A 57157-nucleotide genomic window follows, 5' to 3' on the forward strand; every position below is an offset into this window, starting at 1 on the left:
TTGGTGCGATTACAGTACCTGATGACTTAAACATTGATGGCATCATCAATGCAGCAGAACTTGGCGCAGACGGCAGCTTTGATGCCCGTGTTGCGTTGGGTCCAGATGCAGTGGTGGGCACTGTCGTAAACGTTAACGGCACTGACTACACTGTCAGTGCAACTGACTTGACGAATGGCTATATCACCGCAGCGATTCCTGTGACAGCAGATGGCCCAATCACCATCCATGCCCAAGCAGTGGATTCACAAGGCCATATCAGCAGCCCGGCAGATGTCATCGTGACTGTCGATACGGCAGCACCAAATGCACCGGTTCTTGATCCAATCAATGCGACTGATCCAGTGACAGGTACAGCAGAAGCGGGATCAACCGTGACTGTGAGCTTCCCTGACGGTACGACAGCAACTGTAGTTGCAGGTCCTGATGGTAAATGGACAGTGCCAAACCCAGGTGACTTGACTGATGGTCAAACAGTGACTGCAACAGCGACTGACCCAGCAGGTAACCCATCATTACCAGGTACAGGCACTGTAGATGCATTGGCACCGACCGTTGCCTTGAGTGACGTGTTAACCAACGACAGCACACCTGCATTAACCGGTACAGTGAATGATCCGACTGCGACTGTGGTGGTGACTGTAGATGGGGTGGACTATCCAGCACTCAATAACGGCAACGGTACCTGGACACTTGCAGACAATACACTTCCAGTGTTGACCGATGGTCCACACACCGTAACTGTGACAGCGACCGACCCTGCAGGTAATGTGGGGATAACAGGTGCAGTGGTGACTATCGATACGACAGCACCGACAGTTGCGTTAAGTGATGTAACCACCAATGACAGTACACCTGCATTAACCGGTACAGTGAACGATCCAACAGCGACTGTTGTGGTGACTGTAAATGGTGTGGAGTATCCAGCGGTCAATAATGGCAACGGTACCTGGACCCTTGCAGACAATACACTTCCAGTATTGGCAGATGGTCCACATACTGTGACTGTGACAGCAACCGACCCAGCAGGTAATGTGAGTACAACTAGTGCGGTGGTGACTGTAGATACTGCAGCAGCGAACCTACTTGGTGCGATTACAGTACCGGATGACTTAAACATTGATGGCATCATCAATGCAGCAGAACTTGGCGCAGACGGCAGCTTTGATGCCCGTGTCGCGTTGGGTCCGGATGCAGTGGTGGGCACTGTCGTGAACGTTAACGGCACTGACTACACAGTGAGTGCAACTGACTTGACGAATGGCTATATCACCGCAGCGATTCCTGTGACAGCAGATGGCCCAATCACCATCCATGCCCAAGCAGTGGATTCACAAGGTCATATCAGCAGCCCGGCAGATGTCACAGTAACTGTAGATACGACTCCGGCGAACTTACTTGGTGCGATTACAGTACCAGATGACTTAAACATTGACGGCATCATCAATACAGCAGAACTTGGCATAGACGGCAGCTTTGATGCCCGTGTTGCGTTGGGTCCAGATGCAGCGGTGGGTACTGTCGTGAATGTTAACGGCACTGACTACACAGTGAGTGCAACTGACCTAGGCAATGGCTATATCACCGCAGCAATTCCTGTAACAGCAGATGGTCCAATCACCATCCATGCACAAGCGGTGGATGCACAAGGTAATATCAGCAGTCCAGCAGATGTGACGGTAACTTTAGACACTACTGCGCCAACAGTTGTGTTAAGTGATGTAACTACCAATGACAGCACACCTGAATTAACCGGTACAGTGAATGATCCAGCAGCGACTGTGGTCGTGACTGTAAATGGTGTGGAGTATCCAGCGGTTAATAATGGCAACGGTACCTGGACACTTGCAGACAATACACTTCCAGTGTTGACCGATGGCCCACATACCGTGACTGTGACAGCAACAGACCCTGCAGGTAACGTGAGTACAACCAGTGCGGTAGTGACTGTAGATACTGCAGCAGCGAACCTACTTGGTGCGATTACAGTACCGGATGACTTAAACAGTGACGGTGTTATAAATGCATCAGAACTTGGCACAGACGGTAGCTTCAATGCCCGTGTTGCGTTGGGTCCGGATGCAGTGGTGGGCACTGTCGTAAACGTTAACGGCACTGACTACACAGTAAGTGCAACTGACTTGACGAATGGCTATATCACCGCAGCGATTCCTGTAACTGCAGATGGTCCAATCACCATCCATGCACAAGCAGTAGATTCACAAGGTCATATCAGCAGCCCGGCAGATGTCATCGTGACAGTAGATACGCTACCAGCGAACTTACTTGGCCCGATTACAGTACCGGATGACTTAAATACTGACGGCATTATCAATGCATCAGAATTGGGTACAGACAATAGCTTCAATGCCCGTGTTGCGTTGGGTTCTGACGCAGCGGTGGGTACTGTCGTGAATGTTAACGGCACTGACTACACAGTGAGTGCGACTGACCTTGGCAATGGCTATATCACCGCAACAATTCCTGTGACAGCAGATGGTGCAATTACCATCCATGCACAAGCAGTGGATGCGCAAGGTAATATCAGCAGTCCAACAGATGTCACTGTAACTGTAGATACGCTACCAGCGAACTTACTTGGAGCGATTACAGTACCGGATGACTTAAATACTGACGGCATTATCAATGCATCAGAATTGGGTGTAGACAATAGCTTCAATGCCCGTGTTGCGTTGGGTCCAGATGCAGCGGTAGGTACGGTCGTAAACGTTAACGGCACTGACTACACTGTCAATGCAACTGACTTGACGAATGGCTATATCACCGCAGTGATCCCAGTGGTTGCTGATGGTGCAATTACCATCCATGCACAAGCAGTGGATGCGCAAGGTAATATCAGCAGTCCTACCGATGTCACTGTGACAGTGGATACAACTCCAGCGAACTTGCTTGGTGCGATCACAGTACCAGATGACTTAAATGCTGATGGCATTATCAATGCATTAGAACTTGGTGCAGACGGTAGCTTCAATGCCCGTGTCGCGTTAGGTCCAGATGCAGCGGTGGGTACTGTCGTAAACGTTAACGGCACTGACTACACAGTAAGTGCAACTGACTTGACGAATGGCTATATCACCGCAGCGATTCCTGTGACAGCAGATGGGTCGATTACCATCCATGCACAAGCGGTGGATGCGCAAGGTAATATCAGTACTCCAACAGATGTCACTGTGACTGTGGATACAACTCCAGCGAACCTACTTGGTGCGATTACAGTACCGGATGACTTAAACAGTGACGGTGTTATAAATGCAGCAGAACTTGGTGCAGACGGTAGCTTCAATGCCCGTGTCGCGTTGGGTCCGGATGCAGCGGTGGGTACGGTCGTAAACGTTAACGGTACTGACTACACAGTGAGTGCAACTGACTTGACGAATGGCTATATCACCGCAGCGATTCCTGTGACAGCAGATGGTGCAATCACTATCCATGCCCAAGCCGTGGACGCACAAGGTAATATCAGTAGTCCAACAGATGTCACTGTGACAGTGGATACAACTCCAGCGAATCTACTTGGTGCGATCACAGTACCAGATGACTTAAACATTGATGGCATCATCAATGCATCAGAACTTGGCGCAGACGGTAGCTTTAATGCCCGTGTTGCGTTGGGTCCAGATGCAGCGGTGGGTACTGTCGTAAACGTTAACGGCACTGACTACACAGTGAATGCAACTGACCTAGGCAATGGCTATATCACCGCAGCAATTCCTGTGACAGCAGATGGTCCAATCACCATCCATGCCCAAGCAGTGGATGCGCAAGGTAATATCAGCAGTCCAGCAGATGTGACGGTAACTTTAGACGCTACTGCACCAACAGTTGCGTTAAGTGATGTAACCACCAATGACAGTACACCTGAATTAACAGGTACAGTGAACGATCCAACTGCGACAGTTGTGGTGACTGTAAATGGTGTGGACTATACTGCGGTGAACAATGGCAATGGTAGCTGGACACTTGCAGACAATACACTTCCAGTGTTGACCGATGGTCCACACACTGTGACTGTGACAGCAACCGATCCTGCAGGTAATGTGGGCACTGGCAGTGCGGTGGTGACTGTAGATACTGCAGCAGCGAACTTGCTTGGCCCGATTACAGTACCGGATGACTTAAATAGTGACGGTATTATCAATGCATCAGAACTTGGCACAGACGGCAGCTTTGATGCCCGTGTTGCGTTGGGTCCGGATGCAGTGGTGGGCACTGTCGTAAACGTTAACGGCACTGACTACACTGTCAATGCGACTGACTTGACGAATGGCTATATCACTGCAGCAATTCCTGTGACAGCGGATGGCCCAATTACCATCCATGCCCAAGCAGTAGATTCACAAGGTCATATCAGCAGCCCGGCAGATGTCATCGTGACAGTAGATACGCTACCAGCGAACTTACTTGGTCCGATTACAGTACCGGATGACTTAAACACTGATGGCATTATCAATGCATCAGAATTGGGTACAGACGGCAGCTTCAATGCGCGTGTAGCGTTGGGCCCAGATGCGGCGGTGGGTACTGTCGTAAACGTTAACGGCACTGACTACACAGTGAGTGCGACTGACCTTGGCAATGGCTATATCACTGCAGCCATTCCTGTGACAGCGGATGGTCCAATCACCATTCATGCCCAAGCAGTGGATGCGCAAGGTAATATCAGCAGCCCAACAGATGTCACTGTGACTGTAGATACCACACCAGCTGATTTGATTAGTGCGATCACAGTACCGGATGACTTAAACATTGATGGCATCATCAATGCATCAGAACTTGGCGCAGACGGTAGCTTTAATGCCCGTGTAGGATTAGGTCCAGATGCAGCGGTAGGTACTGTCGTAAACGTTAACGGCACTAACTACACTGTTAATGCAACTGACTTGAGCAATGGTTATATCACAGCAGCAATCGCAGTAACTGCAGACGGCCCAGTGACTATCCATGCACAAGCAGTAGATGCACAAGGCAATGTCGATAATGCTACTGATGTCACAGTAACTGTGGATACTACGCCACCAGACATCAATACAGCTGCAATTGCGATTAATCCGATTACAGGTGATAACGTCCTTAGTCCGGTTGAGACTGCAGGAACAGTAAATATTACTGGAACGGTGACTATTCCTGCTGATGCAACTATTACTTCGGTTGTTGTTAACGTTAATGGCACAGACTATACAGCTGTAGTAGATCCAGTAAGTGGAACATGGACAATAGGTGTACCTGGTAGCCAGCTTGTAGCTGATACTGATTTGACAGTTGATGCAAAAGCAACCTTTACGGATGCTGCTGGCAACAGTAGTAATTTGCAAGCTACCCAAAGTTATACAATTGCAAGTTCTTCTATCATTGCATATGACAACTTTGATACGGCTGTTCTGGCTCCACAACCATTACAAATTGCAAATGATGCGGCTCTTGGTAGCAAAACTTACTTGGCGCTTGTATCACTTGCTGGTCTTAACCTACAACTTGGTTCTGAAGCGGTTAACTTTAATGTAGCTGCAAATCAAGAAGGTAATGCGACATTCACCTACAGTGCTTTAATTGGGGTCAATGCTCTATCTGATTACTCATTAGTTGTACAAAAATTTGATACAGCTACTGGTCAATGGACTTCTATATATGGTGGTGGTCAAGCAGATATTCTTCACCTGACTTTATTAGGTTCTACACCAGGTGTTGTTATCGATGGGCTTGAGCAAGGACAATACCGTGCGTTCATGACTTATAACGGTCTAGCAGGTATTGGTTTACTCGGTACTTTAACAGGTACTATGGATATTTATGATACAACTCAAATCGGTAGTTTCTACACAGAAACTGCGGACGGTAATGTGATCGTAGATATTAACTCAAGCGGCCAAGCTGATGTCGTAACTCCAAATACAGTTGTGAGTGAAGTTAATAACCAACCTGTTCTTGCTAATGGCACAATCATTAATGGTACATACGGTACGTTGGTGATCAACCTTGATGGTTCATACGTTTATACTCCAAATCAAAATGCTTCTGGAGTTGGGCAAGTCGATCACTTTGTATATACCTTAAAAGATTCTGTAACTGGTGATGTGGCCCAAGCAGCACTTAACATTCAATTAAGTTCTGTTAAAGCTGCAGATAACTTGGCAGTTGCTGAAATTAACCCAGAATCTTTACTTGTTGCGAATGATGTAGCGCTTGGTAGTGCAAGTTATGTAGCAGCAGTATCGTTAGCAGGTCTAAATTTACAACTTCTTGGTAACCCAACAGTTGCATTTAATGTGGATGCTGACCGTCAAGGTACTGCGACATTTACATTCAGTGGTTTACTCAACGCTGGTGTATTGAATGACTATTCGATTGTTGTTCAAAAATATGATGCTGCAACAGGACAATGGGTATCTATTGGCGGAAACAACCCACAAGCGACTTTAGTTAGCTTATCTCTAATAGGAGGTACTCCAACCGCAGTCATTGAAGGGCTAGATCCAGGACAATATCGTGCATTCATGGGCTACAGTGGTCTGGCAGGTGTGGGTATTGGTGGTACATTGACAGGTACAATGGATGTGTATAACCCATATGTTGTATCTGGATATTCAGTTGATCCGATCTCTGGTAACGTCATCAAAGATGCAGGTATTAATGGTGCAGTAGATGCTGCAAGCAATAATGCAGTGATCTCAGCGGTGAACGGAAATGCTGTTAATGCGACGGGTACAACTACAATCACTGGTACTTACGGTACGTTAGTCATTGATCAACATGGTAATTATACCTATACACCAAATGCAGATGGTCTCAACCTTGGTAAAGTGGATCAGTTCTCGTATACGTTACTAGACCCAGCAACAGGTAATACATCTCAAGCTATCTTGTATGTCCACTTGGATAGTAACAAGGTTGCTATGACTTGGAATGCAGCAGATCCATCACAACCTGCGGTTATTACAGGTCATGTTCCAGTTGATGCAATGGATAACGTTGCTTCAGCAGCAATTGATATGGTTTACCCGACTACACAACAAGTTCTTAATAACGCGATTAGCTATAGCTGGTTGTTAGGTGTTGGTGGCGTTGTTGTTGGTTCTAAACAAGGTACAGCAACTTTTAATGTAGCTGAAGGACATGTGTCTGAAGCTATCATCTCGGTTAACTTTGGTTCAGTAGCTACAGTTGTTGATGGTTTACATGTGGTATTAACACGAGTAAATCCAGACGGTACTCGTACAGTAATTGCAGATAGCGCGAATACTGGTGTGCTTGACCTATTAGGTATCTTCGGCTCTGAAGTGAAATTCAAAGTTGATAATTTAGGTTCTGGTAGCTATGAGCTATTTATGGAAAGCAATACGCTTCTAACTGCTCTAGGTAGTGTCACTGCAAGTATTACTTTGAATAATGGTGATATTACGCAAGTACCTAACTTGGTTGTAACTCCGATTACAGGCAATGTTCTTTCAGACGACAACTCGGCTGTATATGGACCAAACTATACGCCAGACTATATTACGACTACGACAGTTGTGACTTCTGTGTCTTCTGAAACAGGTAATACATCGGCTGTGAATGTAGGTTCATCAACAGTTATTGTGGGTGCTTATGGTTCCTTAACGATTAATGCTGATGGTACTTACAGTTATCAAGCTACAGCGAACACACAAAATATAGGAAAAGTTGATAGCTTTACCTATACAGTGACGGACCCTATAACTGGTAGAACAGACACAGCAACATTGCATATTCAAATTGGTTCTCCAGATGTGAATATCACTTGGAACAATGCTAACCCTGGTGCAGATGCGGTAATTCCGTTACCTGTAGCAAATGCTGATATTAATCATGCAACTGTTAGTATGAAACAAGTGACTGATGCAGTTGCTGATGTACCAAGTGGCACAGTCACTATTGGTAACCTTGCAGGCTTCCCACCATTACCTGTATTAAGCAGTACAGTGACTTCGAACCAATTCGTTATTGCTGCTAATACGGTAAGTGATGTTCATGTACAGTTAGACTATACGGCATCATTAAGCTTGTCGGCTCTTCCAACAACTGGTTATAAAATCCAGCAGTTGGTTGGTGCAACATGGGTAGATACTGTTTACTCAGGTTCTGCGACAGCCTTGGCAGGAGTTTTAGGTGCACCAGCATACTCAGCTGACGTATCTCACTTATCTGCTGGTACTTATCGAGTGGTATTTAGTTTATCTAGTCTGATTTCTTTAGGAACTGTGACTCTAGATTCTGTAGTAACTACAAAAGCTACACATCTAGATCAATACACACCTGATGGTTTAACAGATTGGATTCACGGCAATATCTTGTTAGGCGACACAACTGGTGGAGTTGCAGATACTTCAGCTGCTTCTCAACTATATGTTGAAGTTACACCAGGAAATTACCAAATTGCTGCTGGTCAGGCGATCAATACTGGCGAAGGTACGTTGTATCTCTACCATGATGGTTCGTACTACTATAAAGCTCTTGATACTGCGGCAAATGCTACGATTGATACGATTAACTACAAACTCGTATCGGTGACTGGTGCGGAGTCAACTAGCACATTAACCATCAACTTAAGTCAAGAGTTGAATAGCCTAGCTGTTAGTACAGGAGCAAATGATACATTTACGCTCGGTAATGGCGCGGATACCTTGATTTACAACACATTGACTGCTGCTGGTGTAAACAACCCAACAGGTGGTAATACAACTGCAGGTGGTGTAGATACATGGACTGATTTCCATGTGGGTAATACAGCAACTGATAGTCAAGCTGATAAGATCGATATTAGTAACTTGTTAGTTACTCATCCAAACAGTTTAACCATTGGTCAATATGTATCTGTAAGCTATGACGCTGCCACACAAAATGCCACCATTAGTGTAGACCGTGATGGCTTAGGTTTAACTTATTCAAGTACGCAATTGTTGACGATTCATTTGGATCAAGCTAGAACATCATTAACGCTTAATGATCTTCTCAACAATGGTCAAATTATCTATTAATAGATAATTAACCAAATAAAAAAGAGAACCCTAGGGTTCTCTTTTTTTATGTTTAAACAATACGTTAACTTAGCTTTTAAAGACTTCATGCTATGATGTATTGAAAATTTTATAGAACAACAAATAACGAATAGGGACTTAATTCGAGTGTCGGTATTTCTAGACTTTAAAAGACAACTTAAGTTTTGGTTGGAACATTTCGTTCAGCATGTTTCAGACCTTCCAGAAGAAACAATTTTGTTTATGTCATTTGGTCCTAAAGATCAAAGATGTAGTGTCTGGCATACCGAAAAAACAGCTTTTTCACAAGCAACTATACAATTACTCGATTTTATTGATAAACAGTTTTCTCCAGATCAACTTCCAGACTATATAAAAATTGATGTTGCGTACAACCTAGAAAAACAAAGTTGGGGGCAAATAGAACAACTTGTTCATCATCAATTCCACAATAATCACTATCGTAGAGGAATTGCATTTGATGAAGCATGTTCGGTAGTTTTTCTTGAGCAAGAGATCTATGGCAAAGCAATTATCCGGGGCTTAAGTTATGACAAACCTAACTTTTTTGATGAAACCAATCTGAACTATGCAATTAAGCAAAAATATAACGCTACTAAACCACAAATTAGACTACAAGAGCTGCAAGACATTTGGACTTTCGATACCTATGCAACTTTTTATGAAAATGGAAAGTTTATTAATTTAGCAAGCCGTTATGATGCAAATGGTATTAGAGCTATTGCGACCAACAAGAAGCAGCATTTTAGAGAGCTCATTGAGAAAAATGCAGCGTTTTTTCACAGTCAGATTCAAGAAAATGGCAAATTCATTTATGGCTATTTTCCTGCTTTTGATCGAGATATCCGCAACTACAATACGGTACGTCATTGCACATCACTTTATGCTCTATTAGAAACTTTCGAAGTACAAAATAAACCTGAATATTGGCCTAAAATTGTGAGTGCCATCCAATATGCACTTACTCACTTTTATAAAGAAAAAGACTCTACAACTGCTTTTATGATTGATGGAAAAGAAGGGGAGTTTGAAATTAAATTAGGTGCAAATGCAGCAGCTATTTTAATGTTAACGAAATATCAGGAAATTACTCAAAAAGTGGATTATTTAAAATATGCAGAGAAACTTGCAAATGGTATTTTAAAATTAGTTGATTCAGATGGATTAACTACTCATGTATTAAATTATCCAGGCTATGATTTAAAAGAAAAGTTTAGAATCATTTATTACGATGGAGAAGCAGCATTAGCTTTACTCAGGTTGTATCAAATAAATCAGGATAAAAGATTATTAGATACTGTTAAATTAATGTTTGAAAATTTTATTTATAAAAGATATGAAAAATATCATGATCACTGGTTAAGTTACTGTACCAGTGAACTTACAAAAATATGTCCTGAAGAAAAATATTTTATTTTTGGTTTAAATAATTATTTAAAACATTTTATTTTTATTCGAAATAGAAAAACAACGTATGCCACTTTGTTAGAAATGCTCATGGCTGCTTATAAAATGGTAAATCGTTTAAAAGAGCAAGGCCATCAAAAACTTTTTGAACAAGCATATATGCACGAGTTAAAAAAGCTCATTACATTTCGGGCTGAGTTTCAAACCACAGGCTTTTTCTATCCAGAAATAGCGATGTACATGGCGCGTCCAGATAAAATATTGCATGCTTTTTATGTACGACATGATCGCTTTAGAGTAAGAATAGATGACCAAGAACATAACTTATCGGGCTACATAGCCTATGTAAAAGATTTCGAAGGAGAGGAGACATGACTGATCCTCTGTTTGAAATTAAGTTATTGGCAGCTCTAGATAATACGAACTTTGATGATACAGTTTGGGAATTTGAAATTGATGGAGACATTTCAACTTTATTGCTCATTGATTATGCATTAGAGCAGTTTCATCAAAAAAATATCAAAGCAGATAAGACCTATGTTGTATCTGAGCAAAAGCTTAAGCAAATTGGTGAGCAAAATTTAGGTTTAGAAAAAAATGAAACATATACATTTGTCGAGCTCTTGCAATTCTTAATTTTTACTCAGGCAAATGATGTCAAACATGCTTTAAGCAATATGCTTTTTGGTTCAGTTGAGCAAGCACAATTGATCTTGTCTCAAAGAGCAAGAAACTATCATTTAACTTTAAATTCATCTAATCAATTAAAAAAACTCTTTCTATTAGTACAGCACATTTATAGCTATCCAGCCGAGCTAAAAAAACTTTTCTTTATTAAAAACCTTTCTTTTAAAAATAAAGTATATCAACCCATTACGCCTTTACTTGCTCATCCGGTACTCACTTCGGTTTTATATATCTCACATACAGTTAGACAAATTTATATTACTTATCTTGAAGATAACCAGAGCATTGGCTTTTTCTCTTTTTTAGATGACATTCACCGTCTCGAGCATTTGGTTCCTTATTATCACTATTTCCAAGAAGAGTATGTAAACGCGAAGAGTTGTACTTCACAGACTGGGATCATCAATATTCTTGGAGATACTTATTTCGGTGAAATGTATACTGAAAAGCGTAAATCTAGAGGGAAAATGGATGCTTTACAACAATATGGATATCACTATTCATTTGAAAAAATACAGCCATTTTTAGGTAAAAATGACATAAATATAGCTAACTTTGAAGCAGTCTTTTCTCTAGAAAACCAATCACCATTAAAAGATAAAAAGCCATTCATTCTAAAAGCCGATGCTAAAAAGACATTAGAAGAGTTTAATAACGTTCATCTTAACTATTTGGTGTTGGCAAATAATCATTTGAAAGATTATGGCGATGAAGGATTGGCCTATACATTACAACAGTTAGATCAGGCGAATGTTTTATATATAGGTGCTGGACTAAATCAAAAAGATGCCCACAATTACTTTGAAATATCTTTTGAAAATAAGCACTATGCGATTTTTAATGGTTACTGGCATAGAGACACCGCTTATCTAGACTATGATTTCTATGCATTAGGATCGCGAAGTGGAGTAGCTTGCTTAAATGGTGTTTTACTTGAGCAAATAGTGAGTTATAAGCAGGCTCATCCTAAGCATAAAATTATTGTTATTTGCCATTGGGGAATCGACTTCAAACCTCCCACAAAAGAGCAAATTAAACTTGCTGCGATTCTTACACAAGCAGGGGCTGACCTGATCATTGGTCATGGTGCTCATACTATTCAACCCATTCAGATCATCAACCATAAGCCAGTTGTGTTGGGTATAGGCAATGCTGTGTTTAATAGTGATGGAGAGTATGAACAGCAAAGTGCTTTGCCATTTGGCTGTATAGCGAGACTAGATCTAGCAAAGGACTTGTTTCGACTTTATCCAATTTATACGGATAACTTAAAAACTTTTTGGCAACCGTACCCTGTAGATACTGAGAATTTTTCAAAGGCCAGTACTTATATGACATCTTTACTGGCCCATGAAGATTACATTACTACCCAAGATAGCTTGGGGGCGTATATTGAAATTAAATTTTAAGTATATTGTTTATAACTAGATAAAATGGTTTGAAGCTGTGCTTGGGTAAAGCCTAAGTTTCTTAATCCACCACTGCCTAATTTACATTCAGCACTGGCCATAATATTGGTCGGGGTAGTTTTGGTAGCATTAGGTGCACATACATGTTTTAAGCCGAAAGCGTGGCCCATTTCATGAATACTACCTGCTTGAATATTGTAATTTAAACGATTCCAGTCTAATAAAATAAAGGGTTTTCCATTATTACGGAATGTCCGACTGGTAACATCATCAAACTCTAAGTTTTTTGAATATGCATCGTATATAAAGATGATGACTTCTTTACGTGCTGTGCGTTTAGGGAAACATGCATTGGCACTTGCGGGAATAGAGCCTATAGAAATAGGACGAGCTTGGTTTATTTCATTACCAAGTTCGCAGTGCATTTTTGAAAAATCTTGGTAAGAAATATAACGATTTAATTTGAAATTAAATATTTTATTTCCTTGGTCATCTAAATAGTATTTATTTAAGATGCGGACTTCTTTTCGCATTTGTGTCAGGTTATCAAAGCGTGCAGCAGAAGGATTGTCAGTAGTAAAAACGAAAGTGACTGGAACTACAGGTCTATTATTGGCAAGTTCCTCTGATAAATCTGGCGTTTGTAGAGGAGGACGGGTCGTACAAGAAACACACAGAAGTGTCCCTGTAATCATCAGCAAGGTTTTTTTCATATTCATCGCATTGTCTCTGCATATTCTTTTAAAGAGATTTAAAGTAAATTTTTATATGATATGAACGATGTCAATTTTTATGGATTCCATTTTGACAACTCAGTATGAACTACATCGACAAATTTTAGAAGTCATCGCTCTCATTCCATATGGAAAAGTAGCAACTTACGGACAAATAGCACGTATGGCTGGGTTACCTAAACACGCCAGACTAGTGGGTTATGTTCTTAAACATCTTGATGCAGATCATCAAGTTCCTTGGTACCGTGTTATTAACTCACAAGGTAAAATTAGCCTAAGTAAATTTAATGAAAAAGGTGAAAATGTTCAGCAGTTAAAGCTTGAAGCAGAAGGAATCTATTTGTTGAATGGCAAAGTGAACTTAAAGCAGTTTGCATGGCAACCTTAAAATTATTAAAGAGAACAAATACAAATGCAGAATTATAAATGGCGGAGTCTAGCCATATTACTACTCAGTTTAACAGTGCAATCGAGTTTTGCAGAGCAGGCTATTTCAGCTCAACCTTTTATAAATGTGAAAGCTTCATCACAAGATATACATTCGATTTGTCAGCAGTTGAGTCAGAAATGTAGCGATGAAGCTAAGCTATGGAAATCCAAAAATACACAAGATCAGATTTATTATTTAATAGATGAGACTCCGCAAATTGCTCAAGTTAAAAAGCTAAATAACCAATACACAGTAATAAATCAGTGGAACTTTAAAAATTATGAACATAGTAATAAAGAGCCACACTCTGATGATTTAGGCCCTAATGGACTCAAAATCTTTCCAGCACTCTATCCGCTTAATAAAAGTGAATATGCCATAGCAGTGCTAAATACATGGTTTACTGGTTATTCTGGAGGAGGGCGTTTTGAGGAAAATGCTGATTTTGTTGAGCTTAAGCCTAAAGGGCAGTATCAGGTTGCATTAAAAGATATTGCTTTTTCTTCGAATGAAATGATTCGGGCATGCTTTTCAGAACAAGAGTATAAGAAGTCACCGCATTGCCATGATGAAACATGGATGACATTAAATATTAGGTTTAAAGATATCGGCCAATCTTACTATTTATGGCAGTTAAATTATAAACATTATTCTTGGGATGCTTTTAAAAGTAAAAAAACAATAACGGTTGAGCAATCAAGAGAAGAGGTTATTCCTTTTAAAAAATAGGTGCCTATCTGGCTGAATTGAGCCAGACAGGCATTTTTTTAGCGAACAATTAAAACTGGAATATGACTTTCACCTAAAACTTTTTGTGCGACACTTCCTAATACAAGTTTTCTCACACCTGTACGGCCATGAGAGCCCATTACAATCAGGTCAGCATTAAGCTCTTGTGCAGCTTGAATAATTTCTTCGTGAACAACGAAACCTTCAAGTAATTTGGTTTCTACAGTAAGGCCTTCTTGTAAAAATTGTTGTTTGGCTTGTTCTAAAATATCGAGTAAGTATGTTCTAGTCCGCTCAATGAGTTCATTGGTTTGACCAGTCTTCACATAAAGATCTGCAATAATTGGATCAAGTGCCATGACCTGTACGATAGTAATTTTACTATTTAATGCTTTTCCAAGTTTGATCGCTTCTTTCATCGCGACCATAGAAGTTTCAGAACCGTCAATTGGTACAAGAATATGTTGATATAACATGAGATTGTTCCTTATTGTAATGATGCTTATTTATTCAATACTTTATACTTCTTTTCTTACGATTTAAATTCGAGCTCGTAATCATTTGTGATTTTAAACAATAAAACTTGAGAATACATTTTATTTGTCTCGTAAATTTTCAATATGAACTGTTAGAGCATCAATATCATCAGTTTGCAAATATTCCCGCATTTTTAAAACTTGTTTTTCATCTAATTCATAAAGCTTTAAAGCGAGTAGTTTTTCTATTTGCTCGGGAGGAAACCGGTATTTAATAATTGTTGCTGGTACACCACCAACAATTGCATAGGGTGGAATGTCTTTTGTTACGACGGCTCCAGTTGCAATTACAGCACCTTCACCGATTTTTACACCTTGCATAATCATTGCACGGCTTCCAATCCAACAACCATCTGCAATGATGGTGTCACCAGCTGCTAAAAAACTGCGGGTATCAAAAGGGAAAGTCGAAATCCAGTCTGGTCTATGAAGCTGATTACCACCCATCATAATCACGCACTCAGCCCCAAAACACACAAAATTACCAATATAAAGCTGATCGATAGGTTTGTCTGGGGTCGAAGCTTTGTCGTGTAAATAGCGTACGACACAACGTTCAAAACCTTGATCCCAATAGGCTGAGTAGTAAGAATAATTACCTTTAATATGGATATTCGGATTTTTTACAGTTTTGGAAATAAACTCAAATTCGCACCAATGACGGACTGGTGTGTTAATCAGAGGCGTGTCCATAATCTATTATCCAAACAAAAATAAGCTAAAACATATTAAATAAAAACCCCTCAGGAAGAGGGGTTCAAGAGCAGTATCTTAGAGATATTCTACACTTACAACTTCATACTCAACTTCGCCTTGAGGAGTGGTGATTTTTACTTCATCACCTTCATTTTTACCCAAAAGGCCGCGAGCGATTGGTGAGTTCACTGAGATTTTATTAATTTTAAAATCAGCCTCATCATCACCAACAATTTTATAAGTCTTGCGTTCTTCAGTATCAAGGTTTTCAATCGTTACCGTAACACCGAATACAACACGACCGTTTTGTTCTAAGTCTTTAACATCGATGACTTGTGCAGCACCCAATTTTCCTTCGATATCTTGGATACGGCCTTCACAGAAACCTTGCTGTTCACGAGCAGCATGATATTCTGCGTTTTCTTTTAAGTCCCCATGTTCACGTGCCTCAGCAATCGCTTGAGTAATACGTGGACGTTCAACAGATTTCAGATGTTGTAATTCTTTCTCTAAGGCGCTTTTACCTTCAGGGGTCATTGGATAACGTTGCATTTCGGTCCCTCTTAAGTTGAGAAAACACAGTTAAAAAAATGAAAAAATCCCGCCACCGATAAGGTGGCGGGACTTATCGGAAAAAAATTAACCTACAGTTAAATCTTGCAAGCGGTATACATCCATTGGCAATTTCACAGCAAAGGCTTGGCAAACCGCTTCTGCACCATTGATAGTCGTTGTGTAATACACTTTGCCTTGTAGGGCAGCACGACGAATCATTGCAGAATCATATTGAGCTTGTTTGCCTTCAGTAGTGTTGACAATAAGGTGTATTTCACCATTTTTCAAGCGGTCAACAATATGTGGACGTCCTTCAGTTACTTTATTTACAGGTTCACATTCCAAACCTGCTTCTTTAAGTACTTTATACGTTCCACCTGTTGCTACCAGTTTGAAACCATATGCCACGAACTTTTTAGCGATATCAGCAATATATTTCTTATCAGATTCACGAACAGATAAGAAAGCAATCTTTTCTTCACCTTCAGTTGGTAGGCCTGGTAAACGGTCATTTGAACCTAAAACGGCTTTATAGAACGCTTCGCCAAATGTCTTACCAACGCCCATTACTTCACCTGTAGATTTCATCTCAGGCCCAAGCATTGGGTCTACGCCTTGGAACTTAGCAAATGGGAAAACAGCTTCCTTCACAGCAAAGTGAGTTGGAATGATTTCTTTAGTAAAGCCTTGAGATTCAAGTGATTGACCCGCCATACAACGAGCAGCTACTTTGGCTAAAGATTCACCAATACATTTTGATACGAACGGAACAGTACGTGATGCACGTGGGTTTACTTCAAGAACGTAAATATCGTCGCCTTTAACTGCGAACTGAACGTTCATTAAACCAACTACACCAAGTTCTTTCGCCATAGCAACTGTTTGACGACGCATTTCATCCTGAACTTCTTTAGAAAGAGAGTAAGGAGGAATAGAACATGCTGAGTCACCAGAGTGAATACCAGCTTGTTCGATGTGTTGCATGATACCGCCGATGACGACATCTTTACCGTCAGATACGCAGTCAACGTCAACTTCAGTTGCATCATCAAGGAAGTGGTCAAGAAGAACAGGCGCTTCATTAGAAGCCTGTACCGCTTCGCGAAGGTAACGTTTAAGTTCATCTTCGTTATACACGATTTCCATTGCGCGGCCACCTAATACATAAGATGGGCGAACAACTAACGGATAACCAACTTTCGCAGCTTCAGAGATACCTTCTTCAGCAGATTTTACAATGCTGTTATTTGGTTGACGAAGCTGTAAACGTTGAATCATTTGTTGGAAACGTTCACGGTCTTCTGCGCGGTCAATTGCATCTGGAGAAGTACCGATAATAGGAGTACCAGCTTCTTCTAAAGCACGTGCTAACTTAAGGGGAGTCTGACCACCGTATTGTACGATTACGCCTTTTGGCTTCTCAGTACGTACGATTTCAAGAACATCTTCAAGTGTTACAGGTTCGAAGTATAAACGGTCAGATGTATCATAGTCGGTAGAAACAGTTTCAGGGTTACAGTTCACCATGATTGTTTCATAACCGTCTTCACGCATTGCTAAAGCAGCGTGTACACAGCAATAGTCAAATTCGATACCTTGACCAATACGGTTTGGACCACCACCAATTACCATGATCTTGTCACGGTTTGATGGATTTGCTTCGCACTCTTCATCGTAAGTTGAATACATATATGCTGTACCAGATTCAAACTCGGCAGCACATGTATCAACACGTTTGTAAACTGGATAAACACCCAAGTTCCAACGTTGCTTACGGAATTGCTTTTGAGAAATACCCATAAGGTTCGCAATACGAAGGTCAGATAAACCTTTACGTTTGAACGAACGGATATTTTCAGCAGTTAGATCACCAAAACCTAAAGTTTTTACTTGAGCTTCTGTCTTAACGATATCTTGAATTTGGATCAAGAACCAACGGTCAATCTTAGTTGCTTCAAATACGTCATCTAAAGAGAAGCCATGACGGAATGCATCTGCGACGTACCAAATGCGCTCAGGACCTGGAACTTTAAGCTCTTTTAAAATGGTTTCTTTTACGTTTGTTGCACCAGCTTCGATTTTTTCATCGAAACCGCTTACACCAACTTCAAGACCACGTAATGCTTTTTGTACAGATTCTTGGAAGTTACGGCCAATTGCCATGACTTCACCAACGGATTTCATCTGAGTGGTAAGAACTGGTTCTGCTTGTGGGAATTTCTCGAAGTTAAAACGAGGAATCTTCGTTACAACGTAGTCGATTGATGGTTCAAAGCTCGCAGGAGTTACGCCGCCAGTGATGTCATTTTTCAATTCATCAAGGGTATAACCAACAGCTAGCTTCGCAGCAATTTTTGCAATTGGGAAACCAGTTGCTTTAGAAGCAAGAGCAGACGAACGAGATACACGAGGGTTCATCTCGATCACAACCATACGGCCGTCTTTCGGGTTAATACCGAACTGAACGTTAGAACCACCTGTCTCAACACCAATTTCACGAAGAACGGCAACTGAAGCATTACGCATCAATTGGTATTCTTTGTCAGTTAATGTTTGAGCTGGTGCTACAGTGATTGAGTCACCTGTGTGAACACCCATTGGGTCAAAGTTTTCGATCGCACATACGATAATACAGTTGTCGTTTTTGTCACGAACAACTTCCATTTCGTATTCTTTCCAGCCAATTAAAGATTCATCAATCAATAACTGGTGAGTAGGAGAGAGGTCGAAACCGCGTTCACAAATTTCAAGGAATTCTTCACGGTTATATGCAATACCGCCGCCTGAACCACCCATTGTAAATGATGGACGGATAATTACTGGGAAACCAAAGCGAGATTGGATTTCCAAAGCTTCTTCCATGGTTTCAGCAATAGCAGCTTTTGGACATTCCAAACCGATTTTGCGCATAGCGATGTCGAAGAGTTTACGGTCTTCAGCTTTTTCAATCGCTTCTTTCGTTGCACCAATAAGTTCTACGTTGTATTTCGCTAATACGCCGTTTTCATCCAGTGCAAGTGCGCAGTTCAATGCAGTTTGTCCACCCATAGTTGGAAGGACTGCATCTGGACGCTCTTTTTCAATGATTTGAGCAACAGTTTGCCAAGTAATTGGCTCAATGTAAGTTGCATCCGCCATTGAAGGGTCAGTCATAATGGTCGCTGGGTTAGAGTTAACCAAAATAACACGATAGCCTTCTTCACGAAGTGCTTTACATGCTTGAGCACCTGAGTAGTCAAACTCACATGCCTGTCCAATCACAATCGGGCCAGCACCAATAATTAAGATGCTTTTAATATCCGTACGTTTAGGCATTATTCGCTCCGTAATTACTGTTTAGATGCTTCGATAAGTTCGATGAAGTGATCGAACAAAGGTGCACAATCATGTGGACCAGGGCTTGCTTCAGGGTGACCTTGGAAGCTGAAAGCTGGTTTGTCAGTACGGTGGATACCTTGTAAGGTGCCATCGAACAATGATTTATGCGTTGCTTTTAAGTTAGCCGGTAATGTCTCTGCATCTACAGCAAAACCATGGTTTTGAGAGGTGATCATCACTGTACCGTTTTCAAGATTTTGTACAGGATGGTTTGCACCGTGGTGACCATGGTTCATTTTTACAGTTTTTGCACCAGAAGCGAGTGCCAAGATTTGGTGTCCTAAACAGATACCAAATACAGGTAATGTTGTGGTTTCAACAATAGTTTTTACAGCTTCGATTGCGTAGTCACAAGCCGCTGGGTCACCAGGACCGTTTGAAAGGAATACGCCATCTGGATTAAGTGCTAATACTTTTTCAGCCGGAGTTTCAGCAGGAACAACTGTAAGTTTGCAACCGCGGTCTGCAAGCATACGCAAGATGTTGGTTTTGACACCATAATCGTATGCAACCACATGGTATTTTAACTCAGGTTGAGTAAAGCCCTTACCTAATACCCATGAACCTTCAGACCATTCAAAACCTGTTGGATCACAGCACTCTTTGGCAAGGTCTAAACCATTTAAACCACCAAAAGCGCGAGCTTTAGCAATCGCTTCTTCTTCAGTAATATTTTCGCCAGCAAGGATGCAACCATTTTGTGCACCTTTATCACGTAAGATACGAGTGAGTTTACGTGTATCAATATCAGCAATTGCAACAACATTGTGCGCCTGCAAATATTCACCTAACGACTGCTCAGAACGGAAGTTACTGTGTAGTAGTGGAAGGTCACGAATAATTAAACCATTCGCCCATACTTTATGGATACGACCAGATTCAACGTCTTCTTCGTTGCAACCAGTGTTACCAATATGAGGGTAAGTTAATGTCACAATTTGTTGTGCATAACTTGGGTCAGTCAAAATTTCTTGATAGCCTGTCATGGCTGTGTTAAAAACGACTTCTCCAGTCGTACTTCCCGTTGCGCCGATTGACGTTCCTTTAAAGATCGTTCCATCTGCGAGGGCTAAAATGGCGGGGGTGCTCAAACCAAAGCTCCTGAATTTCGGCTGTAAAAAAGCGAGTAGACCTAAAAAAGATAGGCGATGTTCTAAAAAAACATGCCCCTCCCTATCGGTCTGCCCGCTTGTAACTTAACAGCGCATTATACGCATGGAACCCTAAAAAGTCTATTTATTTTCTATTAAAAAATATAATTCCTTGCTTGCTTTTTGCAAAAAAATTCATCCGCTTGTCTGAAATTGATACTTTTAGCAAATTGTCTAACAATCTGGTGGCTGAAATAAGTCAATTCCACTTATTGTAATGCTAGCTAAAAAATAAACAATATGAGGAAATAGCATGAGCAATAATCAAGTTTCAAAAGATATAGCTGAGAATGCTTCGTCTGTAGCAGCGACGGTTAAGACCGAAGTAACTGAAGCAAAAGAAGCTGTAGCGAAAACAACAACTCGAGCTAAAAAAGCAGTGAGTACTAAAGCAACACAGGTAAAAGAAGTTGTAGCTGAAAAAACAGAACAGGTGAAAGAAGTCGCTCATGAAGCAACTTCGCAAGTTAAAGAAGCTATTGCAGAAACTCAAGAACAAGTCAAAGCTGTAATTACCGAGACTGAAGAAAAAATTGAGACTGAAACTCAAGAGTTGAATCAGAATATTCAAAACCAGTTTGCTCAGATTAAACAAGATATTTTGCAACGTCTTGATGTGATTAAAGCTCAGTTCAATACTTCTCAAGAAGGCCTAAATGAACTGAAAAATACATTGAAAGCTGAAATTAATGCGTTAATTGAAGATTTAACGAAAGTGACTAAAGAACTTAAGGGTGACATTAGTCAAATTTCTTTAAAACATAAAGATTCTTTAAGTGAGAGCTTAAAGCGTACTAAAAATAATGCGGTTGAGGCTTGGAACAAAGCAAGAGATCACTAAAGATTTAATATTAAAATTCAATAAAAAAGCGAGAATTAATTTCTCGCTTTTTTATTTTTTTAAAACTGATGCAGCCAATCACGTTTATTGTGAAAATCAGCATTTTTTCCACTATGCTGCATTGCATAGTACTGCATACCATCTTTTGTTTTTAAAACAGCAGTTAAACCTAAATAAAGGTTTGCCCATTTCAAACAGTGCTGCTGCATAAACTGGCCTAAATCAAGACTTACATTTAAACCATAATGGGTACGCTTGAGATGATTTAGTTCGATATCGTAAGCAACGAGGGGAGGCATGCTTTCCGGATATCGATATTCTTCAAACTGGTAAGTCTGCCATGCTTGAGAAGGGGAAAGGTTAATTTCCCGGTAGAAATCTTCATCATGCACGCCGATAAAAATTTCAAAACAAGTCTCTTCCCACAAAAAATCTTGACGAGGATGAGCCGAGACTTCTTGGGGCCAGATAATAAGTTGGTTTGGATCACGAATCCAAAAACCCACATTTAATGTATGCGGGGCTTGCTGTTCAATTGCGCCAACAACAGAAACAGCATGAAAACGATCAAAAGCTGAAAGTTCGTAACTTGCCATAAGTAGTCAATAAGTTAGTTTGCTAAGTGAGCGTGACGAACGAGGTTAGATAAGTGTTGGTTTTGCTTAGCTGCTTTTTTGTAGAGTAAAACGATTTTACCGATTTTTTGCACAGCTTCAGCACCAGTCGCTTCTACAATTGCATCAATTACAGCTGCACGAGCTTCACGGTCTTCACCAGCAATTTTTACTTTGATGAGTTCATGATCATTTAAAGCACGAAGAGTTTCTTCGATTACAGCATCTGTTAAGCCTTGTCCACCAATCATGACAACCGGATTAAGCACGTGACCAATTTGACGTAAACGTTTACGTTCATGAATAGATAAAGCGGCCATTAAAAATACCTGATTTTAAAAACGACTTAGTATAGCAAAAAACTTAAAATCAAATGTACGAAAAACTGTATAAATAATCGATCAACATTATTGGAAAAAAACTGTAAAAGTTATTGAGATTAGGTTACATCCGTACTGTAATGAGAGTAATTTTCACGTACAATGAACAATCAGAAGTTTTTTTGATATTTAGTGAGTTATGGCAACACGCATCACAAACCAAAAATTGTCTAAAAGTAGTCGTGCGTGGATGAGGGAACATCTAGACGATCCTTTTGTAAAAAAAGCACAAAAGGAAGGATATCGTGCACGAGCAGCATATAAACTTCTTGAAATTCAAGAAAAATATAAGTTGATCAAGCCAGGCATGACAGTGGTTGATTTGGGAGCAGCTCCTGGGAGTTGGTCACAAATTGCTGGGAAACTTGTTGGTAGCAAAGGTTTAGTTATTGCTTCCGATATTTTGCCTATGGATGCTTTGCCGGATGTCACTTTCTTACAAGGCGACTTCAGAGAAGAAGCTGTATTTGAAAAATTGTTAAATATTTTAAACGGAAGACAAGTAGACATTGTAATTTCTGATATGGCCCCCAATACATCAGGTAATAGGGCTGTTGATCAACCTAGACAGATTTACTTGTGTGAACTTGCTTTAGACTTTGCTCAGAAAGTCTTGGGTCCAAATGGACAGTTTGTTGTTAAAGTGTTCCAAGGCGCAGGATTTGATGAGTTTCGTAAACAAGTCGTTGATAGTTTTGATGTGTTAAAAACAGCAAAACCAGCAGCTTCTCGTGCACGATCTAAAGAAGTTTTTTTGGTTGGACAAGGGCGTAAGAAAGCATTGCAATAAAGTTTACTTGCCAAGCTCCTAAAAATTGTGCATTTTGTATCTTTTAGGTTATCCGCAAGCAAGACAATTGCTGTTTTTAAGACGATCGGCCAAGATTGGGCATGATCAAATTAGATCGATATGGGAATAAAGCTTTGAGCGATTACTTCAAGAATGCCGTATTGTGGCTAATAATACTGGGTGTTCTGATTTTAATTTTCAGTAATATCAGTGACCGCAATAAGCCTACTGCAATGAAATATTCAGATTTTGTTGCAGCGGTGAATGCTGGCCAAATTAAGCAAGTCACGATTGACGGTTTAAATATTAGTGGTGAAAAAACTAACGGATCTCAGTTTGAAACTGTTCGTCCGCAAGTTGAAGACACTGAACTTATGCCAAGCTTAAACAAGCAAAATGTTGTTGTAGAGGGCACAGCACCACAACGTCAAGGCATTTTGATGCAACTTCTCATTGCTAGTTTCCCTGTACTGTTAATCATTCTGTTATTCATGTTCTTTATGCGTAACATGGGTGGTGGTGCAGGCGGTAAAAATGGTCCGATGAGTTTTGGTAAATCGAAAGCAAAAATGCTTTCCGAAGACCAAATCAAAGTGACTTTTGCTGACGTTGCCGGTTGTGATGAAGCGAAACAAGAAGTTGTGGAAATTGTAGATTTCTTAAAAGATCCTGCAAAATTCAAACGCTTGGGCGCTACGATTCCACGTGGCGTACTTATGGTTGGTCCTCCAGGTACTGGTAAAACGTTATTAGCTAAAGCAATTGCTGGTGAAGCAAAAGTTCCATTCTTCAGCATTTCTGGTTCTGACTTTGTTGAGATGTTCGTGGGTGTGGGTGCGTCCCGTGTCCGTGATATGTTTGAACAAGCAAAACGTCATGCACCATGTATCATCTTTATCGATGAGATTGATGCAGTAGGTCGTCACCGTGGTTCGGGTACAGGTGGTGGACACGATGAACGTGAGCAAACTTTAAACCAAATGCTTGTAGAGATGGATGGTTTTGAAGGTAATGAAGGCGTAATCGTTATTGCTGCGACAAACCGTGTTGACGTATTAGATAAAGCGTTATTACGTCCAGGCCGTTTTGACCGTCAAGTTATGGTCGGTTTACCTGACATCCGTGGCCGTGAACAAATCCTGAATGTACATTTGAAAAAGTTACCTTCAGTCACTGGCGTAGACGTTAAAGTTTTATCTCGTGGTACACCTGGTTTCTCTGGTGCTCAGTTGGCGAACCTTGTAAATGAAGCTGCTTTGTTTGCTGCTCGCCGTAATAAGAACACTGTCGATATGCATGACTTTGAAGATGCGAAAGATAAGATCTATATGGGTCCAGAACGTAAATCAATGGTTTTACGCGAAGAAGAACGTCGTGCAACTGCTTACCATGAAGCTGGGCACGCAATTGTTGCTGAGATTTTACCGGGTACTGACCCTGTGCATAAGGTAACAATTATGCCGCGTGGTTGGGCTTTAGGTGTAACTTGGCAGCTACCTGAACAAGATCAGATTAGTCACTATAAAGACAAAATGTTAAATGAAATTGCAATTTTGTTTGGTGGCCGTATTGCTGAAGAAGTCTTTATTCAACAGCAATCGACTGGTGCTTCAAATGACTTTGAGCGTGCTACGAAAATGGCACGTGCGATGGTAACGAAGTACGGGATGTCTGACAAAATGGGTGTTATGGTTTACGAAGATGAAAATCAAAATGGATTCTTCGGTAACGTAGGTAGCCGTACAATTTCTGAAGCAACTCAACAACAGGTTGATCAGGAAGTACGCCGTATTTTAGATGAACAATATAAAGTTGCTCGTGATATCTTGGAAAATAATAAAGATATCGCACATGCAATGGTTAAAGCGTTGATGGAATGGGAAACTATTGATCGTGAGCAAATCCGTGACATCATGGAAGGACGCGAGCCTCAACCACCTAAAGTTTATATTGCTGAAAATCCGGTATCGGCATTTGAGCCACCGAAAGATGGTCCATCTACTCCCCCGCCATTACCAGCGATGAATTAAGTTCAATAATGAAAAAGCCACAGTCATGTGGCTTTTTTTATTTGTATTAAAACTGGGTAAAGCTGAAAAGAAATCAACAGCATGTACGTATAGTCTTGCTAAAATAGTCGCTGTTTTTTAACCGGAGCTTTTTATGCAGTTAATATCTTTACCCAAGCAGATTTTACAGTGTGGACAGCTTCAATTAGATTTATCTCAGCCACATGTTATGGGCATTTTAAATGTTACCCCGGATTCTTTTAGTGATGGTGGTAAGCATAACCAATTAGACCAAGCGGTTGGCTACGCGCTTAATATGATTGAACAAGGCGCTACTATTATTGATATTGGGGGTGAGTCTACCCGACCTGGTGCTTCAGAAGTTGCAGTAGAAGAAGAAGTGCGCCGTGTGGTGCCAGTAGTTGAAGCTTTGTCGCACCATAATATTATTTTATCGATCGACACGAGCCAGCCAGAAGTTATTCGTGCAGCAAAAGCAGCAGGGGCGCATATTTGGAATGATGTTCGTGCCTTAACACGTCCGAATGCTTTAGAAACTGCTGTAGAGTTAGATATTCCTGTAGTGATTATGCATATGCGTGGTGAACCAACTACAATGAATCAGTTGGATCAGTACACTGATGTAACACTTGATGTGATGCAAGAGCTGCAACAACGCATTGATGAGGCTTTGGCTGCCGGGGTAAAAAAGCATAATATTATTGTTGACCCTGGATTTGGTTTTGCAAAAAATGCTCAGCAAAATTTAAAACTATTAAAAGAATTTTGGAAACTTAATGAATTGGGCTATCCAATTTTATCTGGTCTTTCTCGTAAACGGTTTATCGGGGAGGCTTTAAAAGGAGCTGCGGCTGATCAGCGTGCTGTAGGAAGCGTTACTGGGCATTTGTTAAGTATTCAGCAAGGAGCGTCGATTGTAAGAGCACATGATGTGAAAGCGATGCATGAGGCTGTTTTAGTTTGGCAGGCTATGCAACAAGCTTGAAATGTAATCTTGGAAAAGTAGACTAGATCATTGTCTATTTAAATAAAGTGGAAGAGTGAGTCGGGTAAAAATCTCGTGATTTTTGTGAAAATATGTTATAAGCGGCAAGTTTTTGCTGTTGTGTAATCTTTTGTATGTTCGAAGACCTACTTCTCCCGATGTTTGATGATGAATATTATCCAGATATTTTGGTCGCTGAACTTAAGCAGTTAATTGAACAATTTGCCAAGAAAGTTCAAAAACCTGCTTTAGCTGATCAAGATGTTTATCGATATGCTCATCAGACTGTAAATGAAATTAATGAAATGAAACCGCAGTTTGAAGATCTAGATTCATCGCTTGATGATAGTGCTGCTGATTATATTGCTGAGGCAATGATGATGGTGGTACAGGATGCAGGATTTTTAGATCTTGAAATGGAAGAGCTGGTTATGAATCGAGAGTGGTAATTACTCTCGATTCTCAAAATTTTTGATCGCATCTAATAAATGACATGATGTTCCGAGATGAACTTCAATTACTTTCTCAACTTCTAAAATTAAATTCCCATTCCGCTGTTTATTTACATCTGCTACTACGTTTATCCAATAGTTTTTTTCTTGTTGCTGTAACGCTTTTAAGTGGGTGATTACATCTTGAGATGTTTCAATTAAATAATCATCTTGGGTAATAGAACAGCGTATAAAATGCCACTGATTATTTTTGAACAAGACTGTGCCGTTAAAAATATCTCCAGCATTTGCAATGGATATAAAGAGTAATGTGTTTATAAATATTAGTATTCTTATCATAAGTGTCATTTTTAACAGGCATAAAAAAACCAGCTTACGCTGGATTCTTTGTAGCACCAAATTCAATAGTTGAAAATGGTGCCCGGGGCCGGACTCGAACCGGCACGCTTTGAGGGCGGGGGATTTTAAATCCCCTGTGTCTACCTATTTCACCACCCGGGCATGAGCGCAATAATAGAGGACAAGTGCACGATTGGCAAGAGAAAATCAGAGAGTTTGCTTTATTTTCAATCAGTTCTTGTTTGTATTTATATAAATTAATCAATTTTTGTCATGATTTGTTCATCAAACTGAGATCAGCTGTTCATCTTATGTACTTAAGTTTAAAGCACTCATTGCTTAAAACTTAGAGAATTTTATGTCAGAGAAAATTTCACGCCGAGAATTAATTCAAAAAAGTCTACTCGGTTTTGGGGCTTTATCTATGCCTGTTGCTTTTACCGGTTGCAACGACGGTTCCGATGATGAAAGTCCGCAAATACAAGCAGATTTTCTTCATGGTATCGCAAGTGGAGACCCCTTGCAGGATAAAGTCATCTTATGGACACGTGTAACACCTACAGACTTAGGAGTACGCTTAAAAGTTGTGTGGGAAATTTCAACCGATAATCAGTTTAAACAAAATTTAAAGACGGGAATGGTTGAAACAAGCAAGACTGATGACTTTACAGTGAAAGTTGATGCAACTGGTTTGCAAGCAGATACAGTGTACTACTACCGTTTTAAGTTTGGTAGTAAGGTCTCACCAGTGGGACAGACGAAAACATTACCAACATCGACCAATAAAGTAAGCTTTGCAGTATGTTCTTGCTCGAACTATCCTGCGGGTTACTTTTATGTTTATCGTGAAATGGCAAAACAAAACGTCGATGTCATTATTCATTTGGGTGATTATATTTATGAATATGGTTCAGATGGCTATGCGACAGAGGATGCTGCAAAACTAGGTCGTACGTTACCTGCTGACAATAATAAAGAAATTATTAAATTAGATGATTATCGCAAACGCTATGCACTTTATCGTCAGGATAAAGATTTACAGGCAGCTCATCAGCGCCATCCTTTCATTGTAATTTGGGATGATCATGAGTTGGCGAACGATGCGTGGCGTGATGGTGCAGAAAACCATCAAAGTAACGAAGGGCCTTTCTCAGATCGTAAATTAGCTGCTCTGCAAGCTTATTTTGAATGGATGCCGATTCGTCCAGTTTCTAGTACGGACCATTTAAATATTTATCGCCAGTTTAACTTTGGCTCACTTGTTCAATTAACCATGCTAGATACGCGTATTATCGCGCGTGATAAGCAGCTTGAATATAAAGACTACATAACAGCCTCGGGCTTGGATATTGCAAAATTTCAAGCAGATTTAACAAATCCGGCGCGTACTTTAATGGGATATACGCAAAGAGATTGGTTGGTCGATAAATTAAAGCAATCTACAGCAACATGGAATGTAGTAGGGCAACAAGTCTTAATGAGTAAAATGTGGATTCCAGCTGAGTTACTGGCATCTTTAGGGCAAATTACTTCAGGAGGAACTTCATCTGAAGCACTTGCTAAGATGAACGCACAAATTACCGAGTTGGTCACTTTAAAACTTCGTTTACAACAAAATGATCCGACATTAACAGTTCAAGAAAAAGCAAGGATTATGACGGTGGCACCTTACAATCTAGATGCTTGGGATGGTTACTATGCTGAGAGAGAGTTTGTGTATGACAAATTGGCAGAGTTTAATAAAAAGATGATTGTACTAGCAGGAGATACGCATAATGCATGGGCATCTTACTTGTATAGTCAAAAAGGAAAATATGTTGGAGTTGAACTAGCGACGAGCTCAGTATCGTCTCCTGGTTTAGAAAAATATTTAAGTATTCCTTTGGCACAGTTACAGCAGTTTGAATTTGCATTTACTACATTAATTGATGAATTGGCCTATTGTAATTTAAACCAACGAGGATACTTGCTGGTTACTTTGGATCAGGCACAAGTTCACTCGGAATGGATATTTTTAGATTCTATTAAAAATGCTGAGTATCAAATCGATTCAAGTAGACAAAATGATATTGTATTGGATCTGAATTTGATGCCGTTAAAACAAGGTCAAAAGACGGCTTAAAATTTTAGAAGAATAGAGGGTTACATGGTAGCCCTTTTTTTAGGCATAAAAAAACCAGCTTACGCTGGATTCTTTATGACACCATATTCAGTACTTGAATGATGGTGCCCGGGGCCGGACTCGAACCGGCACGCTTTGAGGGCGGGGGATTTTAAATCCCCTGTGTCTACCTATTTCACCACCCGGGCTTTACCAAATTTGGAGGCGGAGGTCGGAATCGAACCGGCGTCCACGGAGTTGCAGTCCGCTGCATGACCACTCTGCCACCCCGCCTACATTTGGTGATGCACATATTAGCAACCTTTACAGAAAAAACAATACTGTTTTGAGCGAAGATGCACATAAAAACAGCATCTAGAATAAAATTGTCGAAATTATCATGTATTATTAGCACATTAAATTCATGTCTACCTTGGAGATGTGCTGTGGCATTGGTTTTAGACGGTCGTGCATTAGCAAAGCAAATTGAAGAAAATTTGTTGGTACGTGTTGAAGCTTTAAAAGCAAAAACAGGTCGTACCCCGATTTTGGCGACTATTTTAGTTGGAGATGATGGTGCATCTGCAACTTATGTACGTATGAAAGGTAATGCCTGCCGCCGTGTAGGTATGGATTCATTAAAAATCGAATTACCACAAGAAACGACAACAGAACAATTATTAGCTGAAATCGAAAAGCTTAATGCCAATCCAGATGTTCACGGTATTCTTTTACAACATCCAGTTCCTGCACAAATTGATGAGCGTGCGTGTTTTGATGCGATCTCATTAGCAAAAGATGTTGATGGCGTAACTTGCCTTGGTTTTGGCCGTATGGCAATGGGTGAAGCTGCATATGGTTCAGCGACTCCTGCTGGCATTATGACGATTCTTAAAGAAAACAATATCGAAATTGCTGGCAAACACGCAGTTGTAGTTGGCCGTTCAGCAATTTTAGGTAAACCAATGGCAATGATGTTGTTGCAAGCAAACGCAACGGTAACGATTTGTCATTCACGTACACAAAACTTACCTGAGCTTGTGAAACAAGCTGACATTATTGTTGGTGCTGTAGGTAAAGCTGAACTTATTCAAAAAGATTGGATTAAACAAGGTGCAGTTGTTGTAGACGCTGGTTTCCATCCACGTGATGGCGGCGGTGTTGGCGATATTCAATTACAGGGTATTGAAGAAATTGCTTCTGCTTATACGCCAGTACCAGGTGGTGTTGGTCCAATGACAATCACAACTTTGATTCGTCAAACTGTAGAAGCTGCTGAAAAAGCTTTAGGTTAATTTAATTTATTCACGGCGGCGTCCTAGCATTTAATGCAAATGTTAGGACTTCGTATGCTACTTTTCTTTCGGGATGAGTAGCGAAGCTACACAAGACCAAACCGTTGCAGCAATTAATACAGTGGAATTGAACTAACATATTTTTAGTAACTAGTCACTATCATGCTTTAAGCTACTGTTTTAGTCTTGCTCGCGATGCAGATGATCAAATAGTAATTATAAATTGTTGAGCTTATTTATGAGCTGCACCTTTCAACTGTCCAAAGCCCCTGAACATTTACTTCAAGCCTTACATGAAGTCATTCCTCATTGTGAATTAATGGCACAACAGTTGCCAGAAACTCCAATTTCTTTATGGTTGATTCCACCTGTTTTTCCAACTGATCGATTGGATGACGAAGTTATTCGCCGTATCTGGAATGACACGCCGTATTGGATTTTCTGTTGGGCATCAGGCTTGGCGATGGCTCAGTGGATACTTGCAGAGCCGCACCATGTTAAAGATAAAGTGGTGTTAGATTTCGGAGCTGGTTCTGGTGTAGTGGCAATTGCTGCAAAAATGGCAGGAGCAAAACGCGTAATCTGCTGTGATATTGATCAGGTTAGCTTAAATGCTTGCCGTGAAAATGCTTTACTTAATGATGTAGAACTCGAATATTTAGATGATTTATATAAGGCTGAACAAGTCGATGTTTTACTTGCTGCCGATGTGTTATATGACCAATGTAATCGCTTTTTCTTAGACGAATTTTTAAAATTTGCACCAGAAGTTTGGGTAGCAGATAGCCGAGTTAAAAATTTTAGTCATCCAAAATATGAAAAAATTGAAGAAAGAAGTGCTACTACGTGGCCAGATCTGGATGAAGCAAGAGAATTTAGAAACGTAAGTTTTTATAAGACGCTGTAAAAGAACAGCGTCTTTTTTATGTTATGAACAAGTATAACGAACCACTTTTAATGTGCTTGGGCGAGCTTCAAGTGCTTGGCGAGTCGCATAGTCTTCACCATTATTTAAACTAGGTGTGTTTGATAAACCGAAAGAAGCACGAGTTTCACCGAGTTGAATTCCATACTGCTCATCTTTAGCTGGGTTTGGAATTTCGTTGATACTTAAAATTGATAATTTATAAACTTTCTGAGCACCTAACACATTCTGACAAGCACGTTGTAATTTACGCTCATCAAGTTGCTGGTTACTACGACCAGCTAAAGTATAAGCTAAAGTCGCTGAAGTTTTAGTTTGGTTTTCAATCTGATAGCCAGTTGAACCATTATATTGGCGAGGTGTAGTCTGGCAAGCAGTTAAAATAAACATACTACTTAATGCCAAACATAAAATACTTTTATTCATCAGTATCGTCCTTATTTTCTTATATGAAGTATCTCATAAAATAGAAGTGTTGTTGGTGCTTAATTCGCTTGCTTAGAGCCAATATTGAATGACGATATTGGCTCTAATTGTAAAATATTAATGCTCTTTAATTTTTGAATGGTGCTTGGTGTCTTTCATAAATATATAGATCAGTAATGAAATGAAAATCATAATACTGACATAAATAAAGAACCATGATTCATGACCAGCTTCTTTGAAACTTAACGCGAAAAACTCGGCTGTACCGCCAAATAAAGTATTGGCAATTGCATAAGGTAAAGCCACACCCAAAGCTCGAATATGTGCAGGGAAAAGTTCAGCTTTTACAACAGCGTTAATTGAGGTATAGCCGGTTACCATGACCAGTCCACCTAAACATAACCAGAATGCTGTCCAGTAGTTATGCGTGTTTGCAAGTGCATCAAATAAAATGTAGGTGAATAAAACACCTGTTACCCCGAATGCAATCATAAGCGGTTTACGGCCAATTCGATCTGATAATGCACCTGCCAGCGGCTGTAAACACATAAAGATGAATAGGGCTAAAGTGGTAATTTGAGTCGCTTCAGGCTTGGTAAAACCAGAAGTATTCACTAAATATTTCTGTAAATAGGTGGTGTAAGTATAGAAAGCTAAAGTACCACCAGCAGTTAAAAATAATACGGTGAATGCTTCTTTTGGGTAATGTTTAAATAACGCAAACATGCCTGATTTTGGCTGGTCTGTTTCTGCTTGTGCATTTTTAAAAGATTGGGTTTCCATTAAACCACGGCGAATACGGAACACTACAATGGCTAAAAGAGCCCCGATGAAAAATGGTACACGCCATCCCCAGTCGTGTAATTGCTGCTCTGTAAGTACCATTTGTAAAATGAGAAGTACACACAAGGCAGTGAGCTGTCCGGCAATTAAAGTGACATATTGAAAGCTTGAGAAGAAACCACGTCGGTCTTTTTCTGCCATCTCACTTAAATAAGTAGCGCTTGCACCATATTCACCGCCTACGCTTAAGCCTTGAATTAAACGTGCAACAACCAGTAGTAATGGGGCAAATACACCAATGCTTTCATAAGATGGTGTAACTGCAATGAGAAGAGAGCCAACACACATTAAAGTAACGGAAAGTGTAAGACCCGCCTTACGTCCTTTACGGTCTGAATAAATCCCCATAATCCATGCGCCGATGGGACGCATAAGGAAACCTACTGCGAAAATTGCAGCTGCTTGAAGAAGTTGAGCAGTTTGACTTCCTTTTGGGAAAAAGGCATGAGCAAAATAGAGCGTAAATGCGGCATATACATACCAGTCGTACCATTCGACAAGGTTACCAGCAGAACCGCCCAAAATTGATTTTAGACGAGTTTTTGTATCTAAATTAGAATGTGGAGTTGTTGCGGTAGAAGGTTGATCAACCATGAGTCGCTCCATGTTTCGCTTGGGTTGAATGCTAAAAAAAGAGAAGATTTATTCCGTTTTTACATATTATCTAGAGGAGTATTTCACTTTATTTTTTTTATGTCTGTAAAACAATGTTTATTATTTAAGCAAAGGAATAAGTTGAATATTTATGTGATTTCAAATTAGCCGATCAGTTCATTTTGATGATCTTATTCGGATCTTTGGCCTATTATTTTTTTCCAAGTAGTAAAAACTGATAAAGAATGAGTAATGTTTGGACGAAGAAAACCTATATCTCTTAAAAATAATGATATATTCCAAAGAAAATTTTAAATAAATACAGTTAGGCATGATGTCTTAGCATTGTGGACTAGATGTGTGTGGATAATGAAAGGGACATTCAGATGTCAAATTGCCCGAAAAAATATATTGTTGCTTTTGATCAGGGAACAACAAGCTCAAGAGCAATTGTTTTAGACCATGATGCGAACGTTGTCAGTATTGCTCAAAAAGAATTTACCCAAATATATCCTCAGCCGGGTTGGGTTGAGCATGACCCTATGGAAATTTGGGCAACACAAAGTGCGGTATGGGTAGAGGCATTGGCTCAAGCTGGCATTAAGAGCGAACAAGTTGCGGCAATTGGAATTACAAACCAGCGCGAAACCACAGTTGTTTGGGATAAAAAAACAGGTAAGCCGATTTACAATGCGATTGTTTGGCAGAGCCGACAGACGACTGAGATATGTAATCAATTGCACAAAGCAGGTTGGCAAGAATATATACGTAAAACAACGGGTTTAGTCATTGATCCTTATTTTTCGGCCACAAAAATTAAATGGATTTTAGACCATGTTGAGGGAAGCCGTGAGCGTGCTGAGCGAGGAGAGTTGTTGTTTGGTACGGTGGACACGTGGCTCATTTGGAAACTAACCAATGGCGCTGTTCACGTCACTGATTTTACCAATGCTTCACGAACCATGCTGTTTGATATCGAAAAGCTTGAGTGGGATGAAAAACTTTTGCAGGCCTTAGATATTCCTAGAGCAATGTTACCTGAAGTGCGTAGTTCATCTGAGGTTTATGGATATACGCATACTATTAGTGGGCAAGAAGTAGGTATTCCTATTGCGGGAATCGCGGGCGATCAACAGGCTGCACTTTTTGGTCAAATGTGTGTTGAATCAGGACAGGCTAAAAATACTTACGGTACTGGTTGTTTTCTTTTAATGAATACGGGTAAAAAGATTGTCCGTTCAGAGCATGGATTACTCACAACTATTGCATGTGGTGCGAGCGGTGAGGTGAACTATGCCTTAGAGGGTGCCGTATTTAACGGTGGTTCTTGTGTACAGTGGCTACGTGATGAGTTAAAGGTCATTAAGAACGCTAAAGACTCAGAGCTTTATGCAACACGTGTAAAAGACAGTAATGGTGTATATGTGGTTCCTGCTTTTACTGGATTAGGTGCACCGTATTGGGACCCGACAGCTCGAGGGGCAATTTTGGGGCTGACACGTGGAGCCAGTATTGAACATATTATTCGTGCAACTTTAGAGTCTATTGCTTACCAGACAAAAGATGTACTTGATGCTATGCAGCAAGATGCAGAAGAAGAGCTTCGTACGCTCCGTGTTGATGGTGGAGTAACGGAAAATAATTTCTTGATGCAATTTCAGTCCGATATTTTAGCGACACCAGTCGAACGCCCAATAATGAAAGAAACTACCGCTTTGGGTGCAGCTTTCCTTGCAGGGTTGGCAACGGGTTTCTGGCAAGATCTTCATGAGTTAAGGAATAAATCTGCCATAGAAAAGGTATTTGAGCCAAAAATGTCTGCTGAACAATCTGATCTGATTTATAAAGGCTGGTTAAAAGCAGTAAAACGCAGTCAAAGCTGGGCAGAGGATTGATTTATTCTTTAACGAGTTAAATTAAAAGTAGAGTAATTAATTAATGGCTAAATGCTTGCCAATTCAAATTTGATTATTCTACTTTTTAGATTGTTGTTTCATCAATTTGATGTTTTAATTTTTATAAGATCAACAATAAAAAGAATATGAGAAATGACAATACAATCTAATGATTATTCAAAAGTATATGATATTGCCGTAATTGGTGGCGGTATTAATGGCGTCGGTATTGCTAATGATGCAGTAGGCCGTGGATTATCGGTATTTTTATGTGAAAAGGATGATTTAGCCAGCCACACCTCATCTGCTAGCAGTAAATTAATTCATGGCGGTCTACGCTATTTAGAACATAAAGAATTTAGACTGGTCAGAGAAGCATTAGCAGAGCGAGAAGTGTTGTTGGCGAAAGCGCCACATATTATTGCACCAATGCGTTTTATTATGCCTCATCGGCCACATTTACGTCCTGCGTGGTTAATTCGAGCGGGCCTATTTTTTTATGATCATTTGGGAAAACGAGAAAAATTATTAGGTTCAAATCTTATTTATTTCAAAGAAGATAGCCCCTTAAAACCAGCTATAACGCGTGGCTTTGAATATTCTGACTGTACTGTAGATGACGCACGTCTTGTTGTGTTAAATGCGCTCCAAGCTAAAGAACAGGGTGCCAAAGTCGTGACACGAACACGATGTGTGAAGGCTTATCAAGAACAAGAACTGTGGCACTTGGAACTACAAAGTGGAGCTGATGTTTATCAGATACGTGCAAGAGCTTTAGTAAATGCAGCTGGTCCTTGGGTTGAAGAAATTATTAGAGAAAACTTAAATTTAAGATCGCCTTATCAAGTCCGATTGATCCAAGGAAGTCATATTGTTGTACCAAGGCTATATGACTGTCATAAAGCTTTTATTATGCAAAATGAAGACCGACGTATCGTGTTTGTAATACCATATTTAGAAAAATATACCCTAATTGGTACAACAGATCAGGAATACACAGGTGATCCACAAAAGGTAGAGATTACCGATGTAGAAATAGATTACCTTTTGACAGTCACAAATTCACATTTTAAAAAGCAGTTAACGCGAGCAGATATTGTAAGCCAGTACTCAGGTGTACGTGCTTTATGTGATGATGAGTCTGATAACCCTTCGGCAATTACCCGTGACTATACTTTGGCACTACAGGCAGAAAGTACTGACGCACCATTGTTATCAGTATTTGGTGGCAAGATTACGACCTATCGAAAACTGGCTGAGGCTGCTTTAGAACATCTGTCTCCGTTCTTTAGTGAAATGGCAGAGGAGTGGACTGCCAATAAGCCATTACCAGGTGCTGAGAACTGGACCACACTAGATGATTTAATCAACCAGATTCAATTACATGTAAGTGGAGTTTCAGAATCCCTTGCCAAGCGTTGGGCTCATGCATATGGCACAAGAGTTTGGAACATGCTCCATGAACGAAATGCTATGGAACAATTGGGGCAAAATTTTGGTCACGATTTATTTGAATGTGAAGTTAAGTATTTATGTGAATATGAGTGGGCAAATACTGCAGAAGATATACTCTGGCGAAGATCTAAACTAGGTTTAGCGTTTAATGAGAAACAGGTAAAAGTGTTAGAAGCTTATTTGTCTGAACGTCGACTAAAAGATGATGCCGCATAATAAAAAAGGCCGCATAAAGCGGCCTTTTTTATATTGAGCAATTAGAAGCCAGTTTTTACAGCTTCAAGTAATGCTGCTTGACGTTCTTTTAATGCTTTTGGTAAGCGCTCACCAAGTTTATTGAATAACTCAGTGTGGCTTTCAATTTCAGTAACCCACTGGTCTTTATCTTGAGTAGTGATAAGGTCAAATTGTTCTTTACTGAACTCAGTGCCTTTCCAGTTCAAGTCTTCATATGTTGGAACAAAACCGATTGGTGTTTCAACAGCGTTTGCACGACCTTCACAACGGTCAATGATCCACTCAAGAACACGCATGTTTTGGCCGAAACCAGGCCATACGAAGTTGCCTTCAGCATCACGACGGAACCAGTTTACGTTGAAGATTTTCGGTAATTTGTTGCCAGAAGCTTCAGCTTTCTCGCTTACTTTTGCACCAAGGCTTAACCAGTGGTCAAAGTAGTCAGCCATGTTGTAGCCAGCAAATGGAAGCATCGCGAATGGGTCACGACGAACAATACCTTGTTGACCAACAGCAGCAGCAGTAGTTTCAGAACCCATAGTTGCAGCTTTATATACACCGTCAACCCAGTCAAAAGCTTCAGAAACTAAAGGAACTGTATCTGCACGGCGACCACCGAAGATGAATGCAGAAATTGGAACACCTGCTGGGTTTTCCCAATCAGCATCGATAGATGGACATTGACCTGCTGCAACAGTGAAACGCGCATTTGGATGTGCTGCTTTTTCGCCGTTTACGTGAGGTTGACCTTTCCAGTTCGTTAAGTTTGTTGGAACTTCTTTAGAAAGACCTTCCCACCATACTTGGCCATCTTCGGTTACTGCTACGTTTGTGTAGATAACATCTTTATGAAGAGTTGCCATACAGTTCGGGTTAGTCTTGGTATTTGTACCAGGCGCTACACCGAAGAAACCAGCTTCAGGGTTAATTGCATATAAGCGACCGTCTTCACCTGGTTTGATCCAAGCAATATCGTCACCTACAGTTTCGATTTTCCAACCTTCATAACCTGCTGGTGGAATTAACATCGCAAAGTTTGTTTTACCACAAGCAGATGGGAAAGCAGCAGCGATGTAGTGTTTTTCACCTTGAGGGTTAGTTACACCAAGAATAAGCATGTGTTCAGCTAACCAACCTTGTTCGCGTCCCATGACAGAAGCGATACGAAGAGCTAAACATTTTTTACCAAGTAATGCGTTACCGCCGTACCCAGAACCGAAAGACCAGATTTCACGAGTCTCTGGGTAATGAACGATATATTTCTCTGGGTTACATGGCCATGCAACGTCTTTTTGACCTTCAGCAAGTGGTGCACCTACTGTGTGTACACAAGGAACGAATTCGCCGTCTGTACCTAATACGTCATAAACTGCTTTACCCATACGTGCCATTTTGCGCATGCTAACAGCAACATAAGGAGAGTCAGTTAACTCGATACCGATATGAGCAATATGGCTACCTAAAGGACCCATAGAGAAAGGAACAACGTACATCGTACGGCCTTCCATTGAACCTTCAAATAAACCATTTAATTTTTCACGCATAACAGCTGGATCTTCCCAGTTGTTTGTCGCACCAGCATCTTCTTTATTTTGAGAGCAGATGTAAGTACGATCTTCAACACGCGCAACGTCAGATGGGTCAGAATTTGCAAGATAAGAACCAGGATGTTTTTCTTGGTTTAATTTCTGCATGGTGCCGTTAGCGATCATCAAGTCGATTAGACGTTGATACTCTTCTTCGCTTCCGTCACACCATTCGATTTTTGCTGGTTTGGTTAAGTTTGCAATTTCTTCAACCCATGCTATAAGCTTAGGATGACGAACGAATTCTGGTGCGTTCACTGTGGTCATGGTGAGGCCTATTCAAAATATGTACAACGTACAAGTCTATTCATTGGGGTACAATGAAAGATCAAATAAAAAAGTGGCTGTATTAAAGCATAAAATCATAAAAAAAATAAGACTAAAGACTAACAATTAGATATTTGGAATTCCGATCATTTTTTGATGAAAATCATTTATTTATAGTTTTTCATAAGGTTTTTACTTTTATATTTTTATGTTGTATGTGTGTTATTTACTTAAATTATTTTGTTTTAAATCAATAAATTAACTCTTAAATTTTTCTTGAGAATTATTATTGATTAAACAAATGAAGATCATTCAAAATTTACATAAAGAGACTTTTAATAGGTGATTTTGTGTACAAAATAGAATAAACATCCCACTTTACGATAATAAAATGCGGCCTTTGAAACCTCTTTCGATCATCTATAACGAAAAATCAGGATTTCATGCTTCAAAACATGAAGATGTTTATGAGCAATTGATGACTGTACTCACTGAACATGGTTTTGAGATACAAGTTTTTGAATTAAATGAAAATACATTGTTTGATGATCTGATGAATAAAGTGATTCATCGACATTCACAAAACGAAAATATAGGGGTAGTTGTTGCAGCAGGGGGAGATGGCACTTTAAATGCTGTTGCATCTAAACTTAGAAATACCTCTATTCCAATGGGAATTTTGCCTTTAGGTACTTTTAATTATGTGGCTAAAGTTTTAGATATTCCGCTAGATCTTTTGGACGCTGCCGAAGTTATTGCTACGGGTACACCTCGATCGGTTCATATAGCTGCCATCAATGATCATATTTATTTGAATAATGCCAGTTTAGGTTTATACCCACTCTTTATTAAAAAGCGCGAACTCTACAATAAATATTTAGGAAGACTTCCTTTACATGCTTATACCTCAGCTTTAGATGTTTTATTAAGAGAAAATAAGTCAATGAAGCTATCTATAACAGTAGATGGAAAAAAATATCCCGTTAAAGCACCTCTAATTTTCTTTGGAAATAACCAACTACAGTTGTGTGATATGAAACTCAGGATTGCAGAGTGTGCGGCGCAGGGAAGAGTGGCTGGAGTTGTAATTACAAAAAGTGATAAGCTGAGTTTGCTGCATATGCTTTGGCAATGGGTTCAAGGTAAAGTTGAAGATGCAGAAGACGTATATAGTTTTTGTGCAGATCATGTTGTGGTGGAATGTGCAAAGAAATCGAAACTCACAGTTGCTTTAGATGGTGAAATCATAGAGATGAAACCACCTCTAAATTTCACTGTACAAAAAAATGCTTTAAATATTATGGTGCCGAATGTTATTACATCTGTCTGATTTACACTTTGGGACAGAAAAAAAAGAGTGTTTAGAGGCAATAAGACATTTTTGTATTCAGCAAACGCCTGAAGTGATTGTCGTGAGTGGCGATGTTACTCAGCGTGCTAAATATGAACAATTTTTTAAATGTCGGCAGTTTTTAGATAGCCTCAATATTCCTTATCTTGTGGTGCCTGGAAATCATGATATTCCTTTGTATCATGTCTGGAACCGTTTTTTTTCTCCATTTACCCGATATCGATATTTCTTTGGTGAACTAGAGCCGACTTTAGAAACCGAACATTTCTATATTGTTGGGGTAAACAGCATACGTCGTCGTTATCACACACGTGGGCATATTTCGATTGAACAAATTCAAGATACTTATGAGCGTTTAGAAAAAGCCCCAAAAGATAAAATAAAGCTGGTGGTTTTTCATCAACCTTTTTATACACCACCCGATAATAAGCATGGCATAAAGGATTGTCCCGTTTTGGGAAAAATTGCTTTAGAAAAGTGGAGTACAACCGGATTATTTGGAATGCTGCATGGTCATCTTCATAAAACGGCTATATATGATTTAACTCAGATTTACCATCTGGAAATAGACCATCCTATATATGATATTCATGCGGGTACAGCAACTTCTACTCGTTTATATCATCACAATCCGAATAGCTTTAATACAGTTTCAAATACAGGAAAGATTCAGCATTACTGGTTCAATGAACAGTTGGCTGAATTCACTTCAGATTGATTTGGTTTAGATGAGATTAAATATTTGATTGTTTAAAAAATATTCAAAAAAGAAGAAAATTTTTCTTATTTCCCCTTGAAGCCATTTTTTTCATCCCCACAAAAGTGACATCTAAATATTTTGTTATTGCTCTGGATTAAGGCAATAACGATTAATCAAAAAGACTAAGTCTGATGGAGTTAATTATGAGCAACATTCGTCCATTACATGATCGCGTTGTGATTCGTCGTGTAGAAGAAGAAACCAAAACTGCTGGCGGTATTTTATTGCCAGGTTCTGCTGCTGAAAAACCATCTCAAGGTGAAGTAATTGCAGTAGGTAATGGTCAAATCACTGATAACGGCGTACGTGCTTTGGATGTTAAAGTTGGTGACAAGGTGTTATTTGGTACTTATGCAGGTACAACAGTTAAAGTAAACGGTGAAGAACTCTTAATCATGAAAGAGTCAGACATCTTAGCTGTATTAGAAGGCTAATCGATCCATAACTCAATTCATTATCAGATTCAGTATTTAAAAAGATTCGGAGTTTAATATGTCAGCTAAAGACGTAAAATTTGGTGATTCAGCTCGCTCAAAAATGATTGCAGGTGTAAACGTACTTGCAGATGCGGTTAAAGTGACTTTGGGTCCTAAAGGCCGTAACGTTGTGATCGACCGTTCTTTCGGTGCGCCGCACATCACTAAAGACGGTGTAACTGTTGCTAAAGAAATTTCATTAAAAGACAAGTTTGAAAACATGGGTGCTCAACTTGTTCGTGAAGTTTCAAGCAAAACTAACGACATCGCTGGTGACGGTACAACAACTGCGACTGTACTTGCTCAAGCAATTTTAAACGAAGGTATCAAATCAGTAACTGCTGGTATGAATCCAATGGATTTAAAACGCGGTATCGACATTGCAGTAAAAACTGTAGTTGAAAATATCCGTTCTATTGCTAAACCAGCTGATGACTTCAAAGCAATTGAACAAGTTGGTTCTATCTCTGCTAACTCTGATACTACTGTTGGTAAACTTATTGCTCAAGCAATGGAAAAAGTAGGTAAAGAAGGCGTAATCACTGTAGAAGAAGGTTCTGGCTTCGAAGACGCATTAGACGTTGTAGAAGGTATGCAGTTTGACCGTGGTTATATCTCTCCGTACTTTGCTAACAAGCAAGATACTTTGACTGCTGAACTTGAAAACCCATTCATCCTTCTTGTTGACAAAAAAATCAGCAACATTCGTGAATTGATTTCTGTTTTAGAAGCAGTTGCTAAAACTGGTAAACCACTTCTTATCATCGCTGAAGATGTTGAAGGTGAAGCGCTTGCAACTCTTGTTGTAAACAACATGCGCGGTATCATCAAAGTGTGTGCTGTTAAAGCTCCTGGTTTCGGTGACCGTCGTAAAGCTATGCTTCAAGACATCGCAATCTTGACTGGCGCAACTGTAATTTCTGAAGAAGTTGGTATGTCTTTAGAACAAGCGACTCTTCAAGATTTAGGTACAGCGCACAAAATCACTGTTTCTAAAGAAAACACAGTTATTGTTGACGGTGCTGGTGATGCTGCTGCTATCGCTGAGCGTGTTCAACAAATCCGTGCTCAAATCGAAGAATCTACTTCAGAATATGACCGTGAAAAATTACAAGAACGCGTTGCTAAATTGGCAGGCGGTGTTGCTGTAATTAAAATCGGTGCAGCAACTGAAGTTGAAATGAAAGAGAAGAAAGACCGCGTAGACGACGCTCTTCACGCAACTCGTGCAGCAGTTGAAGAAGGTGTTGTTGCAGGTGGTGGTGTTGCGCTTGTACGTGCTGTAAACGTTCTTGACGGCTTGAAAGGTGCTAACGAAGACCAAACTGCAGGTATCAACATTTTACGTCGTGCGATCGAAGCTCCACTTCGTCAAATCGTTGCGAATGCTGGTGATGAGCCATCTGTAGTAATCAATGCAGTTAAGAAAGGTGAAGGTAACTTCGGTTACAACGCTGCAACTGGTGAATATGGCGATATGTTAGAAATGGGTATTCTTGACCCAGCTAAAGTAACTCGTTCTGCACTTGAGCACGCTGCTTCTGTTGCTGGCTTAATGTTGACTACAGAATGTATGATTACTGACATTCCTGAAGACAAACCAGCTGCTCCAGACATGGGCGGTATGGGTGGAATGGGCGGCATGATGTAATAAACATCAACGTCTAAATAAAAAATCCCTGCATTTGCAGGGATTTTTTTTATTTCTTATATAAATTAAGAAAAAGTTAAGTTGATATTCTTAAACTTATAGTCAGGAACAGTAGCTGTAGTTCCTCTTTTTTGTTACACCATGCTTATCCTTTTATAAGCATGGTTTTTTTTAGCCTAATAAAATGATAAGCCATGTAACCGCAATAATAGACAGTGCAACAAACTGTGCAGCACTTCCCATATCTTTGGCATTTTTAGAGAGTTGATGTTTTTCAAGTGATACGCGGTCAACTACTGCTTCAATCGCAGAATTGAATAGTTCTACAATAATTGCAAATAAACATACAACGACCATAAGTGCATGTTCGCCACGAGTCACATCTAGGAAAAAGCTAGTAGGGATAAGCACAACATTAATTAAAACAATTTGTCGGAAAGCGGCTTCATTTTTATAAGCTGCCTTAAATCCTGAAATTGAATAACCTGTCGCATTCAAGATGCGTTTAAGTCCGCTTTTGCCTTTGTAGGGAGAATAACTATTCATTCACTTATATTTTTAACACTTTTCATGCATTATATATCGCGGCCCTCAAAAAAAATATTAAATCTTTTTTAAAGATTTTGACTTTATAACTTAATAGAGAAGAAGAGATGAAAAAACTATTTGTAGCATTAGGACTTGTCATGGGTGGCTTACATGTAAGCTATGCAGAACCTGCCTCAGCTCAGCAAGTACCGGGATATTATAAGCATCAATTTGGTAATTACCGCATCACCTCTTTACTTGACGGCACCATTTATTTAGACCCTAAGTTGTTCAAAAATTTGAATCAGGCTGAGAAGACTAAAATTTTAACCAAGTACGCTGCTGTTAATGAGAAGGGGATTCAAACTTCGGTAAATGCATTCTTAGTAGATAACGGCAAAAGTTTGACGCTTGTTGATAGCGGTGCCTCAAGCTGTTTTGGTCCACAACTTGGCTCAATCGCTAAAAATCTTGAACTGGCAGGCTATCAACTTGCGAATGTGAAAACGGTTTTGTTAACCCATCTACACCCAGACCATGTTTGTGGAATTGCTAAAGATGGAAAAGCAGTATTTCCTAATGCAACGATTTATGCGCATGAACGTGAAGCAGATTATTGGTTAAACCCAGCTTCTGAAAAAACAGTACCAGCAAATCAAAAAGAAAATTATTTAGGCACTGTTAAAAATGTAAAAGCTGCACTTGCGCCGTATGAAGCTAAAAAAGCATTTAAAACCTTTAAAGATGGCGATGTCATTCAAGGTTTTGAAGTGATCAATACACAAGGACATACACCGGGTCACCATAGTTTCCGCTTAAAGAGTAAAGGTCAACAAATTGTATTTGTAGGGGACATTGTCCACTCACATTCTTTACAGTTTGATGCTCCAAAAACTGGTGTAGATTTTGATGTAAATTCTGAGCAGGCAATTAACACTCGTTTGAAAATGTTTGCTGAAATTTCAAATAAACAGCAATGGGTAGCTGCTCCACATTTGCCATTCCCTGGAATTGGCCATGTGTATAAAGTGAATACAGAACAATATCAGTGGATTCCTTTATATTTTAATAACAGTCTTGAGAAGTAAAAAAATGGGGCATTCAATGCCCCATTTTTTATTAAGTATTTAATTATTTTGTTGTTTTCTCAAAATTAGTCACAGCTTGACGGCCAAGTGCAGGATCATCGGTAAAGACGCCATCTACACCTGCTTTGAAATATGCTTCAAACTCTTTTAGAGCACCTGTTGGACAACGTTCAGCAGGTTTATCGCTACATTTTAAAGGCTGTGGTAAAAAGTTATTTTCTGGGCGGAAAGTATAAGGATGTACTTTTAAGCCAGCGGCATGTGCATCTGTAATAAATGAAGTGGTTTGTACTGAACCATCATTATTGAAATTGAGAATATAGTTTTTGCTTGGACCTACGCCATTTGCATATTTAGCAACATCTTTTAAGCTTTGTGCTGTGGCTAAATCACCATATGTTTTAGACACACCAGATTCAACAAAGTCGGCTGGTCGAGATGTTTTTGCATCATATAACTGAATGATTTGTGCATGTTTAAGCGTCTTATGAAGATCAAGTTGATCTTTTAAATATTTTAAATTGCTGACTTCAAACGATTGTAAATAGATAGGCGCGATATCACGTGTATATTGATATTTGGCAAGAGTTTTAAGAAGTGTGTCTTCCATAGCCAAATTCTTATTTTTAAAATAAGTCGGATGCTTGGTTTCGATATATAAGCCAATAATCTTGCCAGTTTTTTTATAATTTGCTTCGGCAAGTTCAATGACTTGTTCAAGTGTCGGAATTGAATAGAGGTCATTGTAAGCTGTATTTGCTGGTCGAAACTCAGGAATACGCTCACGTGCTTTAACTTGTTGTAATTCATTTAGGGTGAGGTCTTCCGTAAACCAACCCGTTAAATTTACACCATCAATATTTTTGGTGGTTTTACGGTCCGCAAATTGGGCAAGGGTACTAATATTGGTGGTCCCGCCAATTTCGTTTTCATGACGCGTAACCAATACACCATCTTTTGTTGACACTAGATCTGGTTCAATAAAGTCAGCACCATCATCAATGGCTTTTTGATATGAAGCCAAAGTATGTTCAGGACGTAAAGCGCTTGCGCCACGGTGTCCAATCACTAAAATTTTAGGAAGTTGATACTCTGGTGTGGTCGGTGTTGTTTCAGTTTTATCATCGTCATTACAACCGACCAAGCTAATTAAACTTAAGCATAAAAGTGCTTTTCTAAACATAATTCTACTCATATTGTTTTAATTGAAACGACTCAAGTATTGGGATTTAGTTTGACGTGATGATGAAGAATTCATGAATTTTAAGTGACACTATTTAACTGGTTCTTTATTGCTTTGTTGGAAATAGTGAAACACGCTTTGTTTTTGTCTTAATTACATTTATTGTTTTAATTCCACTTGTCTTTTTTACACCGCTCGTTGATGATCACAAGGTCTCAAAGCGGCATTTTCTCCTGTTAATTAACGACACCATACCGAGCAGCCATGCTATCTAAATTTTTTATTCAGCGCCCCATTTTTGCCAATGTACTGGCGATCATTGTTATGGCTTTTGGTATTTTTTCGGTGATGCATTTGCCCGTAGAACGGTATCCCGATATTGCACCTCCAAAAATTACAGTATCGGCAAGTTATAGCGGGGCAGATGCACAAACGGTTGAGCAAAGTGTGACCCAAATTTTAGAACAACAAATACAAGGGATTGATCATTTACTCTATTTTAGCTCATCAAGTGATTCATCTGGGCGTAGCCGAATTACCATTAGTTTCGATAATGGAACCAACCCAGATACTGCTCAGGTACAAGTTCAAAATAGCATTAGTGGTGTCATACGCCGTTTACCCGATGAAGTTCAGCGCCAAGGTGTTACCGTTACCAAGTCTTTAGGCGATACTTTTATGGTGATTGGCTTATATGACTCAACTGGTAAAACCGGAAATATTGAGCTGTCAGACTATTTAACTACGCATGTCGTCGATAACTTAAACCGTATTGAAGGGGTGGGTGAAACAGATATATTTGGATCACAATATGCGATGCGTATTTGGTTAAATCCAGAGAAGTTAAAGCAATATAATTTAATGCCAAGTGATGTTGCGAGCGCAATCACTGCCCAAAACACCCAAGTTGCTGCAGGTGCGATTGGCGATTTACCAGTCATTGACGGTCAATATTTAAATACAAAAGTGACCGCAGGTTCTCGACTCAAAACAGTCGAGGACTTTAAAAATATTGTCGTAAAATCGAATAAATCGGCAGGTTATGTTTATTTAAAAGATATTGCTAGAGTAGAGCTAGGGGCAGAAAACTATCAATTTTTGAATACGATTAATGGTTATCCTGCGGCAGGGGTAAGTATTTCTTTATCTTCAGGTGCGAATGCGATTCAAACCTCTAAGCTCATTCATCAAACCTTAGATCAGCTTTCAACGAAACTACCAGCAGGCTATAAAATCGTTTATCCGCGAGATAATACGCCGTTTGTTCAAGAGTCAATTAAGGAAGTTGTAAAGACCCTTGTAGAAGCTATTATTTTAGTAATTTTGGTGATGTTCCTGTTTTTACAAAGCTGGCGCGCCACTCTTATTCCGAGTATTACCGTTCCAGTTGTTATTTTAGGAACTTTTGCTGTCTTATATGTGCTTGGGTTTAGTATTAACACATTAACGTTATTTGCACTGGTACTCGCCATTGGTTTATTAGTCGATGATGCAATTGTGGTGGTCGAAAACGTTGAGCGGCTCATGCATGAACAGCACTTAAGCCCTAAAGAAGCTGCAATTGAGTCAATGGGTGAAATTAGTGGTGCCTTAGTCGGCATTACATTGGTTTTAACTGCTGTTTTTATTCCAATGTCTTTTTTAGGTGGCTCAATTGGCGTGATTTACCGTCAGTTTTCCATTACTTTAGTTGCCGCTATGGCATTATCGCTTACGGTTGCACTTATTTTAACGCCTGCATTGTGTGCATTAATTTTAAAACCGAACCCTGAACCTATGCGTTGGGCAGTTTGGTTTAACCAAAAAATTGATCAACTTAAAAATAAATATATCAAGCTTGTTCAGACGAGTATTCACTACAGTAAATCGGTTATTGTAATTTTTGTGGCGCTGATTGCTATTTTTTCGCTGTTCTATAGTGGTTTGAAAAGCGGATTTATTCCTAAAGAAGACCAAGGCATTTTAAGTGTTCAAATTAAGCTAGTAGATAGCGCTCCAATGTCTGAGAGTAAAAAAATTGGTGAGCAAGTGCGCCAGTATTTTCTCAGTAAAGAAGATAAGAATGTTGATCTGGTTTTAATTCGTTATGGTCGAAATAATGCCGGTACAGGGCAAAACTTAGCGCAAGGCTTTATTGCTTTAAAACCTTGGGATGTACGTACGGCTAAAGAGGACTCGGCTGACGCTATACAAAAGCGCGCAATGAAATATTTCAGAAATTTTAGTAATGCTCAAATTAACGTGACCTTACCTCCTTCGGTAAATGGTTTGGGTCAGACCGATGGCTTAGATTTCTGGATTCAAGATTTAAATGGTCAAGGGCAAAACTTCTTAGATGGTATGTTCCGTCAGTTACAGGCTCAAAGTAAAAACTATTCAACTTTCGAAAACTTTGATAAGCAGTCTACCAATAGTAAAGCGAATCTGAATATCAAGATTGACCAGAAACAGGCTTTGGCAAATGGTTTGGAACTCTCGGCAATTAATAATACGTTGTCGAGCGCATGGGGCGGAACTTACGTAAATGACTTTATTGATCGGGGCCGTATTAAACGTGTCATGATTCAAGGTGATGCCGAGTTCAGATCTAAACCTGAAGATTTATATAATTGGTCTGTGCGTAATAGCCAAAATGAAATGGTACCTTTTAGCTCATTTGCTAACTTTAGCTGGGGCGGTGCTCCGGAAATTGTAAAACGCTATATGGGATATAGTGCTTTACAATTACAGGCAGATGTTGCGAGTAATAGCAGTTCTGGTCAGGCTATGAAAGATGTTGAGCAACTCGTAAACCAGCAAAAAGATATTGGTTTGGCTTGGACAGGCTTATCTTTTGAAGAACAGAAGTCGACAAATCAGGCGATATGGTTATATCTGATTTCGGCAGGTTTTATTTTCTTATGTTTAGCAGCGTTATATGAAAGCTTGAGCATACCTGCTGCTGTGATGACCTCTATTCCATTAGGTGTAGGAGGAAGTGTCATTTTCTCTTATATCTTTGGTTTGCCAAATGATGTGTATTTCCAAATTGCACTTCTAACCACGATTGGATTGTCATGTAAAAACGCAATTTTAATTGTTGAGTTTGCTGCATTAGCCCAAGAGAAAGGAAAGAATGCTATTCAGGCCGCTTTAGAAGGCGCGAGTTTACGTTTAAGACCGATTTTAATGACTTCTTTAGCCTTCGGCGCTGGTGTGATTCCACTTGTGTTTGCACAAGGCGCTGGTGCGGTGAGCCGTCAAGAAATTGGTATTAGTATTTTAGGTGGTGTGATGTTTGGTACTGTGCTGGTTTTATTCTTTATTCCAGTTATGTATGTGTTATTACGCTCACTGTTTAAATCGAAAGCTTCGAGTTAAAAGCAAACAATTTAAAAACAGGCATTAAATCAAGTATATTAAGTTTAACTTTTCTTCATATATTTGATTTAGATGCCTCAAGAAAAAAAACTAACACAGCAACAGGTCATCGCATTAGAACGAGACCTGGCTAAATTCGCAAACATGATGGATAGCGCCGTCCGTATCCCTTTTACAAAGCAGGGTATTGGTGCCGATGCGGCTCTAAGTACTATTCCTATTGCGGGTGATGTAGCAGGTTTTGTTCTAACTTGCTATGCCATATATAAAGCCAAGCAAATTGGTGTACCGCAGCATAAGCTCACTCCTGTCATAAAATTGGCTGTAGTCGATGCAGTGGTGGGCTGTGTGCCTGTTGCAGGGACTATTTTCGATATTTTTATACGCCCTAGTAGAAAAGCATTAGATGTGGTTCATACCCACATACGCGAAGAATATGCAATTCAAAGTGATATGCATGTTGTTCATCCGTATTTACACGAAAAGCTTGAAAAGAAGCAGCAACAGTCAGCTTTCTGGCGTAACCCAGTTGTGAGTTGGTTATGGCTACATATACCCGATTTATTAGGGGTATTTGTGCTTGTTCTGATTGGTTTCGCGATGTGGTGGGGAATCAGTTTTCTTTGGGGACTTGCTCATTCAGCCTAATAAAAAAGCCTCCAAAAGGAGGCTTTTTTATTTACTGTGTTATGGGCAATCTAACTGATGTAGAGCTGCTACACGCTGTTCGATAGATGGGTGAGTTTGGAACAAAGCAGCTAAACTAAAGCCTTGTTCTTTACCTTCCGCAATAGCGAACGCTTTCATTTCTTTTGGCATTTGGTCAGGTAACTCTGTTTCAGCCTGTAAACGTAATAAAGCAGAAATCATTGCTTGTTTACCAGCTAAACGTGCACCGGCTTCATCAGCACGGTATTCACGGTAACGAGAGAACCACATCACAATAGCGGAAGCAAGAATACCGAACACGATATCTAGAACCATCGTAATGAGGAAATAACCCATACCAGGGGCTTCGTTGTCTTGACGACCAAAAACATTACGGTCGATAAAGTCACCTACTACACGAGCAAAGAACATCACAAAGGCGTTTACTACACCTTGGATGAGTGCGAGTGTAACCATGTCACCATTTGCAACGTGGCCAATCTCGTGCGCAAGTACTGCACGTAACTCATCTTTGTTCATACGCTCAAGTAGACCGCTTGAAACGGCAACTAAGGCATCATTTTTATTCCAGCCTGTTGCGAAGGCATTAGACTGATATGAAGGGAAGATACCAACTTCTGGCATATTAATACCAGCACGTTGAGAAAGTTCAGCGACTGTTTGCAATAACCAGCTTTCAGCTTGGTTACGAGGAGCATTTGGGTCAATCAGTTCTGTACCAGTAGTTTTCTTAGCCATCCATTTGGACATAAATAGAGAGACTAAAGAGCCCACCATACCAAACACAAAACAGATGACTAAAAGGTTGCCTAGTTTTAAGCCACCCGCGCCATGGTAACTACCGACACCGAAGAGTGACAAAATAATGCCAGCTACAACCAGTACCGCGAGGTTGGTAAGCAAAAACAAACCAATCCGCATCATTGAGAAAATCCTCTTATAAATAAAATATTATCTGATTTATAAATTATAAATCACTCAGCTAATATGCGGCGCTTAGGGGAAAAATTCAAGGAAAAAATAAGGAATCGATACATTCTTTCCTGCGAAAGAATGTATTTAAATTAAAAAAGTTATTTATAAGGCCCGTCTAAACACTCGGGTAGGGGTAATAGATCATTACAATTTTTAGACAATGGGCCTCGTTAAAAGATTAACCGCAATACATGCGGTTTTAAACTTTACTCGATTCTAATATGCGCAATTGCTGTTGCGTTATTGGTGACATAAGTACCCGTCGGGGCATCTGTATAAGTGCCATCTGACAATGTTACGATTTGGCGCCCAGAAGAGTATTTAACAGGTTTAGCCGATACTTGTTGAGGTGTGGTGGCTTGTGGCGAAACAGGGGGATTTACTGCTTGAGCAGAAATATTTGAGTTACTAAACGATGAAAGGCTTACCCCAGAAGAATATAAGTTTTGATATCGACTAGTTACACGGCGAACATAATCTTGGGTTTCACGAAATGGAGGGATACCACCATACTTATCTACGTTGCCTTCACCAGCATTATAGGCAGCAAGCGCCATTTGTGTATTGCCATTAAAACGCTTGAGCAACCAACCTAGATATTTCGCACCAGCAAAGATATTTTGCTGAGGATCATAGGCGTTAGATACGTTAAAGCGACGGGCAGTAGCTGGCATCAGCTGCATTAGGCCTTGAGCACCGACAGGAGAGTGAGCATTCACATTAAAACCAGATTCGGTATGCATGACTGCCTTAATTAAACCTTCTGATACGCCGTGCTGTTGTGCGGCCTGTTTAATAATATGGTCAAACGCATTTTTATTTCTGCTATAACTCGGTAGAACAGAAGCTTCTGAAGCGCCCCAGTTGGTATAACTATGAATATTACTATCGGGATAGTAAGTCACTTTTACTTTCTTGAGTGAATTGTCATAGCTTTTACGGTTAGTCAGTAAAGTACTGCCATTTTTGTCTTGGTAAACGTACATCTGACCCGCAAAAGTCGGCATTATACCTACCGAAAAAGTGGTCATCCCCAGCAAACAAGAAAAAAGATATTGAACCGAATTTTTCATTTTATGTTATTCACAATTTTAAGGTATTCGAAACTTGTCAAAGAGTTTATCAAAAAATATTACAGAAAGAAGTTTTGTGTAATTTTTTTTATTTTGGCTGTTTTAAAAAATCAAGCTGTTTTGTTCGAATGATCATCAAAAAAAATTAAAAAAAAATTTTAAAATGATTCTATTGACTTGAATAACTATTTGAAAATTAAAGGTAAAAATCATTGGTTAAAAAATGATCAATTTAAATAAAACCCTTAACAGAAGGTGAAAACAGTTTGTCAAGCACGAAGAAATCCACAATTTTATCCACAGGTTTTGTGGAAAACTGTGGAAAAGTCCAAAAAGTAAGCATTTTGCGCAAAAAATGAACTCATTGGTCAAAATGGAGCACTGCTTTTGCATCATGCCTGAGCATTATGACGACTTCAAGAATTGAAACTATTCTTTTGATGCGATTCCCGTCCGAATCATATAAAATTGCGCGGTATTTTTATTTATGGGTATATCTCGTCTATGTACGCGCCAGTTGAGTCCAACGAAGGATTTAATTTTAAGCCTGAACTTCCAACAAGCTCGGTCTATTATCGTTTGCTTAAGAAGCTTCGCCGTCAAGTTGGACATGCCATTCGTGACTTCAATATGATTGAAGATGGTGACAAGGTCATGGTGTGTGTGTCTGGTGGTAAAGACAGTTATACCTTGCTCGACATTTTGTTGCAGTTCAAACGTATTGCACCGATCAACTTTGACATTGTTGCGGTTAACCTTGACCAAAAGCAGCCGGGCTTTCCTGAAGATGTCTTACCACGTTATATGGAAGAAAATAACATTCCATATTACATTTTGGAAAAAGACACTTACACCATTACCAAGCGTTTAACACCTGAAGGTAAAACATACTGTGCAGTGTGTTCACGTTTACGCCGTGGTTCGCTTTATGGCTTTGCTCAAGAAATTGGTGCCACTAAAGTTGCGTTAGGTCATCACCGTGATGACATCATTGCAACTTTCTTCTTGAACTTATTCCATGGCGGCAGCTTAAAGGCGATGCCACCTAAGCTTTTGTCGTCAGATAAGAAGAATATTTTGATTCGTCCTTTGGCTTATGTTGAAGAAAAAGACATTATCAAATATGCCGAATTACGTAAGTTCCCAATTATTCCGTGTAACCTTTGTGGTTCACAAGAGAACTTACAACGTGCCATGCTTAATGAAATGCTACGTGAGTGGGATAAACAATATCCGAAACGTTTACACAGCATTTTTGGTGCTTTACAAAACGTATCTCCGTCTCAGTTAGCGGACCGTGATTTGTTTGATTTTGAAGCGCTAGATTCTCAGCGCGAGATCGACTTTAAAGACCCTGAAGAACTTAAAAAACGTTTAGATGTAGTGAACTTAAGTTTTGCTGCTGAATAAAACGATTAAGTAAGTCAATTAAAGGCACTTTATAAACAAGTGCCTTTAATGTATCAAAATACTAAAAAATGAATGTTCCGTACAAAAAGTCATAGCCCAACCTTAAAATTACATGCTATAACAACGCACAAGCAGAAGTGCTTCATATGATGTTGTCTGGATAGGCAACTAACTAGAGAAATTGAACAAATAAATTTGAGGAAGAATCATGCCTGCATTTTTAACTGATGATTGGTTTGCGACTGTCGAAAAATTAACTGCTGAAGCAGGTGATCTTAATTTGCCACCAGCTCTTGCGAATTTGGCAATTAATTTAGTAGTTACAGATGCTTCTGGAAATACCGAATTAGCGTTAGATGGGGGTAAAATCCAAAAAGGTTTGTCTTCAAATGCCAAAACAACATTGAACATGGATGCTGAAACTTTACGTAAAGTATTCCTTGAGTTTGATATGGCAGCAGCTATGCAAGCATTCATGACTGGTAAAATTAAAGTTCAAGGCGACATGTCTCAGTTAATGGCTTTACAAACAGCTAAACCAAGCCAAGAACAAAAAGATTTGTTCAAGAAAGTATTAGAACAAACAGCTTAAGTCTAAAAGAATTCATATAAAAAGCTTACCCCAAGAGGTAAGCTTTTTATTGATACAAACAATGAATTTATCAACTTTTAAAAACAATAAAACTAGATATTGATTCGCGTTTGCGCCGTTTTAATATGCTCAAGATAAGCACGAATACGAGTCACGTACTGCACCGCTTGTTTGTATCGACCATTTCGCATTTGATTGCGCTGTAAATAGTCATAGAGATTCACCCACTGGTTTGGGTCTTTCCCTTGAGTTTGTAAGCGCTTCTGGATCTGGTTGACTGCACCAGGGCCCATATTGTAGGCCACTAGGGCATACCAGTTACGATCTGGGAAGGGAATATCACCATACTCACTTAGCATGAGATCATAATATTTCGCACCGCCCTGAATGCTTTGCGCTGGATCGCTACGGTTACTTACACCCATTGCCCGAGCTGTACTGTTGGTTAACATCATTAACCCGCGTACGCCTGTTGGTGAAACAGACTCTGGCTTGAGATACGATTCTTGATAGCTCATTGCTGCAAGCAAATGCCAATCTAAATCGTACTTCGCCGCGCTTTGTTTAAAGCTGGCTTTGTAAATGGGTAAACGTGTACTGATGTCACGTTGAATCGTAGACCAAGACTCGGGTTTTACAACGTTACGGTTGTAAAATGAAGCCAGTTGTTGAGTCAGACCATTTTGCTTGCTTTGACAAACAAAACCACTGGCAGTTTGTGTAAGAGGATCATCTGCTTGTTTAAACACCCAGCTTAAATCGGGATTTAATCCATTTTTTTGCAAATTTACGATGTCACCACAACTTGCAGAAAAAGACATTAAACCTTTGTTCTCGATTGAGCTTAAGCTCGCGGTCGTCATGGCAAGATTTGCTTTACCTTGCTGGACCCATTTGAGTGCAGTGGCGTTATCTGCCACAATTTTGAAGTCCAACTTTACATTTAAGCTTTGCGCATAGTTACGAGCCAGGTCATAACCGAAGCCATGTAAAAATTGATCTTCTTTAAAAACAGTAGTTGGGCTTTCTACAGCAACTACGGTTAATGTGTTTGTGTTAACTACAGTATTGTACTGTAGGGTTTTTCCTGCATTGATACTATGAAAGGGAAAAAACATAGTGCTGAGTGCAAGAACTTTCAATGGGAGAGAAGAAAATAAAGAGTTAAGGCTAAGCCTCGACCCAGAACTTGAATTACTGTGCATGTTGTCTCCGCTACAGATAATTTATGCCCTAGAAAGCCAGGCAAAAAGCTGCCATAACTTCTAAAAGTTGATAAATTCAATAAGGGGTGGGCAGTCATGACGTCATTCAAAATGACATGAAATGAAAAAAATAAACTGTGTAGAAAATCTACATAGTTGCTGGTTGGGTTAAAAAATACTCAACATTTAAGATGCGCGCATCATAATATTCAAAAAAAAGATTGTCAAATTTTGAACAATTAAATATTCGATATATCAACATAACAACATGAATTTATTAAGGAAGAAAATTTATACACTTCTGATATGGGTAAATAGGGTATAAAATGCTACATCTTGTAAGCAGTATGTTGTTCATCAGTGGTTTTTTATCATGAAATCTAACTTAATCACGCGGTCAGGACATGACAAATTAGTTGCTGAATTAAAACAACTTTGGCATGAAGAACGACCAGAAATCACCAAGAAAGTGAATTGGGCTGCAAGCCTCGGCGACCGCAGTGAAAATGCCGATTATCAGTACAATAAACAGCTACTGAGAAAAATTGATCGCAGAGTACGTTATTTAGGAAAACGTTTAGAAGAGTTAAAAATTGTTGATTATGCTCCGGAGCAAGAAGGCAAAGTTTATTTTGGAGCTTGGGTCGAAATTGAAAATGAAGAAGGGGAGCAAAAAACTTTACGAATTGTCGGGATTGACGAAATTTATGATCACCATCCTCAGCATATCTCGATTGAGTCACCAATGGCGCGTGCACTCTTGAGTAAAGAAGTCGATGATGAGGTCGAAGTGCATACTCCTTTAGGTAAAAAGCTTTGGTATATCAATGCAATTCGTTATGAAAAGCCTAAAAATGATGAAATTTAAATAGATTTGTTTTTATTTTGAGCGTTTGAATTAAAAATTAAATAAAAGATTTGCCAACTTGCATTTTTGTTTATATTATAGCGCTCGTTGGAAGCGTGGCAGAGCGGTTTAATGCACCGGTCTTGAAAACCGACGAGGGTGTGAGTCCTCCGTGAGTTCGAATCTCACCGCTTCCGCCAAAATTCTTAAAAAGCCCTTGTTAATGACAAGGGCTTTTTTTTATGCATATAAATTACTAAAAATAATCTTACTCTCTTTTATATATTTCTAAGTATGGTCTCTCCCGTTCGTGGGTTTGTTAAAGTCACATTTTCAAGCGCCTGAATGTACCAGAAATTATTCTTCTTGATGAGTACAGTAAGAATGAGAGTATCAATTTGATGGGGACCCTGTGGGTGAGCTACGCCCGCAGTTAGGCGACTCCAAAAGTGTGAAATACAGATATCATCACTCATCGGTGTAATATCGATGAGTTCATTCTCTAATGTTGAGTCGCTATAGATGGTGTCATGAATAGGCTGGTGTAGTGCAACAATTTCATCAACGCCTTTAACGTAATGGCCAAAACGATTAACGAAAGTCGCATCTTGATGAAAAAGAGCAGCAAAGGCTTTCATATCATGATTATTCCAAGCAATTTGAAATGCTAAAGGAATGTCTTCTGGGTTTATTATGTGTTGACTCATATCATCCCCACTATTTAAGTTTTAAGTCCATTTTGAATATATTATAAATGAATCGGCTTCGACATGCTTAAACGGAACAGCTAGTCACAGCTCAGCATGCAAGGACTTATTCCTATAAACACGCCATACTTTTAACGCAAAAAAGTTTAGGGGTGAGCAGTATTAAACAACTATAAGTTTGAGCTAATCGATGGATAAGTTTTTGGAAAAACACAGATAAAAATATAAGATAAATAGAAATGACTCATAATGACTTTAATATACTGTTAATAATCAAACATCCGTTAAAAATTTAAATAAAATCTTCGATTTTTTGAGGCTTTTTTAATGTTTAGAACGAATCAATTAAGTTTAAAATATGGAGAATTTGTATACCGGATAGCATTTATTAGTTTTATTAAAATTAGAGTTATATAAATTTTGTGAATTATAGGTTTTTACTTCGCTAGTTTTGTACGTTTTTCATCCTAATGGTGATGG

Annotated in this window: 42 protein-coding genes, 4 tRNA genes and 1 pseudogene; 26 read left to right on the top strand and 21 right to left on the bottom strand. The window is 39.6% G+C overall.

The features are described from left to right. The 3 genes from ACH63V_RS10165 to ACH63V_RS10175 form a co-directional block, all read left to right on the top strand. A partial coding sequence (locus ACH63V_RS10165) for a BapA/Bap/LapF family large adhesin (RefSeq protein WP_396463430.1) occupies window positions 1-9014 on the top strand: 9014 nt, incomplete at its 5' end. A 147-nt stretch (window positions 9015-9161) separates the two neighbouring features. Then, the gene (locus ACH63V_RS10170) at window positions 9162-10817 is read left to right on the top strand and encodes a poly alpha-glucosyltransferase (RefSeq protein ID WP_396463431.1); all 1656 of its coding nucleotides are present in this window, start codon (window positions 9162-9164) and stop codon (window positions 10815-10817) included. Continuing rightward, window positions 10814-12538 carry a CapA family protein gene (locus ACH63V_RS10175; RefSeq protein ID WP_263614454.1) on the top strand — a complete coding sequence of 575 codons (1725 nt, stop codon included), beginning with the start codon at window positions 10814-10816 and terminating at the stop codon, window positions 12536-12538. The genes ACH63V_RS10170 and ACH63V_RS10175 overlap by 4 nt, the downstream gene beginning before the upstream one ends. Here ACH63V_RS10175 and ACH63V_RS10180 read toward each other — a convergent pair. Then, complete coding sequence (locus ACH63V_RS10180) at window positions 12535-13251, bottom strand: metalloprotease (protein ID WP_396463432.1); 717 nt, start codon at window positions 13249-13251, stop codon at window positions 12535-12537. The two genes, ACH63V_RS10175 and ACH63V_RS10180, sit on opposite strands and share 4 nt — an antisense overlap. 79 nt (window positions 13252-13330) lie before the next feature. Here ACH63V_RS10180 and ACH63V_RS10185 point away from each other — a divergent pair, with 79 nt between their 5' ends. Beyond that, window positions 13331-13660: an MGMT family protein gene (locus ACH63V_RS10185; protein ID WP_311086919.1), complete on the top strand. Its 330-nt coding sequence runs from the start codon at window positions 13331-13333 to the stop codon at window positions 13658-13660. Window positions 13661-13684: 24 nt separating this feature from the next. Further along, window positions 13685-14431: a hypothetical protein gene (locus ACH63V_RS10190; RefSeq protein ID WP_396463433.1), complete on the top strand. Its 747-nt coding sequence runs from the start codon at window positions 13685-13687 to the stop codon at window positions 14429-14431. Between the two features lie 38 nt (window positions 14432-14469). Here the strand turns inward: ACH63V_RS10190 and ACH63V_RS10195 are convergent, their stop codons facing one another. The 5 genes from ACH63V_RS10195 to carA all read right to left on the bottom strand — a co-directional run bounded on the left by ACH63V_RS10195 (window position 14470) and on the right by carA (window position 20687). Then, entirely contained in the window at window positions 14470-14907 is a 438-nt protein-coding gene (locus tag ACH63V_RS10195; RefSeq protein WP_233929902.1) for a universal stress protein, read from the bottom strand. Between the two features lie 120 nt (window positions 14908-15027). Continuing rightward, the gene (locus ACH63V_RS10200; protein WP_311086734.1) at window positions 15028-15660 is read right to left on the bottom strand and encodes a CatB-related O-acetyltransferase; all 633 of its coding nucleotides are present in this window, start codon (window positions 15658-15660) and stop codon (window positions 15028-15030) included. Between the two features lie 78 nt (window positions 15661-15738). After that, window positions 15739-16215, bottom strand: coding sequence for a transcription elongation factor GreA (gene greA / locus ACH63V_RS10205; RefSeq protein WP_191010364.1), 477 nt, complete (start codon window positions 16213-16215; stop codon window positions 15739-15741). An 87-nt stretch (window positions 16216-16302) separates the two neighbouring features. Then, on the bottom strand, window positions 16303-19533 hold the full coding sequence (gene carB, locus ACH63V_RS10210) for a carbamoyl-phosphate synthase large subunit (protein ID WP_311069497.1): 3231 nt from the start codon (window positions 19531-19533) through the stop codon (window positions 16303-16305). 14 nt (window positions 19534-19547) lie between these two features. After that, window positions 19548-20687, bottom strand: a complete 1140-nt coding sequence (carA, locus tag ACH63V_RS10215) for a glutamine-hydrolyzing carbamoyl-phosphate synthase small subunit (RefSeq protein ID WP_191010362.1) — start codon at window positions 20685-20687, stop codon at window positions 19548-19550. Between the two features lie 313 nt (window positions 20688-21000). On the opposite strand from carA, the gene ACH63V_RS10220 reads away from it, so the two are divergent. Beyond that, complete coding sequence (locus tag ACH63V_RS10220; RefSeq protein ID WP_396463434.1) at window positions 21001-21588, top strand: hypothetical protein; 588 nt, start codon at window positions 21001-21003, stop codon at window positions 21586-21588. Between the two features lie 59 nt (window positions 21589-21647). On the opposite strand, the gene ACH63V_RS10225 is transcribed toward ACH63V_RS10220, so the two are convergent. Continuing rightward, entirely contained in the window at window positions 21648-22184 is a 537-nt protein-coding gene (locus ACH63V_RS10225) for a DOMON-like domain-containing protein (RefSeq protein WP_396463435.1), read from the bottom strand. A 14-nt stretch (window positions 22185-22198) separates the two neighbouring features. Continuing rightward, a complete protein-coding gene (gene yhbY, locus ACH63V_RS10230) occupies window positions 22199-22522 on the bottom strand; it encodes a ribosome assembly RNA-binding protein YhbY (RefSeq protein WP_000729551.1) in 324 nt (107 codons plus the stop codon). 199 nt (window positions 22523-22721) lie between these two features. On the opposite strand from yhbY, the gene rlmE reads away from it, so the two are divergent. From rlmE to ACH63V_RS10250, 4 genes are all read left to right on the top strand, one after another. Then, entirely contained in the window at window positions 22722-23372 is a 651-nt protein-coding gene (gene rlmE, locus ACH63V_RS10235; RefSeq protein WP_000235573.1) for a 23S rRNA (uridine(2552)-2'-O)-methyltransferase RlmE, read from the top strand. A gap of 134 nt (window positions 23373-23506) precedes the next feature. Next, complete coding sequence (gene ftsH / locus ACH63V_RS10240; RefSeq protein WP_263614916.1) at window positions 23507-25402, top strand: ATP-dependent zinc metalloprotease FtsH; 1896 nt, start codon at window positions 23507-23509, stop codon at window positions 25400-25402. A 133-nt stretch (window positions 25403-25535) separates the two neighbouring features. Continuing rightward, window positions 25536-26387: a dihydropteroate synthase gene (gene folP, locus ACH63V_RS10245; protein WP_263614447.1), complete on the top strand. Its 852-nt coding sequence runs from the start codon at window positions 25536-25538 to the stop codon at window positions 26385-26387. 134 nt (window positions 26388-26521) lie between these two features. After that, a complete protein-coding gene (locus ACH63V_RS10250) occupies window positions 26522-26836 on the top strand; it encodes a DUF5713 family protein (protein ID WP_004699637.1) in 315 nt (104 codons plus the stop codon). Here ACH63V_RS10250 and ACH63V_RS10255 read toward each other — a convergent pair whose 3' ends face one another. After that, window positions 26837-27178 (bottom strand): hypothetical protein, encoded by a 342-nt coding sequence (locus tag ACH63V_RS10255; protein WP_396463436.1) that lies wholly within the window; start codon window positions 27176-27178, stop codon window positions 26837-26839. 76 nt (window positions 27179-27254) lie between these two features. Beyond that, window positions 27255-27340, bottom strand: a tRNA-Leu gene (locus ACH63V_RS10260). Window positions 27341-27536: 196 nt separating this feature from the next. Between ACH63V_RS10260 and ACH63V_RS10265 the strand changes: the two genes are divergently transcribed. Continuing rightward, window positions 27537-29300, top strand: coding sequence for an alkaline phosphatase D family protein (locus ACH63V_RS10265; protein ID WP_396463437.1), 1764 nt, complete (start codon window positions 27537-27539; stop codon window positions 29298-29300). 102 nt (window positions 29301-29402) lie between these two features. Here the strand turns inward: ACH63V_RS10265 and ACH63V_RS10270 are convergent. Continuing rightward, window positions 29403-29488 (bottom strand) — tRNA-Leu (locus tag ACH63V_RS10270). Window positions 29489-29499: 11 nt separating this feature from the next. Continuing rightward, window positions 29500-29573 (bottom strand) — tRNA-Cys (locus ACH63V_RS10275). Between the two features lie 152 nt (window positions 29574-29725). On the opposite strand from ACH63V_RS10275, the gene folD reads away from it, so the two are divergent. Together folD and ACH63V_RS10285 are read left to right on the top strand one after the other, a co-directional pair. Beyond that, window positions 29726-30574 (top strand): bifunctional methylenetetrahydrofolate dehydrogenase/methenyltetrahydrofolate cyclohydrolase FolD, encoded by an 849-nt coding sequence (gene folD / locus ACH63V_RS10280; RefSeq protein ID WP_001229846.1) that lies wholly within the window; start codon window positions 29726-29728, stop codon window positions 30572-30574. Between the two features lie 238 nt (window positions 30575-30812). Further along, window positions 30813-31481, top strand: a complete 669-nt coding sequence (locus tag ACH63V_RS10285; RefSeq protein ID WP_212283121.1) for a methyltransferase — start codon at window positions 30813-30815, stop codon at window positions 31479-31481. Between the two features lie 21 nt (window positions 31482-31502). On the opposite strand, the gene ACH63V_RS10290 is transcribed toward ACH63V_RS10285, so the two are convergent. Together ACH63V_RS10290 and ACH63V_RS10295 are read right to left on the bottom strand one after the other, a co-directional pair. Next, on the bottom strand, window positions 31503-31925 hold the full coding sequence (locus ACH63V_RS10290; RefSeq protein WP_343569027.1) for a hypothetical protein: 423 nt from the start codon (window positions 31923-31925) through the stop codon (window positions 31503-31505). A gap of 117 nt (window positions 31926-32042) precedes the next feature. Next, entirely contained in the window at window positions 32043-33374 is a 1332-nt protein-coding gene (locus ACH63V_RS10295; protein WP_263614444.1) for an MFS transporter, read from the bottom strand. 374 nt (window positions 33375-33748) lie between these two features. Between ACH63V_RS10295 and glpK the strand changes: the two genes are divergently transcribed. Both glpK and glpD read left to right on the top strand, forming a co-directional pair. After that, window positions 33749-35257 (top strand): glycerol kinase GlpK, encoded by a 1509-nt coding sequence (glpK, locus tag ACH63V_RS10300; protein WP_396463438.1) that lies wholly within the window; start codon window positions 33749-33751, stop codon window positions 35255-35257. A 153-nt stretch (window positions 35258-35410) separates the two neighbouring features. Then, entirely contained in the window at window positions 35411-36928 is a 1518-nt protein-coding gene (gene glpD, locus ACH63V_RS10305; protein ID WP_396463439.1) for a glycerol-3-phosphate dehydrogenase, read from the top strand. Between the two features lie 41 nt (window positions 36929-36969). Here glpD and ACH63V_RS10310 read toward each other — a convergent pair whose 3' ends face one another. Continuing rightward, entirely contained in the window at window positions 36970-38802 is a 1833-nt protein-coding gene (locus ACH63V_RS10310; protein ID WP_233929914.1) for a phosphoenolpyruvate carboxykinase (GTP), read from the bottom strand. 391 nt (window positions 38803-39193) lie between these two features. Here ACH63V_RS10310 and ACH63V_RS10315 point away from each other — a divergent pair, with 391 nt between their 5' ends. From ACH63V_RS10315 to groL, 4 genes are all read left to right on the top strand, one after another. Next, window positions 39194-40132: a diacylglycerol/lipid kinase family protein gene (locus tag ACH63V_RS10315; RefSeq protein ID WP_396463440.1), complete on the top strand. Its 939-nt coding sequence runs from the start codon at window positions 39194-39196 to the stop codon at window positions 40130-40132. Beyond that, complete coding sequence (locus ACH63V_RS10320) at window positions 40113-40871, top strand: metallophosphoesterase family protein (protein ID WP_396463441.1); 759 nt, start codon at window positions 40113-40115, stop codon at window positions 40869-40871. The genes ACH63V_RS10315 and ACH63V_RS10320 overlap by 20 nt, the downstream gene beginning before the upstream one ends. A gap of 185 nt (window positions 40872-41056) precedes the next feature. Next, window positions 41057-41347 (top strand): co-chaperone GroES, encoded by a 291-nt coding sequence (gene groES / locus ACH63V_RS10325; RefSeq protein ID WP_000065579.1) that lies wholly within the window; start codon window positions 41057-41059, stop codon window positions 41345-41347. Window positions 41348-41405: 58 nt separating this feature from the next. Beyond that, window positions 41406-43040, top strand: a complete 1635-nt coding sequence (gene groL, locus ACH63V_RS10330) for a chaperonin GroEL (protein ID WP_134263511.1) — start codon at window positions 41406-41408, stop codon at window positions 43038-43040. 171 nt (window positions 43041-43211) lie between these two features. Here the strand turns inward: groL and ACH63V_RS10335 are convergent, their stop codons facing one another. Further along, the gene (locus ACH63V_RS10335; protein ID WP_004699662.1) at window positions 43212-43586 is read right to left on the bottom strand and encodes a diacylglycerol kinase; all 375 of its coding nucleotides are present in this window, start codon (window positions 43584-43586) and stop codon (window positions 43212-43214) included. A 107-nt stretch (window positions 43587-43693) separates the two neighbouring features. On the opposite strand from ACH63V_RS10335, the gene ACH63V_RS10340 reads away from it, so the two are divergent. Next, window positions 43694-44656, top strand: a complete 963-nt coding sequence (locus tag ACH63V_RS10340) for an MBL fold metallo-hydrolase (protein ID WP_396463442.1) — start codon at window positions 43694-43696, stop codon at window positions 44654-44656. Window positions 44657-44699: 43 nt separating this feature from the next. Here the strand turns inward: ACH63V_RS10340 and ACH63V_RS10345 are convergent, their stop codons facing one another. Further along, on the bottom strand, window positions 44700-45839 hold the full coding sequence (locus ACH63V_RS10345) for a glycerophosphodiester phosphodiesterase (RefSeq protein WP_396463443.1): 1140 nt from the start codon (window positions 45837-45839) through the stop codon (window positions 44700-44702). Between the two features lie 264 nt (window positions 45840-46103). Here ACH63V_RS10345 and ACH63V_RS10350 point away from each other — a divergent pair, with 264 nt between their 5' ends. After that, window positions 46104-49199 (top strand): multidrug efflux RND transporter permease subunit, encoded by a 3096-nt coding sequence (locus ACH63V_RS10350; protein WP_396463444.1) that lies wholly within the window; start codon window positions 46104-46106, stop codon window positions 49197-49199. A gap of 72 nt (window positions 49200-49271) precedes the next feature. Then, window positions 49272-49847: a DUF4112 domain-containing protein gene (locus ACH63V_RS10355; RefSeq protein WP_396463445.1), complete on the top strand. Its 576-nt coding sequence runs from the start codon at window positions 49272-49274 to the stop codon at window positions 49845-49847. A 39-nt stretch (window positions 49848-49886) separates the two neighbouring features. Here the strand turns inward: ACH63V_RS10355 and htpX are convergent, their stop codons facing one another. Continuing rightward, the gene (gene htpX / locus ACH63V_RS10360) at window positions 49887-50792 is read right to left on the bottom strand and encodes a protease HtpX (RefSeq protein ID WP_191010352.1); all 906 of its coding nucleotides are present in this window, start codon (window positions 50790-50792) and stop codon (window positions 49887-49889) included. Window positions 50793-51049: 257 nt separating this feature from the next. Beyond that, window positions 51050-51916: a lytic transglycosylase domain-containing protein gene (locus ACH63V_RS10365; RefSeq protein WP_396463446.1), complete on the bottom strand. Its 867-nt coding sequence runs from the start codon at window positions 51914-51916 to the stop codon at window positions 51050-51052. Between the two features lie 504 nt (window positions 51917-52420). On the opposite strand from ACH63V_RS10365, the gene ttcA reads away from it, so the two are divergent. Together ttcA and ACH63V_RS10375 are read left to right on the top strand one after the other, a co-directional pair. Beyond that, the gene (gene ttcA / locus ACH63V_RS10370) at window positions 52421-53326 is read left to right on the top strand and encodes a tRNA 2-thiocytidine(32) synthetase TtcA (protein WP_107972573.1); all 906 of its coding nucleotides are present in this window, start codon (window positions 52421-52423) and stop codon (window positions 53324-53326) included. A 208-nt stretch (window positions 53327-53534) separates the two neighbouring features. Then, window positions 53535-53918 (top strand): SCP2 sterol-binding domain-containing protein, encoded by a 384-nt coding sequence (locus ACH63V_RS10375; protein ID WP_001110719.1) that lies wholly within the window; start codon window positions 53535-53537, stop codon window positions 53916-53918. A gap of 92 nt (window positions 53919-54010) precedes the next feature. Here ACH63V_RS10375 and ACH63V_RS10380 read toward each other — a convergent pair whose 3' ends face one another. Then, window positions 54011-55123 carry a transglycosylase SLT domain-containing protein gene (locus ACH63V_RS10380; RefSeq protein WP_107972574.1) on the bottom strand — a complete coding sequence of 371 codons (1113 nt, stop codon included), beginning with the start codon at window positions 55121-55123 and terminating at the stop codon, window positions 54011-54013. Window positions 55124-55496: 373 nt separating this feature from the next. Between ACH63V_RS10380 and greB the strand changes: the two genes are divergently transcribed. Together greB and ACH63V_RS10390 are read left to right on the top strand one after the other, a co-directional pair. Further along, the gene (gene greB / locus ACH63V_RS10385) at window positions 55497-55991 is read left to right on the top strand and encodes a transcription elongation factor GreB (RefSeq protein ID WP_396463447.1); all 495 of its coding nucleotides are present in this window, start codon (window positions 55497-55499) and stop codon (window positions 55989-55991) included. An 89-nt stretch (window positions 55992-56080) separates the two neighbouring features. Next, window positions 56081-56170: transfer RNA gene (locus ACH63V_RS10390), tRNA-Ser, on the top strand. A 78-nt stretch (window positions 56171-56248) separates the two neighbouring features. Here the strand turns inward: ACH63V_RS10390 and ACH63V_RS10395 are convergent. Continuing rightward, window positions 56249-56722: pseudogene (locus ACH63V_RS10395) on the bottom strand (SgcJ/EcaC family oxidoreductase). Between the last annotated feature and the right edge of the window lie 435 nt (window positions 56723-57157).

This window comes from Acinetobacter sp. ABJ-A23_2 (genome assembly GCF_044538765.1).
Taxonomy (GTDB): Bacteria; Pseudomonadota; Gammaproteobacteria; order Pseudomonadales; family Moraxellaceae; genus Acinetobacter; species Acinetobacter nosocomialis_A.

Bases quoted from the DNA above. Each gene is read 5' to 3' on its own strand.
- ACH63V_RS10175 (WP_263614454.1), top strand. From the start codon at position 10,814: ATGACTGATCCTCTGTTTGAAATTAAGTTATTGGCAGCTCTAGATAAT.
- ACH63V_RS10180 (WP_396463432.1), bottom strand. From the start codon at position 13,251: ATGAAAAAAACCTTGCTGATGATTACAGGGACACTTCTGTGTGTTTCT.
- ACH63V_RS10185 (WP_311086919.1), top strand. From the start codon at position 13,331: ATGGATTCCATTTTGACAACTCAGTATGAACTACATCGACAAATTTTA.
- ACH63V_RS10190 (WP_396463433.1), top strand. From the start codon at position 13,685: ATGCAGAATTATAAATGGCGGAGTCTAGCCATATTACTACTCAGTTTA.
- ACH63V_RS10195 (WP_233929902.1), bottom strand. From the start codon at position 14,907: ATGTTATATCAACATATTCTTGTACCAATTGACGGTTCTGAAACTTCT.
- ACH63V_RS10200 (WP_311086734.1), bottom strand. From the start codon at position 15,660: ATGGACACGCCTCTGATTAACACACCAGTCCGTCATTGGTGCGAATTT.
- greA (WP_191010364.1), bottom strand. From the start codon at position 16,215: ATGCAACGTTATCCAATGACCCCTGAAGGTAAAAGCGCCTTAGAGAAA.
- carB (WP_311069497.1), bottom strand. From the start codon at position 19,533: ATGCCTAAACGTACGGATATTAAAAGCATCTTAATTATTGGTGCTGGC.
- ACH63V_RS10220 (WP_396463434.1), top strand. From the start codon at position 21,001: ATGAGCAATAATCAAGTTTCAAAAGATATAGCTGAGAATGCTTCGTCT.
- ACH63V_RS10225 (WP_396463435.1), bottom strand. From the start codon at position 22,184: ATGGCAAGTTACGAACTTTCAGCTTTTGATCGTTTTCATGCTGTTTCT.
- yhbY (WP_000729551.1), bottom strand. From the start codon at position 22,522: ATGGCCGCTTTATCTATTCATGAACGTAAACGTTTACGTCAAATTGGT.
- rlmE (WP_000235573.1), top strand. From the start codon at position 22,722: ATGGCAACACGCATCACAAACCAAAAATTGTCTAAAAGTAGTCGTGCG.
- folP (WP_263614447.1), top strand. From the start codon at position 25,536: ATGCAGTTAATATCTTTACCCAAGCAGATTTTACAGTGTGGACAGCTT.
- ACH63V_RS10250 (WP_004699637.1), top strand. From the start codon at position 26,522: ATGTTCGAAGACCTACTTCTCCCGATGTTTGATGATGAATATTATCCA.
- ACH63V_RS10255 (WP_396463436.1), bottom strand. From the start codon at position 27,178: ATGATAAGAATACTAATATTTATAAACACATTACTCTTTATATCCATT.
- ACH63V_RS10265 (WP_396463437.1), top strand. From the start codon at position 27,537: ATGTCAGAGAAAATTTCACGCCGAGAATTAATTCAAAAAAGTCTACTC.
- ACH63V_RS10285 (WP_212283121.1), top strand. From the start codon at position 30,813: ATGAGCTGCACCTTTCAACTGTCCAAAGCCCCTGAACATTTACTTCAA.
- ACH63V_RS10290 (WP_343569027.1), bottom strand. From the start codon at position 31,925: ATGAATAAAAGTATTTTATGTTTGGCATTAAGTAGTATGTTTATTTTA.
- ACH63V_RS10295 (WP_263614444.1), bottom strand. From the start codon at position 33,374: ATGGAGCGACTCATGGTTGATCAACCTTCTACCGCAACAACTCCACAT.
- glpK (WP_396463438.1), top strand. From the start codon at position 33,749: ATGTCAAATTGCCCGAAAAAATATATTGTTGCTTTTGATCAGGGAACA.
- glpD (WP_396463439.1), top strand. From the start codon at position 35,411: ATGACAATACAATCTAATGATTATTCAAAAGTATATGATATTGCCGTA.
- ACH63V_RS10310 (WP_233929914.1), bottom strand. From the start codon at position 38,802: ATGACCACAGTGAACGCACCAGAATTCGTTCGTCATCCTAAGCTTATA.
- ACH63V_RS10315 (WP_396463440.1), top strand. From the start codon at position 39,194: ATGCGGCCTTTGAAACCTCTTTCGATCATCTATAACGAAAAATCAGGA.
- ACH63V_RS10320 (WP_396463441.1), top strand. From the start codon at position 40,113: ATGTTATTACATCTGTCTGATTTACACTTTGGGACAGAAAAAAAAGAG.
- groES (WP_000065579.1), top strand. From the start codon at position 41,057: ATGAGCAACATTCGTCCATTACATGATCGCGTTGTGATTCGTCGTGTA.
- groL (WP_134263511.1), top strand. From the start codon at position 41,406: ATGTCAGCTAAAGACGTAAAATTTGGTGATTCAGCTCGCTCAAAAATG.
- ACH63V_RS10335 (WP_004699662.1), bottom strand. From the start codon at position 43,586: ATGAATAGTTATTCTCCCTACAAAGGCAAAAGCGGACTTAAACGCATC.
- ACH63V_RS10340 (WP_396463442.1), top strand. From the start codon at position 43,694: ATGAAAAAACTATTTGTAGCATTAGGACTTGTCATGGGTGGCTTACAT.
- ACH63V_RS10345 (WP_396463443.1), bottom strand. From the start codon at position 45,839: ATGTTTAGAAAAGCACTTTTATGCTTAAGTTTAATTAGCTTGGTCGGT.
- ACH63V_RS10350 (WP_396463444.1), top strand. From the start codon at position 46,104: ATGCTATCTAAATTTTTTATTCAGCGCCCCATTTTTGCCAATGTACTG.
- ACH63V_RS10355 (WP_396463445.1), top strand. From the start codon at position 49,272: ATGCCTCAAGAAAAAAAACTAACACAGCAACAGGTCATCGCATTAGAA.
- htpX (WP_191010352.1), bottom strand. From the start codon at position 50,792: ATGATGCGGATTGGTTTGTTTTTGCTTACCAACCTCGCGGTACTGGTT.
- ACH63V_RS10365 (WP_396463446.1), bottom strand. From the start codon at position 51,916: ATGAAAAATTCGGTTCAATATCTTTTTTCTTGTTTGCTGGGGATGACC.
- ttcA (WP_107972573.1), top strand. From the start codon at position 52,421: ATGTACGCGCCAGTTGAGTCCAACGAAGGATTTAATTTTAAGCCTGAA.
- ACH63V_RS10375 (WP_001110719.1), top strand. From the start codon at position 53,535: ATGCCTGCATTTTTAACTGATGATTGGTTTGCGACTGTCGAAAAATTA.
- ACH63V_RS10380 (WP_107972574.1), bottom strand. From the start codon at position 55,123: ATGCACAGTAATTCAAGTTCTGGGTCGAGGCTTAGCCTTAACTCTTTA.
- greB (WP_396463447.1), top strand. From the start codon at position 55,497: ATGAAATCTAACTTAATCACGCGGTCAGGACATGACAAATTAGTTGCT.